This window comes from Microlunatus endophyticus, from assembly GCF_014646195.1.
Classification (GTDB): domain Bacteria; phylum Actinomycetota; class Actinomycetes; order Propionibacteriales; family Propionibacteriaceae; genus Microlunatus; species Microlunatus endophyticus.
Genome location: NZ_BMMZ01000007.1, coordinates 56,953 through 114,623, shown reverse-complemented (window position 1 = coordinate 114,623; position 57,671 = coordinate 56,953). Strand labels below are relative to the sequence as shown.

Sequence of the window (57,671 nt, the reverse complement as noted above, 5' to 3'; positions counted from 1 at the left end):
GCCGCCGACATCGCGATCGACAACGTGCCGCCGGTCGCGGAGGCATCCGATTGCGAGCCAGAGTTGGTGGGTCCGCAGGCGGTCAGCCCGACCCCGGCGACTGCGGCGGTCGCCAGACCGCCGGCGAGGAGCGCCCGTCGATCAATGCGCCGATCAAATGGAAGTGCCATGTGTCTTGCTCCTGGAAGATTCTGGTTGGCCTGGATGGTTCAGGGGCCTGGATGGTTCAGGGCCCGGATGGTTCAGGAGGCCCGGGACACGGCCCGGGCCGGACGCGCGTCGACGGCGAGCTCGCAGCGGCTCCAGTGACCGTCTCCGACGTCCTTGATCGGCGGGTCCTGGGTCCAGCAGGACTCGATCGCGTACGAACACCGGGGCGCCAGGGCACAGCCCGGAGGCAGCCGGCGCAGGCTCGGCGGGGCGCCCGGGATGGCCCGCGGCCGGCGGTCCTGGCCGGCGCGCACGTTCGCCTCGATCAGTCCTTCGGTGTACGGATGGGCGGGGCGGGTGAGTACCTGTTCCGCGGACCCGTACTCGACGAACCGGCCACCGTACATCACCGCCACCTCGTCGGCCAGCTCCGCAGCGACCCCGAGATCGTGGGTCACCACGACCAGGCCGGCGTCGACATCGAGCTGCACCTGCCGGAAGAGCCGGATCATCCGAGCCTGGACGGTCACATCCAGGGCGGTGGTCGGCTCGTCCGCCAAGATCACCTGGGGTTTGCCCGCGATCGCCATCGCGATCACGACCCGCTGCCGCATTCCGCCGCTGAGCTCATTCGGGTAGGCCCGCAGCCGTGCGGCCGGTGACGGGATCTGCACCAGTTCGAGCAGTTCGAGCGCGCGGGCCCGCGCGTCACCGCGGGAGATCCCGGGATGATGTTTGCGGACCGTCTCGACCAGCTGCTTCTCCACCGTGTAGACGGGATCGAGCGCGGTCAGCGGATCCTGGAAAACCATCGAGATGTCCCGGCCGCGGGTCTTGCGGCGTTCGCGCGGCGACATCCCCAAGACATCGCGGCCATTGAGCTCGATCGTCCCCTCGATCAGGGTGGTCGGCGGATTGATGCCGATGATCGACCGCAGCATGGCGCTCTTCCCGCTGCCGGACTCGCCGATGACCAGCAGCACCCCGCCGCGGTTGACGGTGAAGGAGACACCGTCCACGGCGCGGGTGGGGCCGGTCCGGGTCCTGAATTCGGTTATCAGGTCGGTCACGTGAAGCGCCGGGGCGGGGCCTGCGGCTCCGTCGGCAGCGACACTGCCCAGCGCTGGGGCGGTCTGGGTTCGTATGGTCACCGTCTCGAGTCCTTTCACCAAGAATCGCGAAGTGATGCCTGAATCAGGCGGAAGAAATCTGGATCGGCAACTCTGCCGGGGCTGAGACTATTCGAGTATTTGTTACAGCACGGCGTCTGATTCGCTACGCATTGTTAGGGTCTTGTTTCGCCGGAATCGCGTGTTGACATGTCGAAATTCAGTGCTTATTGGCGTGCCAACAGCAGCGACTGTCGCAAAAATCTGCCGTCGCATATGAAGCGTCGATATTCGAGTTTTTCGGGGTGCCCTTTGTTACAGACCGCCGTTCGTGAGCGGCTGCACGCGGCCAGCTCCGGTCGACCCCCTTCCGGTACTGACCCAGTCGCTGCCGGCGCGGGCCCCCGGGCTCGCCGACGCAACAGATCCACGAGGGTCCCGCAACTGACCCCGACGAAGAAGGCGGGCAATTCCGGGTAGTTTCTGGAATTCCCTAACGGCTCTGAACGAAATTCGACCTAGGTCGACCGGGTCAGCCATCGACGGCGGTGTATTGATCGAACGGCACGGCCTTCGTGTAAGCCTGCCCGACCCGCAACAGGAGGTCGTCGGCGAACATCCGGCCGACGAATTGGATGCTGACCGGCAAGCCGTTGCGCTTCTCGGTCGGCACCGCCAACGCGGGATGCCCGGTGAAGTTGAACGGCCGGGTGTTGTTCACCGCATTCAGCAACGACGAGCCGGACATCGCGTACTCCAAAGCCTCGGCACGATCGGTGATCGGCTGGAACTTGGGTGCCTGGGTGATCGTCGTCGGCATCACCAGGACGTCGACGTCCGCGAGAGCTGTGTCGTAGGCCTTCACGTAGCCGCCGCGGGAGTTCTGCGCCTTGGCATACAGGCGTCCGTTGTAATTCTTCTTGGCGAAGTAGCCGGCCAGGAAGGTCGAGAAGGATCGCGGGTCGAGCTGCTCGACCTGGTGCTGGTGGAGCTTCATGATCGCCGCGATCGTGTCGGCCGGGTAGTAGGTCTTGGCGAAGAGTCCGAAGAAGCCCGTCTCCCGAACGCCGAGTCCGCCCTCGGCCGAAAGTGCCTGCTGAGCAACGCCGATCGTCAGATGCTGCGGGACCGACACCTTGGACACGACCGCGCCCAGCGAGGCGAGCACTTCGATCGCCGCGTTGACCGAATCGGTGACCTCGGCGGTGGCGCCGGCGAAGCCCTCCTCCAGCACACCGATCCGTAAGCTGGTAATGGGCTGATCCAGACCGGAGAGCGAGTCGTACGCGTCCGGCACAGCCTTGGTCTGCCGCGGATCGAGGCCGTCGTAGCCGGCAGTGGCGTCCAGCGCCCGGGCCGCGTCCTCGATCGTCATCGTCATCGGCCCCGTGTAGTCGATGCTCTGGTCGGAGCCGAAGCCGATGCCGAAGTGCGAGACCAGGCCGAAGGTGGGTTTGAGTCCGATGCAGCCGGACCACGACGCCGGGATCCGGATCGACCCGCCCTGATCGCCGCCGAAGGAGACGTCGGTCTCGCCGCGGACCAGCGCCACGGCCGACCCGGAGGACGAGCCGCCGGTCAGGTGGTCGGGATTGTGCGGATTGAGCGGTCGCCCGAAGTCACCGGTACCGCCACCGAAGCCGAACCCTCCGGCGAGGCCGTTCATGACGTTCTTGCCGACGACCGTCCCGCCGGCGGCCAGCGAACGCGAGGTCACCGTGGCGTCGTAGTCGGGCACGAAACCCTCGAGTGCAAAGGCGCCGAACGTGGCGGGAATGCCGGCGACGGCGATGTGATCCTTGAAGCTGACCCGCTTTCCGGCCAGCAGCTCACCGTCGGTCTCCGAACCTGCCTCGCCGGGGATCTCGCAGCGCCACATCCAGGCGTTGTACGGGTCTTCCTCGGCGTTGGGCCGGTAGCCGGGCTCGCGTGCCCCCGGGAACCGTGGCGGCGGTGTGGTGTCCAGCCGCGCCTGGACGAACTCGTCGAATTCGCCGAGCTGGCTCTCCAGGTGCTTCTGGTAGACCTCCGCGTCAGCCTCGGTCAGAGTGACGCCGAAGTGCTCGGCAGCGGCCTGCACCGCAGTGACATCGGGTACGCGATACATCGAGGGGACCTCCATCGGTTCGGTTCCGCTGAAGTGCGGTGAACCGAAGATCCCGTCGATTGGTTACGGCCGCTGCCTACGCTCGTTCTGACTATGTTAAGCCGCTTTCGCGGCCACCCGAACCGGCCTGTGACTTGGGGATTCGTCATCCTGTGTCACCAGCAACGCCGATTCTCCGCGCGGTCTGCGCTCACTACTGCGCAGTAGCTCGCGATGGGCCAATTGGTTGATGCACCCGATGATCATCCCCCGTCCGCCGGGCGGCCCGGAGCCGGCGGAGGCGCTCAGCCGAAGAGCGCTTCGCCCAGGTAGTGGCCCTGGGCCGGTGCCGGCGGGATCGCGAAGATCCCCGATCCGATGTGTCCGATGTACTCGTTCAGCAGGTCGGAGCTGCCGAGCTTCTCCTGCAGCTGGATGAAGCTCTGCGGCGTGTCCATGTAGGCGATGAAGAGCAGCCCGGCGTCCAGCTGGCCGAACTGGCTGATGCCATCGGTGTAGTTGTACGAGCGACGCAGGATCTTGACACCATTGTTGTTCTCGTGCGCCGCAAGGGCGATATGCGATGTTACCGGGATCTTGATGTCACCGGCTGCGTCCTTGGCAGTGAAGTTGGGGGTGTCGAACTCCGCGTTCCCGCTGAGTGGGGCGCCGACGTTCTTGGTGCGACCGATCACCTGCTGCTGGTCCGAAACCCTGTCCGCGTCCCAGATCTCGATGTTCATCTGAATCTTGCGGGCCACCTGATAGCTGCCGCCGCGCATCCACGCCACATCGCCGTCGCCGACCCAGACATGGTCGGTGAAGTCGGATTGTTCCTTGATGTTGCGGGTCCCGTCCTTGAAACCCAGCAGGTTGCGAGGCGTGCTCTGCCCCTTGCCGGCAGAGGCGCGTCCGAAGCCCATCACCGTCCAGCGGGTGCCGACCGTGCCGCGGCCCATCCGGGCGAGATTGCGGATCGCGTGATAGGCGACCTGTGGGTCGTCGGCACAGGCCTGCAGACTCAGATCGCCGCCGGTGTAGCCCTTCTGCAGTTGATCACTGGGCAGGGCGGGCAGCGGCTCGAGCAGCTTGGGCTTCTTGTCGGCGAGCCCGAAGCGATGATCGAAGACACCGGGCCCGAGCCCCAGCGTGACGGTGAGCGAACTCGGTCCCAGGTTGTACGCCTCCCCGGTGTCCGGTGCGACGGCATTCGGCTGCGTCGGCGCAACGGCACCAATCGGCTTGCCCTGCATCAACTGGGCGATCGCAGCCGACCAGCGTGCCAGTAACACCTGCAGGTCGGTCGCCGTTGCCGACACCAGATCGAAGGTCATGTAGACGCAGTAGCGCTGCGGCTCAGTCTGGATACCGGCCTGGTGGGTCCCGGTGTAGAAGGGATAGCTGTTGTTGAAGTCGACTCCCTCGGTCGCGTCGTCCTCGCCATGGGACATCGCAAACGCCGTGCCACCGCCGGCCGCCAGCGCACCGGCGACGACACCGGCGCCCGCTCCGGTGAAGAATCCCCGCCGGGACAGCCCACGCCGGGCCGGCTGATCCGGCCCGGTCGGCTGGTCACGCATCTCATCGGCTGTAGCGTCGGGCGTCTGGTCCCGCCCGGCGTCCTGCTGATCCGACACTTACGCGGTCGCCACCTTCTGTGCGAGCTGGGACAGGGAGTCCTGGAGGGCCTGGACGTTCTGGCTCAGCTTGTTGGCATCGCTGTCCCGCAATGCGGCGGTGTAGGTCTTGTAGCCGCCGATCGCCTGAGGATCACGGTACCCGTCGAGCATCGTGGTGGTCGACTGGAAGCGGGCCGCGATCTGGCTGGTCAGTGTCGGGTCGATCTTCTGCAGCCCGGGCCGCAGGTTGGCGAAGGCCTGCTGCGCGCCCTCGACATTGGCGGCGAAGTCCACCAGGTCGATGTGGCTGAAGTCCTCCTCCTCGCCCTTGATCTTGTTGGACTGAACCTCCTCCAGCAGACTCGCCGCACCATTGGCGAGATCCTCCGGCTTGTAGGTCAGGCTCTTGGAGAGCGTCGACAACTGCTTGACATTCTTGGTCAGCTCAGCCGCCTGCTTTTTGGTCGAGCTGGTGATCTTGCCGCCCTGCCACAGGTCCCGCTCGATGGCGTGGAAGCCGTGCCAGCCGACCTTCGGGTCGAGGTTGGACGCACGCATGTCGATCAGATAGTCGAGGTTGCCGGCATTGTCGGTGGCCTTGTAGCCGGGCAGTACGAAGCCCTCGACATCGGATTCGATGTGCTCGTAGAACGGTCGAGCGACGCCGTACTGCTTCTTGGCCGCGTCGACGTCACCGGAGTCGACGTCCTTCTGCAGCTTCTCGACGGCGGTCACCATGCCGGCGACCTCGGTCGACACGTAATCGCCGTACTCCTTGGTGCCTTGGGTCAGCAGGTCCGCTGCGGTCCCGGTCGGCGCCGCGGCAGCCTTACCGGTGACGGTGAACTTCTGGGTCTCCGGGCTGCCGCCCGGGCAATAGATCTGGTATTCGCCGCCGCCGAGGGTCAGCGTGAGGCTGACCGGTTTCAGACCGGGAGCCAGATTCTCCTTCTCCCCAACGATCTTCTGCTGGCTCAGCAGCTCGACCTCGGTGATCGCCGTGGAACTCTGATTGGTGATTGTGAAGGTGATCGGTCCGGCCGGGACGGAAGTGTGATCAACCGTGCAGGTGTCTCCAGAGCTGCCCGACTGCAGCGTGATCGCGACCTTGCCCACCCCGGCGCTCGGCGACTTCGCGTCGCCCTGCACCGAGTCGCCCGAGTTGCTGGTGGAACAGCCGACCACACCGGCAGTCAGAGCCACGGCGGACAACACCACGGCGGCCACTCGGCTGGCCCGGGGCAGCCCGGAGGCGGTCGGGAATGAGGACATGGCAAATACTCCTGAAGATCAGATTTCGGACACGGAATGGAGGTCAGGTAGGTTGGCCGGCCTGCTGCCGAGCGGCAGCAGCGGGTCCGGCCACATGATCACGGACGGCGAGCTCGGCGACCCGCAGCCTGCGCAGATTCCGCAGGCCGCGACCCAAGGTCGCCAGTCCGCCGAGCGCGAGGACGATCGGCAGCCACAGTCGCCACAGGACCGCCTCGGTGGCGGAGCCGGCGGCGTTGTTGATCTTGGAGGCGGTAGCGGTCTGGTAGCTCCGGCTGATCTGCCAGCTGCCGACCGCCTGGTCGTCGCTGACCTGGATCACGCGTGGAGAGGTCAACCCGCCGCCGGTCAGGGTCAGGATCGTACGACCGGTCTGTGACCCGGACACGATCCCGCCGTCCCGGGTCGACACGCTGACCTGTCGGTGGTCGGACCAGGCGGCGTCGTACGGACCGGGTGCCTGGGACAGATCCATGCCGACCGGGACCCGGCCGCCGCTGAGCTTGATCAAGGCATCGGCGTCGATCGAGGATGGCCGGCCGGCCGACGGCTGGTCGGCCGACGACTGCCAGGTGGTGTCAGCACCGTTGGCAGTGTCGGCAGAGTGCCGGGTGAGCGTCGTGGTCGTCGTGGTGCCGCCCTGGGTGACGGTCAGCCGGGCCGTGCCGCCGGTGATCGCGACCTGGGCCGTGCCGCCGCCGGCAAGCGGGGCCGAGGTCGGAACCTGCGCGGTGGCCGGGCGGACGGCAAGAGCGAGCACGGCCGCCACGACCACCAGCGCACCTCCCAGCACCCAGTGCAGGCGCAGGGCGGTCCAGCCGGACGGCCTGTGGTGCTTGGGCCACAGCGTCCAGGTCAGCATCGGCACCAGGTACAGGCCCCAACCGAGGAGTTCGATGACCCGCGGATCGGCCGGCATCCCGAGCACGCCGGTGATCAGGGCCGAACGGATCGAATTCCCGGGGGCCAGCCAGGACAGGTCGACGGTCTGCTGCTGGCCGACGTTGATCCAACCGGCTTCATGCCCGGTACGCAACGCGCTGAGCACCAGGCCGGCAGCGACGAAGATCAGGAAGACGCTGGTCGCGGTGAAGAACTTGGCGAGGTTGAGCCGGATGCCGCCGGTGAAGATTCCGATGCCGATGGCGACCGCGGCGAGTACGCCGAGGATCGCGCCGACCAGGGCTGCGGCGGCGCTGCTGGCGGCCTGCACGGTGGCCAGGATGAAGACGGAGGTCTCGAAGCCTTCTTTCAACACCGCAAGGAAGACCATCACGGCCATCGCCCCCGCGGTCCCGTTGGAGAGCGCCTGCTGGGCCGAGGCCTCCAGATCGCGCTTCATATACCGCGCGTGGGTGCTCATCCACAGGATCATGCCGGTGACGAAGATGACGGCGACGCCACCGATGATCGTCTCCATCCCCTCCTGCTTCGCCTGCGGCAGCGCCCGCTCGACGACGGTCAGGACGATGCCGACGGCCACGCTCGTCGCGACCGCAAGGGTCACGCCGACCCACATCGCGGTGAGCTTGACGTTGTTGCGGCGCAGGAACGTCGCGATGATGCTGACGACAAGGGCGGCTTCGAGGCCCTCGCGCAGTCCGATCACGAATGTTGGCAGCATGACTTCCAGTTCCCGTTTGGTGAGGCGAACCTAACCTTAGGCGTACGTCCGAGCTTTTAGCAATCCCGTCGTTGCCTAAATCATCCGTGGCCTTGGTCACGCCTCAGGTCGCAGCCTCAACCGTCGCCCGGGCGGGGAGTGTGTCGCAGGCAGCGTCTAGGGTCGCGAGCATGAGTGAGGTGCTGATCGGTGGCCACGGCGAGCAGGAGGACCCGATCGCGGAGGCGCGGGCGCGCGAGGCCGGGCTGGCGCAGTTCTTCCTCGGCGATCCGCAGGATTGGAAGGGCCCCAAAGTCGCCTATCCGGGCGGCGCCGAGGCGCTCAAGGACGCAGCCGGCGAGGCGGGCATCCGGCTCTACGTCCATGCGCCGTACGTGATCAACGTCGCGACCAGCAACAACCGGATCCGGATCCCGAGCCGCAAGATCCTGCAGCAACAGCTCGACGCCGCGTACGAGGTCGGTGCCGCCGGGCTGATCGTGCACGGTGGTCATGTGCTCGCCAAGGACGACCCGGAGCTCGGCTTCGACAACTGGAACAAGTGCATCGAACGGGCCGAGATCAAGGTCCCGCTGCTGATCGAGAACACCGCCGGCGGCGACCATGCCATGGCCCGGCATCTGTCGAGCATCGAGAAACTCTGGCAGGCCGTCAAAGCGGCCGGCGGCTCGGACGACGTCGGCTTCTGCCTGGACACCTGCCACTTCCACGCCGGTGGCGAGGAGCTGGTCGGCCTGGTGGACAAGGTGAAGGCGATCACCGGGCGGATCGACCTGGTGCACTGCAACGACTCCCGGGACGCGTTCGGTTCCGGTGCCGACCGACATGCCAACCTCGGCTCGGGTGAGGCGGATCCGGACGGGCTGGTCGCGGTGGTCACGGCAGCCGGTGCGCCGGTGGTGGTCGAAACGCCGGGTGGCCGCGACGGTCAGGCTGCTGACATCAGCTGGCTGCGCGAGCGCGCCTGACCGGCCCCCGTCGGGCGTCCCTGTCCGACTCGCCCACCGTCACGCTTCGAAGGTGAGCGCAGGCCAATGGGCGCAGCCGAGCTGCCGTCTCAAGATCAGACCCGACTTGCGGAACGGTCCGTGCCGGTCACGATGCGATCCGCGGGGTGAGCCGGGTGCCGGTGTAGAGGTAGTCCCCGCCGGCCGGATTCTGCTCCGGTGTGAAGCGGCCGTAACTGTAGGTCGACCAGGCCACCCGCTCGTCGGACCGGGCGATGAAATGATCATCACTGATCGGCACCAGCTCCAGCTGCTGCGGCTCGTCATCGGGATCCGGTGCATCGTCGGTCGGCAGGATGTTGATCTTGAGATGGTGACCGTCCTGGGTGATCTCGTACGCCTCGGAGAAACGGCCGAAGCGGCCGACCGCCGGGCTCGGGCCGCTGATCGCGTAAGGCTGCTCCGGTGGCAGGTCGAGCTGGACCGCGGCATCGACCCCGTAAGGCTCCAGCAGCGCCCGCCGCAATTCGCCCCAGAACAGGTTGGCGCTGGGGGCATTGGTCAGCAGGCAGAGCGCGATGCCCTGGTCCGGATAGGCCTGCAGGTAGGCCAGCTGGCCCATGGTCGCGCCGTTGTGGCCGAAGACCTGGTGCCCGTCCCAGTGGTCGACCATCCAGCCGAGCCCTTGCCAGCCGTCGACCCGATGGCCGACCGGCGGCCGGATCTCCTCGGCCCGCATCGCCTTCGCCGAAGCCCTACTGATGATCTTGGTGCCGGCGAGCTCACCGCCGCGCAGGTGCATCCGGGTGTAGGTCAGCACGTCGGTGACGGTGGAGTTGATCAAGCCGCACGGGCCGACCGAGCGGGGCAGCTGCCACTGCTTGACCGGTGTACGCGGCTCGCCCGGCTCGCCGGAGTGACCGACCGCGGCCGAGCCGAGGATCGCCTCCTCCGGCAGTGTCGAGCTGTGGTCGAGGCCGAGCGGGTGCAGCAGTTGATCTTGGAGCGCGGCATCCCAGGTCTTGCCGGTGACCTGCTCGATCAGCTTGCCGACCAGCACGAATCCCGCGTTGCAGTAGGAGAACATGGTGCCCGGGCGGAACAGCTGGCCGACCTCGGAGAGTGCCTCCACATACTTGGTCACCGCATCGTCGCCGCGGCCGAAATCGGTGAAGACGTCGCCGTCGATCTCGGAACTGTGATTCAGCAGGTGCTGCAGCGTGATGATCTTGGTCGCCGCAGGATCCTGCAGCTGCAGGCCGGGCAGGACGTCGATCACCGGCCGGTCCAGCTCCAGCTGCCCGTGCTCGACCAGTTGCAGGGCCATGGTCGTGGTGAAGGTCTTGGAGATCGATCCGATCTGGAAGATCGAATCCGGCTGCACCGGAACGCCCGTGGCCAGGTTGAGCGAGCCGGAGGCGTACGACGTGATCTCGTCGTCGGCCTCCGAACTGCCGAGTTTGAGGATGCCGAGAGCGGCCCCGGGGACCTGGTGGCGTTCGCGGAGTTCGTCGAGGAGCTGCTGCGGGTCGGGCGTCATGGCCGTCATTGTTGCGGGCGGTCCCCGAGCTCGAACCACCGGTAGCCGCCGCGACCCTCCCTGGCCTTCTCGCACCAATTCCTCAACCAGGCCCCCCTACCCCATTCCCGCACGAGCGGCAGCGCGTGCAAGGACGAGCACGGCGCGCCTCAGGCGCTCGCGGCGACCCGCTCACGCAACAGTTCCAGCAGGCGGCGGACGGCCGGGTTCTGGCGCAAGGACTGCCGGCTGCGGACCAGGATCGACCGGGTCGGGGTCGGATCGACCAGCGGGACCACCGCCACTGCGGCCGGCGGCGTACCGAGGCCGAGGCGGGGCAGCACGGTGATCCCGGCACCGGCGGCCACGAACGCGATCGCGGTCGGATAGTCCTGGGTCTCGACCTGGAAGCAGGGTGCGAATCCGGCGGCCGCGCAGGCGTCCAGTAGCCGCTGCCGGCAGGCACCGCGGGCGACGTCGTTGTCGACCCACGGTTCCTCACGCAGGTCGGCCAGCGGAAACGACCTCTCGCCGGCCAGAGCATGATCAGCGGGCAGCACCGCGACGTACGGCTCGGTCAGCAGTGGTTCGATGTCGTAGCCCTCCAGCGGCGACGACGCGGCACCCTCGACGAAGATCTCCACATCCGGTCGGTCGCCGGTCTCCGGCAACAACTCGGTCAGCCGCAGATCCACGCGCAGGCTGGGAAACTCCCGGGTCACCGCGGCGATCACCGGCGGGATCCAGGTCGAGCCCGCGGACGCGAAGTGCGAGACCAGCAGTGATCCGACCCGGCCCTCGCGCAAGTCGCCGGCGAACGCCTCCAGCCGGGCCAGCCGTTCGAGCACCGCATCGGATTCGGCGGCCAACAGCCGACCGACGCTGGTCGGCTCGATGCCGCGACCACGACGCTCGATCAACTTCAGCCCGGTCTCGCGCTGCAGTGCGCTGACGTGCTGGCTGACCGCCGACGGCGTGTAGCCGAGATTGGTCGCGGCCCGGACGACCGAACCCTCGGCCACCACGGCCCGGAACACGCGCAACCGGTTGACATCGATCATGGAGCCATTATTAAGCACCACTGAAATTGGATGTCCGATTGTTCGCTTGTCGCCAAACCATTCTGGCCTCACCATCGACCTGTGAGCACAACAGTCCAAGCGCCCGCCACGACGACCAAGACCTCCGCCACCGCCGCGATGACCGTGACGATCCTGCTGTGGGCGTCGGCCTTCGTGGTCATCCGCTGGGCCGCGCCGTACCTCGCACCGGGCTCACTGGCGCTGCTGAGACTGCTGCCCGCGGCCGTCGCGCTGACCGTCTTCGTACTGATCCGCTCCCGGCGCGACGGTCTGCGGCTGCCGACCGGGCGGCCGCTGGTGCTCACGATCGGGTACGGGATCGCCTGGTTCGCCGGTTACACGGTCGCCCTGAACTGGGCCGAGCACCATCTCGATGCCGGCACCGCGGCGATGCTGGTCAACATCGCCCCGATCCTGATCGCGCTCGGCGCCGGGCTCTTCTTCGGCGAGGACCTGCACCGCCGGCTCTTCGTGGGGATGGGCATCGCGCTGGTCGGCGTGGTCCTGATCGGCGTCACCACCGGCACCGGCCACTCCGACGCGCTCGGCCTGCTGCTGGGCCTGCTGGCCGCGCTGCTCTACACGGTCAGCCTGCTGACCCAGAAGGTCGTGCTCCGGACTGTGAGCCCGCTGGTCGCGACCTGGGTCGGCTGTGTCGCCGGGATGCTGGCGACGCTGGAATTCGCGGGTCAGGCCTACAGCGACATCCTGCACGCCCCGGCCAGCGCGACCGTTGCCGCGATCCTGCTCGGTGTCGGGCCGACCGCGATCGGCTTCTCCACCTGGGCGTACGCCCAGAGCCATCTGCCGACCGGGCAGTTGGCAGCCGCTTCCTTGATCATCCCGGTGGTCGCGATGATCATGTCGGCGGTCGCACTGGGTGAGCTGCCGCCGGCGCTGGCGATCACCGGCGGCCTGATCTGCCTGCTCGGGGTGGTGGTCAGCCGCCGGCGGGCGTAGCGTCGAGGATGTGAGTCAAGTCACCATGCCGCCGGCGGATTCGGGGGCACCCACGGTTTTCGAGGCTGCCGGCGGAGCCGACGCGATCATGCGGCTGGCCGAGGCATGGCACGCGCGCTGCCTGGCCGACCCGATCGCCGAGCACCCGTTCAGCCACGGCACCCATCCGCAGCACACCGAACGGCTGGCCGCCTACTGGGGCGAGATGCTCGGCGGGCCGCCCGCCTTCACCTCCGGCCTGGGCACCGAGGCCGCGATCGTCCGGATGCATTCCTGCAACGGTCCGCATCCCGAGCTCGACACCGCCGCCGAGTGCTGTTTCGTGAAGGCACTGGACGACGCCCGGATCCCCGACGAGGAACCGCTGCGAACCAACCTGGTCGACTGGTTCCGCTGGTCCAGCAATCTGGTCACCTACGGCTTCGAGCATGATCAGGTGACCGACGACCTGCGCCTGCCGAAGTGGTCCTGGAGCGGTCCCCTCGATTAGGGTCCGGGCCATGGCAACAGCCCTGATCACTGGCGGCACCTCGGGGATCGGTCACGAATTCGCCCGCCAGCTGGCCGCGAAGTCGTATGACCTGGTGCTGGTCGCGCGCGACAAGGAACGGCTCGACAAGGTCGCCGAAGAGCTCCGGACGGCATTCGGGGTCGGCGTCGACGTGCTCCCCGCCGACCTTTCGGACCGGGAGCAGTTGGCCAACGTCGCCACCCGGCTCGGCGACCCCGACCGGCCGATCGACCTGCTGGTCAACAACGCCGGATTCGGGGTGCACTCCAAGATCTTGGATGCCGACCTCGGCCCGCAGGACGTCGCGATCGACGTGATGATCCGGGGTGTGATGGTGCTCTCCAACGCCGCCGCCCGGGCGATGCGCGAACGCCACCCGAAGCAGACCGACAAGGTCGGCATCATCAACGTCGGCAGCACCGCCGGCTACGTCACGATGGGCGCCTACTCGGCGATCAAGGCCTGGGTGACGGTCTACACCGAGGGGCTGGCCAACGAGCTGAGCGGCAGCGGGGTGCTGGCGACGGTGCTCTGCCCCGGCTGGGTGCACACCGAATTCCACCAGCGGGCCGGGATCAACGCCTCGAAGATCCCCAGGCCGATGTGGCTGGAGGCCGACCGGCTGGTCCGCGAGGCGCTGGTCGACTACGAGCGCGGCCAGGTGATCTCGATCCCGACCAAGCGCTACAAGGTGCTCATCTGGATGGCCCGGGTGGCCCCGCGCCCGATGGTCCGACAGGTGTCGAAGCTGTTCTCCTCGGGCCGGCACTCGGAGTGATCGTGGATTCCAGCGGGCCAGATCGCCCGAAACGGCTCCTGGGGTCCTTGGCACGGATCTGGCCCGCAGAAATACTCGTTCACGAGGGCCGCAACGCTATGGTGAGCAGATGAGCGGTAGCCGTTACACCTCACGGGGGCATGCGGGGCTGCGCTTCATCGCCCAGCGCGGGCTGCTGAAACCGGTCGTCTGGTCGCTGACCTCGGCGCGGGTCTACGGCCGGGAGAATCTGGATGACGTGCGGCCGCCCTACATCGTCGTCGCCAACCACTCCAGCCACCTCGACGCACCACTCATCATGAGCGGGCTGCCCCGCAAGCACACCCGCTACCTGGCCTCCAACGCGGCGGCCGACTACTTCTTCGACGTCCGCTGGCGGCGGGCGCTCACCCAGCTCTTCTTCAACGCCTTCCCGGTCGATCGCACCGGCCTCCGGGGTCAGAAGAGTGTCGCCCGGGAGTTGCTCGAATCCGGCATCCCGCTGCTGATCTTCCCCGAGGGCGGCCGGTCGATGAGCGGGTCGATGGGCCAGTTCAAGCCCGGCGCGGCCGCGCTGTCGATCAGCAGGGGCGTCCCCTGCCTGCCGGTCGCCCTGGTCGGCGCCTACGACGCGATGCCGAAGGGCGCGAACTGGGTCAGAAAGGGTCGCCCGCCGGTGACGGTCAACATCGGCCGACCGATGTCGGCGGCCGAGGACGAGGATGCCGTTGCCTTCTCCGGCCGGCTGGCCAAAGAGGTGCAGGCGCTGGCCGACGAAGCTCTCGAACGCCGCGAGCGCGACGACCGCTCGCGTGGCAGGATCAACTGAGCAGCTTCGTTCGGATGACTGCCGCAGGCATTGATACCGTCGCGCCGTTGCACGGATCATTCCCGGGGAAGAAGGATGCATGACCACTCCGCCCAGCACTGACAGGCCCGACACCGATCGGCCGACCGCCACGCACAACCCGGCGTCGGGCGTCAAGCACATGAAATGGTGGGGCTGGGGTGTCGAGGGTGTGGCCTTCCACTTCGACGACAAGCCGAAATTCGCGCCGTTCGTGAAACAGGCCGTCGGCCTCGACCTCAGCGGCGAGGCGCCGCCCGCATCGGTCGACTTCAGCACCTTGACCGTCCCGGCGCCGAAGATCTCCGACGACCTGCTGACCGAGCTCAGGGGTGTGGTCGGCAGCGAGAATGTGATCAGCGACGACGAGCCGCGGGTGGTCCATACCTACGGTAAGTCGATCCGCGATCTGCTCCGGATCCGTTCCGGCGATCTCCCCCGGGTCCCCGACGTCGTCGCCTACCCGGGTGACGAGGACGAGGTGCAGCGCATCGTCGACCTGGCGGTTGCAGCCGATGCGGTGCTGATCCCCTTCGGCGGCGGCAGCAACATCTCCGGCAGCCTGCAGCCGCCGGCCGGCGAGACCCGGACCGTGATCTCCCTGGACATGGGCCGGCTCAACAAGGTGCTCGACGTCGACGAGGATTCCGGGCTGGCCCGGATCCAGGCCGGCGCCCAGGGCCCGGACCTGGAGGAGCAGCTCAACAAGCGCGGCTGGACCGTCGGGCACTTTCCGGACAGCTTCAACCACTCGACCATCGGCGGCTGGGTGGCGACCCGGTCGTCGGGCATGCAGTCCGACAAATTCGGCGACATCTCCGACATCACCCGCGGCGTCCGGGTCGCGACGCCGTCCGGGCCGCTGGTGCTGCGTCCGCTGCCGAGCACCTCGACCGGACCGAGCGTCCGGGAGATGATCCTGGGCAGCGAGGGTCGGCTGGGCGTGATCACCGCGGTGTCCGCGCAGGTCCACCGGCTGCCCGAGGAACGGGTCATCCTGGCCTACTTCTACCCGACCTTCGACGCCGGGCTGGAGGCGATGCACGACATCTCGCTGCTCGACTCGCGACCGTCGATCACTCGGGTCTCCGACGCCGGCGAGACCGGCTTCACCCTGGCCACGGCCAAGAAGACCTCCGTCGGCCAGACGGTGCTCTTCAAGGTGCTGCAGCGTCGCGGCTGGGACCTGGACAAGATGTGTCTGTCCTTCGTCGGATTCGAGGGCACCAAGGCTCACGTCGCCCGGCAGCAGGCCGCGGTCAAGGAGATCGTCAAGAAGCACGGCGGCATGGGGGTCGGCAAGGGCCCGGGCGTGCTCTACGACCAGAAGAAATTCGACACCCCCTACATCCGGGACTTCCTGCTGGACTGGGGCGGCGCCGCCGACGTATCCGAGACCGCAGCCCCGTGGAGCCGGCTGAAGGACGTCTACTACAACACGATCGACGCGGCCAAGCAGGCCTACAAGGAGCTCGGGATCGATCCGGGCTGGGTGATGTGCCACCTGTCGCACTCCTACCACTCCGGTGCCTGTCTCTACTTCACCTTCGCCTTCGTCTACGGCGATCGTGATCCGCTGCCGCTCTACGAGGTGGTGAAGAAGGCGATCCAGCAGTCCTTCATCGACAACGGGGCAACGCTCTCCCACCACCACGCGGTGGGCACCGAGCACTCGCCGTGGCTGTCACAGGACATCTCACCGGCCGGAGAGAAGATCATGAAGGGCCTCTTTGCCGCTGTCGATCCGGGCAGCAACTTCAACCCGGGCAAGATCACCAGCTGAGGCCGGGCGAGCACGATGCGGCGGGTGTCGCACTGGGTCTTCGATCTTGACGACACCCTCTATCCGCCCACCGTCGGGCTGACCTCGCAGCAGCGGCTGCATATGCTCGGTTACGTGCAGAAGGTGTACGACCTGCCGCCGGACGAGGCGGAGATCGTACGCCGCAGACTCGTCGCCGAGCACGGCACGACACTGCGCGGACTGATGATCACCAAGGAGATCGATCCGGTCGATTTCCTTTCCTGGGAAGACGATCTGGACCTCTCCGCACTGCGACCGAACCCTCCGCTGCGAGATGCGTTGGCGAGGCTGGACGGCCCGCGGTACGTCTTCACCAACGGCTCGGCCGGTTACGGCCGACGGGTGCTCGGCCGGCTCGGGCTGGATGATCTCTTCTCCGGTGTCTGGGGCATCGACAGCGGCGATTACCTGCCCAAGCCGTGGCTGGAGGCGTACGAGCGATGTTTCGACGCTTTCGGCATCGAGCCGGCGAGCGGCATCTTCGTCGACGACTCTGCGGTCAACCTGAGAGTGCCCAAGGATCTCGGCATGGCAACCGTGCTGGTGAACCCGGACGATCCCTACGATCATGATCACGTCGACGTCCGGGTGCCGGATCTGCTGACCTGGTTGCGATCCTGACCGTAGGGAGTGTCTTCGTGGAACAGCTGAACGACCAGAGCCGGCTGCTGCAGCTCAACTACCAGCCGCTGACCGAGCAGCCGGGCGACGAGACGCTGGCGATGTACAAGGCGGACCATCCCGATCAGGCTGCCTCGTCGGATGATTTGTCGGTGCTCGGCGGGCCGCATCCGTGGCTGCGGCGCTACCGGGTCGTCGTCGCTCTACGGACCGAGCGCCGGTCGCCAGGGCGAACAGCTCAAATTCACCGAGATCCTCATCGGCCCGCGCGCCGTCTCCTTCCGACTCGAACCTCGGCTTTCGCCGGACGAGAAGGCCACCGACGATCTGGAGCGGCACTTCTACGTCAGGATCGAGGGCGCCGGCCTGGCCGCCGAGATGGACAAAGACGCGATGACGCGGTGGGCGGTGCAGACCGTCGCGACAGGCAAGCTGTCGCCCGAGCAGCGACAATCACTTCCACCGGAGGTGCGGGCGGCCGCCGAGCAGGAGGCGAAGAAGGGCTGGTGGGCCCGACGGAAGGCGCGCAGCGAGCGGCAATCACCGGTTGTATGTCTATCGCACGCTGTCCCACGACCTCGACGACCTGATCAAGCCCGAGGTGATGCAGCAGATGTTCCGGCTGGCGGCGCTGCTCGGCCCGGCCGTTTCCGAGGCGACCGCAGGCCTTGAGCGAAACCGATGATCAGCGCATCCACGGCGAATTCCAGCCGGTACGTCGCGGGTCGCCCCAGGCTGGCGTGCGCTGCCTCGGCCAGCACCGGGAACTCGTCCGGCGACACTCCGGCCAGCTGACCCGCGGGATCTCCGGCGGCCAGCGACTGGTCGGTGCCGGTGTCCAGGGCTGCATGGATGAGCACCAGCCTGGCCAGGGCATAGACGATGTCGAGCGAACGTTCGGGCGCGAAACCGGCGTCGCAGAGCACACCGACGAGTGACTCCATGACCTGCAGGCTGCCGCCGGTCATGGCCGGCCGGGTCAGCACCAGAGGCAGCAGATTCGGGTGCTCGGTCAGCCGCTCGAAGAACGACAGGGCGTAGCAGCGCAGCTGCGACTGCCAGTCACCGGTCGGCTGCCCTGACACTGCCGCCTGCGCGACGAGTTCGCCGACGATCGCGTCCAGCAAGGCGTCCTTGCTCGGGAAGTGGTGGTAGATCGCCATCGCCTCGACGTCGAGCTCCGCGCCGAGCCGACGCATCGACAGTGCTGCCAGCCCGTCCCGGTCCGCCAGGTCGATCGCCGTCCGCAGGATGGTCGGCGCGTCCAGACCGGCATGCTGGCCCCTCCCTCGCGATGGCCTGCGTGACGGGCTCATGGTCCTCCCGGGGAATAACCTGATTGCTTCTGTTCTACGACGTATATTAGCGTGATCGTCAAATGTACGGCGTAAAACAAGGAGCCGGGATGAACCTCATCAGGAGACCGGAGCGCGGGACGCTCGCGGCGGCGTACGCGGGGCTGGCCCTGACCATCGCCGCGATCGGACTGCTCTACCTCGACCACGCGACGACGAATGTCCTAGCCAGCCACATCCGGGACGGCTACCCCGACTATCCGTCGGCGCGGATCACGACGGCAGCGACGACCTACCTGGTCTACCTGTCGATCCTCGGCGGGCTGGGCATCCTCACCTGGCTGGCCACGATCTGGGCAGTCGTACGCCGCCGGCGACTCGCCCGGTGGCTGACGCCCGCGCTGGTCCTGACCGGCATCGGCATCGGCCTGTTCAACCTGCTGATCCGCGACACCTCCGGCGACACCGGCCTGCCGGCGCTGATCGGCTGGGTCGGGCTGGTGCCCAGCCTTGCCGGCCTGGCCGTGGTGATCCTGCTCTGGCGCCGTCCTAACACCACGAAAGGAATTCGATCATGACGACAACAACCCTGGAATCGCCCGCGCTCGCCGCCGCCCTGGACGCACTGCACCACAGCGGTGTGCCGGGCGCCATCGCCGAGATCCGTACGCCGGAAGGGATCTGGAGCGGTGCGGCCGGCGTCCGCGATCTCGAGACCGGCACGCCGGCGACCCCCGACCTGCAGCATCGGGTCGGCAGCGTGACGAAGAGTTTCACCGCCGTCGCAGTGCTCCGCCAGGTGGAGCAGGGCGAGCTCGAGCTCGATGCGCCTGTCGGCCGCTACCTGCCGGATCTCGTCCCCGGCGAACGCGGCGACCGGATCACCGTACGGATGTTGATCAACCACACCAGCGGCCTGCCGGAATACCTGCCCTACGCCTACCCGTCGCTGCGTGCCTTTCCCCGGCTCGCCCAGACCACGCCGGACAGCCTGGTCGAGACCCGCTTCCGCCGCTGGGATCCGTTGGAGTTGATCAAGCTCGGAGTCGAGGCGCCGCCGACCGGTCGGCCGGGCGACACACCCGGCGTCTACTCCAACACCAACTACCTACTGCTCGGTCAACTGCTGCAGCGGATCACCGGACTGCCGGCAGAAACGGTGATCACCCGCGACGTCATCGAGCCGGCCGGCCTGCAGCACACCTTCTTTCCGACGCGGCCGGAACTGATCACCCGGCACACCGGTCTCTACGAGTCCTGGTTCGGGATGTTCGATCCGCCGGAGGACTTCAGCGTCTTCGACATGAGCTGGGTCGGTGTGGCCGCCTCACTGGTGTCGACGGTATCGGACCTCAACGAATTCTTCGCCCAGCTGATCACCGGGCAGGTCATCAGCCCAGCGCCCCTCGCCCAGATGCAGCGTACGAATGCGGTCGTTTCCTTCGAGCAGACCTTGATCGACTATGGTCTCGGCCTGCTCCGCAAGGAGATTCCGGGTGTCGGCACGCTGTGGGGCCACGACGGCACGGTCTGGGGAGGCGGCACGATCGCCCTGTCCAGTGCGGACGGGACGCGGCAGCTGGCATTGGCGATCAACCGGCAGCGGTGGAACAGTCTGGATGCCGACGGACGACCCGCGCCGCACCCGATCGACCGGGCGCTCAACGGCTTCCTGCAGGTCGGGTTGAATGCCCTTCGATCGTGACGCTACTTCGGGCCGCGCTCGAGGGCGTTCCTGATCATCTCGCGCTCATGCCGTCGGGCGTCGCGAAGCTTGGCCTCGGCCTCGCGCCGCTTGGCGTTGGCGTCACGCACCTTCGGGTCCTTGCGGACATGATCGAGTCGCAGTGCCTCGGTGGCCTGATCATCGTCACGCCAGCCGGGAGCGGGGCGTACGACCTCCCGGCCGGGATCCTCGGCGTGGGTTGCGATCCCGTCCAGGATGATCTCCAGGCCGAAGCTGAAGTCCCCGTCCGGATCATGTCTGTCCGAATCGATGGCCGCAGAGGCGGCCAAGTAGCTGCCGGAGCGTACGAACGGGGCAAGATCAGGAAACCGGTCGTCGGTGACCAACTCCTGGACCAGCTCACCCAGCCCGTCGGAGGGGTCCGGCATGCCGCCGGACGCGAAGTCCCGTTCGACCCGGCTGTATTCCCTGACGTGGTTGGTGATCAGCACCAGCAGTTGGAGCTTGTCCGCGTCGGCGATCACCAGGTTTCGCATGCAGCGCATGGCCAGATCGGCCAGCGCGAGATTGTTGGGGGTGAGCAGCAGGGCCGCCGATACCGGAAGATCACTCAGCCACGGATGATCACGATAGACACCCCGCAGTTGGGCGGCGAAGCGCCGCAACTGGGTCCGCCAGTCCTGGTCGACCGGCGCTGCCTTGCGATTGTCCTTGCGAGTGTCGGTCAGACTCTGATCGGTGCCGGCGACGACCTCGCCGGCGGCCGCATCGGCCATCAGGTCGAGCAGATCGTCCTTGCTGGTCACGTAGCGGTAGAGCGCCATGGTGGTAAAGCCGAGCGCGGACGCGACCTTGCTCATGGTGACCGCACCGAGCCCCTCGGCGTCGGCCAGCTGGATCGCCGCTTCGACGATCCGCTCATGGCTCAGCTCGCGCTTCGGACCACGCTGCGGATCGGCGACCATGCCCCAGCTGATCGCCACCGCACGCGGCAGGCCACCTTCGAACGCCTCGGTCATCCTCGCTCCCGCACCACTCGATCCCGCACCAGTCGATCCCGTACGGGGCAACGCTACCAAACCGTGTACACCGCACTCTGTATATGCCATACTCTGTTTACATTGCACGCTGTATATACCGCACACAGAGATGGGACGGACATGGACACCACAGATGTCGTGATCAGCGGCGCCGGGATCGCCGGGACGGCAGCCGCCTACTGGCTGAGCCGCGCGGGACTCTCGGTGACGGTCGTCGAGCGGGCTCCCGAGCCGCGCCGCGGCGGTCAGGCGGTCGACCTGCGGGGCGCGGGCCGTACGGCCGTCGGACGGATGGGGCTGCTGGAGGCGGCGCGGGAGATCGCGGTGCAGCAGGAGGGATTCGAGATGCTCGGCCCGACCGGGAAGTCCCTCGGGCGGATCGGCGTGGACGCCTTCGGTGGCAACGGCGTCGTGTCCGAGATCGAGATCCTGCGCGGCGACCTGGCCGAATTGCTGTACCGGGCAACGATTCCGGACGTTGAGTACGTCTTCGACGACACCATCACCGGCATCGAGCAGGACGCCGACGGCGTCGCGATCACCCTCGAGAAATCGGAGCCGCGCCGTTGCCGGCTGCTGATCGGGGCGGACGGCTCGCACTCGATCGTCCGCCGGTTGGCCTTCGCCGACGAGCCGAACGCGCTGCATCCACTGAACTGCTACAACTCCTGGTTCACGCTCACCGACAGCCCGATCGACACCGGCGGCTGGTTCCAGATGTTCAACGCGCCCGGCGGCCTGGTCGCCGGCGTACGACCGGGACGGCTGCCGGGTGAGATCAAGGCCGGGTTGAGCTTCCGTTCCGGGCCGATCACCTACGACCGTCGCGATGTCGCCGCGCAGCAGGAGTTGCTGGCCCAGCGATTCGCCGGCGTCGGCTGGCAGGTGCCGCAGATCCTCGCCGGGATGCGTCGGGCCGACGACTTCTTCTTCGACTCGGTCGACCAGGTGAGGCTGTCCAGTTGGCACCGCGGCCGCGTCGTGCTGCTCGGCGACGCCGGCTACTCCCCCACATCGCTGACCGGTCTGGGCACCAGCCTCGCGCTGGTGGGGGCGTACGTCCTGGCCGGTGAGTACGCCGGCGCCGATGATCATCGAGCGGCACTGGACAACTATCGGCGGATCATGCTGGGTTACGTCACCCAGGCCCAACGCGTGCCGGGCGGCGGTGCCGCCGGCTATGCGCCGAACACTCTGCTGATGATCAGATTGCGGGCGATCTCGATGACCGCGATGACCCATTGGCCGTGGAACAAGCTGATCGCCGGCCAGTTCTCCAAGGCTGACGCGATCGACCTGCCGTCGTACGACTTCGACACCCTGAGGACAGCATGATCATCTATTTCGGTCGTCAGCTCACAGCGTCGCCGCCTCGGCTGTCAGCGCGTCCAGCACCAGCCGTACGGACCGTCGAGCAGCCCGGTCCGGCCGCGACAGCGCCTCCAGATGGCGACCGGCCCGGATCCCGGCCAGCGGCACCAGGGCAAACCGGCCCGCGGCCCGAGGCCGGGAGCTGTGCCGGGGCAATAGCGCCACTCCGCGACCGACCTCGACCAGCTTCTCCGCCAGCGGCAGGTGCGTGGTCCTGAAGATGATCTTGGCGTCCCGGCCGGCCTGGAGCGAGACCGCCGACAGCACCCGGTCCAACGGAAACTCCTTCGGTACGCCGATCCAGGGCTCGTCGATCACGTCGGCAGTGGTCACCCGGTCTAACTTCGCCAGCCGATGATCAAGAGCAACGGCGACGTCGACCGGCTCGCGGAGCAGGTGCGTGACGTGCAGCCGGGACCGGTCGGCCACCGCACCGCCGTCGGACCGGTGGGCGATCACGATGTCGAAGTCGGACACCAACGCGTCGAAGTCCCCCTCACCGACGTCGCGTTCGTCGGTGATCAACTCGATCTGCGGGTAGGCGTCCATCCTGTCGAGCAGCCCGGGGATCAGGATCTCGCCGGCGGAGTAAAAGAAGGCCAGCCGTACGGTCCCGGTGGCCGTCCGCCGGTAGCGGTCCCAGTCCGCCTCGGCCTCGGCGATCGCCGTACTGACCTTGACCGCCGTACGAGCCAGGGCCTCGCCCGCGTCGGTCAGCCGGACGCCGCGGCCGGAGCGCTCCAGCAACTGCACCCCGGCCGTACGCTGCAGCAACCGCAGTTGCTGGGAGACGGCTGACGTCGTCCGGCCGGTGGCGCGGGCGACCTCGGTCACGCTGCCCCGGTCCGCCAACTCGCGGAGCAACTCGAGATGGGCGATCTCCACTTAAGTCAGGCTACACAGTTGTGGTAGGAATTCATCCTTGTCCTTGACGGTTAGGTACGCGTTCAATAGGGACGTGTCCGTCCGAGATCGCCTGCTCGCCCTGCTGGTCGCCGTCCTGTGGGGGCTGAACTTCCCCGCCACCGAGATCGCCCTGCAGCACTTCCCGCCGATGCTGCTCGGCGCGCTGCGCTGGACCCTGCTGGCGATTCCGGCCGTGCTGTTCGTGCCCCGGCCGCAGGTCAAGCTGCGCTGGCTGCTCGGCACCGGGATCGGGATCGGGCTGCTGCAATTCGCCTTCCTCTACCTCGGGATGGCGGCCGGGATGCCGAGCGGGCTGGCGTCGCTGGTGCTGCAGGCCTCAGCTCCGTTCACCGTGCTGCTGGCGGGGTTCGCCTTCCGGGAGAAGATCAGCCGGCGGCAGGCGATCGCGATCGGCGTCGCTGTCCTCGGCCTGGCTGCGATCGCGATCCACCAGTCCCAGGTCGCCGCCCTGTTGCCGGTCGTGCTCACCCTGGCAGGCGGACTCGGCTGGGCCATCGGCAACGTCTGCAGCCGTGAGGCCAAGGCGCCCAAGCCGCTGCACCTGACGATGTGGATGGCTGTCGTGCCGCCGATCCCGATGTTCGCGCTGTCGCTGATCACGGAGGGCCCGCACCGGATCGCCGGTTCGTTCACCACGTTGACGACCTGGTCGGCCTGGGAGTCGGTCTTCGGCCTGCTCTACATCGTGGTCGCCGCGGCGCTGGTCGGCTACGGGATCTGGAACACGCTGCTGTCCCGTAACCCGTCCTCGAGCGTGGCGCCGTTCTCGATGCTGGTGCCGATCATCGGCGTGCTGTCCTCCTGGGTCGCCTTCGGCGAGCGGGTCCCGCTGGTCGAATTCATCGCCGGCGCCGCGGTGATCCTCGGCGTCCTGTACGCGAGCCGTCGGCCGCGGCTGGTCGCGCCCGATCCGGAGCCCGCGCTGGTCGTCGAGGCCGGCTCCCGGCCGCACTAACTGCTGCACGCCGTACCCGGTGCGCGAGGCAGGAGTTGGTGCGGGAAAGGTCGTGCGGCAGTGTCGATCCGGGCGGTGGCGAACGTCTGGGTGGTGACAGGCCGGACCAGCCGGCCGTAGGTTGTCCGAGGAGGACACCATGGCGCACTACCTGCTCAGCATCTACCAGCCCAGCGGCGCGACGCCGCCACCGCCCGAGGTACTCGGTCCGATCATGGACAACGTCGACGCGCTCAATAAAGAGATGCAAGCGGCCGGGGTCTGGGTGTACGCCGCCGGGCTCGACTATCCGAGCACAGCAACGGTGATCACCACCGAGAACGGCGAACCGGTGCTGACCGACGGCCCCTATGTCGAGCTCAAGGAATATCTGGGTGGTTTCACGATCGTCGACGTTCCCGATCTTGATGTCGCACTCGACTGGGCCAAGCGGCTGCAGTCGGCGATCGGCCTTCCCCTCGAGGTCCGGCCGTTCTTCGATGTCCACAACTAAGCCGGTCACCGATGCCCGCATCGGCGAGATCTTCCGGGAGGAGTACGGCCGCGCGGTGGCCGTACTCACCCGGACCTTCGGTGATCTTGATCTTGCCGAAGACACGGTCCAGGACGCCTTCACCATCGCCGTACGCCGCTGGCCGATCGACGGCGTACCGCCGAGCCCGGCGGGCTGGATCATCACCACAGCACGCAATCGCGGGATCGACAGGATCCGGCGGGAATCCCGCAGGGACAGCAAACACGCCGAGGCGGCTGCGCTGGCCGAGCAGACCAGGACCGACGACTCCGAGGTCGACGACGAAGATCACGAGGCCGGTCCGGTGACCGACGACCGGCTGCGGTTGATCTTCACCTGCTGCCATCCGGCGCTGGCTCCGACCGCCCAGGTGGCACTGACGCTGCGGCTGCTCGGCGGCTTGAGTACACCCGAGATCGCGCGGGCGTTCCTGGTGCCGGAGGCGACGATGGCGCAGCGGATCGTCCGGGCCAAGTCCAAGATCAAAGGGGCCCGGATCCCGAACCGGATCCCGACCGACGCCGACCTGCCGGACCGGTTGCGTACGGTCCTGGCGGTGCTGTATCTGATCTTCAACGAGGGCTACACCGCCAGCTCGGGCGACAGCCTGGTCCGCGACGACCTGTCGGCCGAGGCGATCCGGCTGACCCGGCTGCTGCTGGGGCTGATGCCCGACGAACCGGAAGTACGCGGCCTGCTGGCCCTGATGCTGCTCACCCAGGCGCGGCGGCCGGCGCGGATCGGCGCGGACGGCGAGTTGGTGCCGCTGGCCGAGCAGGAGCGCAGCCGGTGGGACACCGAGCTGATCGCGACCGGCCACGACCTGGTGCTGCAGTGCATCCGCCGCAACCAACCGGGCCCGTATCAACTGCAGGCGGCGATCAATGCCGTGCACACCGACGCCAAGCGGCTGGAGGACACCGATTGGCGGCAGATCGTGTTGCTCTACGACCAGTTGCTCGCGATCTCGCCGACGCCGATGGTCGAGCTCAACCGGGCGATCGCGCTGGCGGAGGTGGAGGGCCCCGAAGTCGCCCTGGGTTACGTCGAGGCTCTTCGACAGGCTCAGGGGTCGACCAGCGGGCCGGGACGGCGGATGGAGCAGGGACTGCTGGAGCGCAGCCACCTCTTCCATACCGTACGGGCCGACCTGCTGCGACGGCTCGGGCAGCCGGCCGAGGCGCTCGAGGCGTACGACCAGGCGATCGCGCTGGCGACCAACGCCGCCGAACAGCGATTCCTGCAGCGGCGCCGCGCCGAGCTTTCCGGGTTGTTGCCGAACGCCGGGTAAATTGCGGGCCGTGGGTTATCAGGTACGCACCATCACCTCGGCCGAGCACGTCGCCTTCAACGCGGCGCGGCCGAGTGTGAGTTTCCTGCAGACCCCCGCCTGGGCCAAGGTCAAGAGCGAGTGGCGCAGCGAATCGCTGGGCTGGTACGACGACCGGGACCAACTGGTCGGCGCCGGCTTGGTGCTGCACCGCAAACTGCCCCGGATCAACCGGACGTTGGCCTACCTCCCCGAGGGCCCGGTGATCGACTGGGGCTCCGACGATCTGGCCGGCTGGCTGCAGCCGCTGGCGGCGTACCTGAAGAAGCGCGGCGCCTTCGCCGTACGGATCGGTACGCCGGTGGTGACCCGGCGCTGGGGCACCGCGACGATCAAGGCGGCGCTGGCCGATCCGGCCGTCACGAAGCTCAGCGACGTGTCCCCCGACGAGATCAACGCAGCGGCGACCAGGGCGTACGGACAGCTCCGGCATCTCGGCTGGCTGCCACCGAAGGACGACGACGGCGGATTCGCAGCGGGTCAACCGCGCTGGGTCTTCCAGCTGCCGCTGGCCGACAAGTCCGAAGATCAACTCCTCAAGGGCATGAACCAGCTGTGGCGGCGCAACATCAAGAAGGCCGCCAAATCCGGCGTCGTGGTGACCCAGGGCAAGAAGGAGGACCTGCCCGACTTCCACCGGATCTACACCGAGACCGCCGAACGTGATCACTTCACGCCCCGGCCGCTGTCCTACTTCCAGACCATGTTCGACGCCCTGCTGGCCGAGGATCCCGACCGGATCCGGTTGTACCTGGCCCACCACGAACGTGATCTTGTCGCCGCGACCACCTGGGTCCGGGTCGGCGAGCACGCCTGGTACAGCTACGGCGCCTCGACCACGGCCAAACGTGACGTACGCGGCTCGAATGCCGTGCAGTGGCAGATGATCACCGACGCCAAGGATGCCGGGGCGACCGTCTACGACCTGCGCGGGATCACCGACACGGTCGATTCCGACGATCCGCACGCGGGGCTGATCCAGTTCAAGGTGGGTACCGGCGGCGAGGCCGTGGAGTATCTCGGCGAGTGGGACCTGCCGCTCAACAAGCTGCTCTACAAGGCTTTCACGCTCTACCTGTCACGGCGTTAGGCTCGGAGCGTGGGAGTGACGCTGCGACTTGACCTTGACCGCTGGCGCGAGCACATGCGGGTGGTGGCCGATGCGACGCCCGGCCTGGTGCCGGTGATCAAGGGCAACGGGTACGGCTACGGCCACCGTCGGCTGGCCCGCGAGTCGGCGCTGCTCGGCACCGACACGATCGCCGTCGGTATTCCGTCCGAGGTGGCGCTGGTGCGCGAGGAGTTCGACGGCTTGATCCTGGTGCTGCAGCCGTGGCGACCGGGCGACAAGCTCGCCGACGAACTGTTGGACGACGATCGGGTGATCACCGTCGTCTCCCGCGCCGAGGACCTGCAGGCGCTGATCCGGATGGGTAAGCGGCCCCGGGTGCTGGTGGAGATCCTGACCGCGATGCGCCGACACGGCATCCCGGCCAACGAGTTGGCGCGCGCGGTCGCCGATCTGGGCGAACTGCGGTTCGAGGGCTGGACGATCCACCTGCCGATCGGCGGCGACGACCGCTACGCCGGAGCGGTGCGACTGGCCCGGACCGCGCTCGACGCGCGCTTCGGACCGCTGTGGCTGTCGCACCTGCCGACCGAGGAAGCCATCGGCCTCAGCCGTCAGCTCGGCGGCACCGAGACGCCGGTGCCGATCCGGATCCGCATCGGCACCCGGTTGTGGCTGGGTGACGAGGGCAGCCGCACGACGGTCGCGACGGTGCTGGACGTGCATCCGGTCCGGCGCGGCGAGCGGATCGGCTACCGGCAGCGTCAGTCCCCGCTGGACGGCTGGATTGTGGTGATGGCCGGCGGCACCTCGCACGGCATCGGCATGGAGGCGCCGACGCCGGCCGCCTCGGTGCGGCAGCGGGCGGTCTCGATGGCGACCGGTTCACTGGCGGCGGCCGGGCTGGCGCTGAGTCCGTACACGATCGGCGGCAAGAAGCGCTGGTTCTGCGAGCCGCCGCACATGCAGGCGTCGATGATCTATCTGCCGCGGTCGCAGACCCCACCACAGATCGGCGAGGAGGTGCCGGTCGAACTGCGGCTCACCACGGCGCTGGTCGACACCGTCGACGAGGTCTGAGTCAGCCCAGCGTTAGTCAGCACTTCTTCCAGATCGAGCCCGAGTGCGGCTCGGCCTTGTTGATCACCGGCTTGCCGCCCTCGTGGGTGAACGTGTAGTCGATGTCCCAGCGGGCACAGGTCAGACTCGGGCTCGGTCCCTTGCCCTTGGCGAAGATCGAATCGAAGGTCACGTGGGCCCCCGAACCCGTCGCCTTGCGCACCTTGATGTTGAAGTCGTACGAGGTGGCCCAGCCCTTGGCGTAGTTGCTGTAGCCGGTCGCTTGCAGTTGCGAGCTGAGTTGGCCGAAGGCGCTGCGGTAGTCGCCGGAATTGATGCCGGTGAAATACGACACGAACATGTCATCCACCGGCTTGGTTCCCGAGACGCTGATCGTCGTCGAGGACGGACCACGCTGGTCCTTGCAGTGCGTCGCCGGCAGTGAGCCGCTCGGATGCGCGACCGCTTCCTTGATCGCCTTGCCGGAAACGATCATCATCCGGCCGCGGGAGTCCAGCAGCACCATGCCGTTGGCATGACCGTTCGCGGCCAGCGTCGGTGCTCCGGAGATCCCGTTGTCGACGACAGCAGTGGTGCTGGCAAGGCCCTTGACCTCGTACGAGCCGAGCTTGACCGCAGCGCCGGTGCCTTGGACTCTGGCCTTGACCAACGCCGGTTTCGTAGTGGAGGTGTCGATTCCGTAGCTGCCGACCGGATCGCCGACCGCGGGACTGACGGCGTCGACCGGGAAGACATGGCCGCTGACCGGGTGATCGAGCTTCAAGATCACCAGCCCGTCGACCAGATCGGTGCCGGCCACCGAGGCGGCGAACGTGTCACTTCCGTTGCTGACCGCGATCACGTCGGCACCGGCCAGCGAACTCAGGGCGGCGACCGCGGTCCGGTTGTTGATCAAGAACGCGGAGCCGACCATGCTGCCGCCGCCCGACAGGCAGCCGCTGCCGACGATCTCGAGGATGCCGCTGGAGACCTGGGCGCCGAATCTGCCGTAGTCGGGCGTCCTGCTCGGCGTCGGACTGGCCGGGGTCGGGCTCGTGGAAGCGGTCGCGGACCGGCTCGGTGACGGCTGCGGCGCCGACGACTGCGCAGACGGTGGCGGAGCCGGGACCGGTTGTGGTGCAGGGGATGCCTGGTTGGCGACCCGCGGGATGATGACCACGGCCAGTGCCGCGATCACGACGACCGCCAGCGCACCGGCCAGGATCATCAACGTCAGCCGGCGATCCCTTCGCGGCGGCTGCTGGCCGGTGGAGACCGGCTGTCGGTACGGCGTCGGCTGCCCGGCGGGCGCCTGTTCCGGATAGGGCTGGTTGTAGGACTGACCGTAGGCGTACGGAGCCTGGAATTCCGGCTGGCCGGAAGCCGGCTGCGGGTTCTGCCCCTGGTGCTCAGCCGGTTGCGGGTCCGGGGTCGGTGCCCAGCCGCATTGAGCGCAGAACTGCGACCCGGGCGGGTTGGCAGCGCGGCACTGCGGGCAGATCAGGTATTCCGGCACGGACCCATCCTGCCGACCGGAGGCTCAGCTTTCAGCCGAAACCAGCAGTTTGGCCCGGAGCGCCGCGGTGTCCTCGTCGGTCCAGCCGATCTTGGCGAGCAACTCCGGCACCGAACCGTACTCACGCTCGATGTAGTCCAGGAACGCGATCATCGTCTCCGGCCGGGTTTCGTGCTCCGACAGCGGCCGGGACAACACGTTGTCCCGGTAGGTCTCGGTGCCCGACAGCTTATTGATGATCTGCTCGATCCGGATCGAACTGGCGGCGAAATCGTCGATCACCGCCTGCGGTTCAGCACCGACCAGCAGCAGCGCGAGCGCGACGATGGTCCCGGTCCGGTCCTTGCCCGCCGCACAGTGCACCAGCGCCGCCCCGTCGGCGGTGGCGATCACCCGCAGCGCCGCGAGCACCGAGTCCGGGCGGTCGGCGAGATAGGACAGGTAGAAGGAGGCGGAGTCGTCCTCGACCTCGATGGTCGGCCGGACCACCTCGGTCCACGGCAGCGCCTGCGCCGCGACCTCCTCCGGGCTGAGCGAGTTGATCTGGGTGGTCAGCTTGGACTCGGTCTGTTCCTCGGTGAGACTCGGCTTGAAGAGCGAATGGTGATGGATCGAGACGCCAGGCTCCTTGGTCAGCGGACCGGGTCCTTCCTGGGCCACTTCGAGATCGGTGCGCAGGTCGATCACGTCGGTCAGGCCCAGATCGAGTAGCGCCTGGACGGTCTGCTCAGGCAGTCGCTGCAGATTGTCCGAGCGCAGCAGCCTTCCGCGGGCGATGCTGCCCCCGTCTGTGGTCGGGATGTCCCCGACATCCCGCAGATTGACCAGCCCGTCGAGATCGATCCAGTTCACCGTCACGGCCCGATTCTAGAGAGCGGTCGTTGCCGCCCGGTTACGCGGATGTGTACGGCGCCGGCCTGGGACCCGGCGCGACCACTTGGCCGGGAGCATTTGTACTGATACATTCTTTGTATTGGTACGAACGGAAGGAGGCCATCAGTGTTCATCAGCTACGTTGCCGTCGGGGTGTGCCTGCTGGCCGGATCCGCGCCGCTGCTCCTGACCACCAACGACAAGCAGCGCCAGAAGGCGCTGGACCGGTATGCCCGCAAGGTCAACCTGGCGATCACCGATGACGTACGCCCGCTGGTCGTCCGGCGGATCACGATCGTCGAGCGGTTCACGCTGATCGGCGGTGCGGTCGGGGGGCTGCTCGGACTGGTACTGAGCGTCGTCCTCAGAGCCGCCGGGGCAACCGATTGGGCGGCCTCGTTCGCGATCCTGCTCGGCCTCGCGATCGGGATCAGTTTCGCCCCGGTCGGGTCCGTGGTGCTGACCACACTGGGCATCGCGGCAGGACCACGGGTGGCCCGGATGACCACACCGGCCGTGACCGACTACGTGCCGCGACTGGAGTTGCGTGCGGTGCCGATCGCGCTCGGTTGCGCCGGGCTGGCGATCGCCGGCGGCATGGTCGCACTGGGGACCGGCGTGCTGCAGGGGCATCGGCTGGATGCTGTGGGCGTCCTGGTCTCCCCTGGCGCGATCCTCGCCTACGTCGCGGCGCTCGGCTACGCAGCCGCCTTGATCTTGGTCCGGGTCGTGCTCAACAGTGGACAGCCCGCGGGCAGCACCCAGGAACTGGCCTGGGACGACGCGATGCGGGCATCCTCGCTGCGCAGCCTGATCCACACCCCGCTGGCCATCGCGGCGGCCTCGGTCGTCGTGACCTTCCTGGACGTCGGCTCCCGGACGATCAACCAGCCCGTGCTGATCGGAACCATCGGGGTCGCCGCGCTGGTGATCTTCGTCGTCGCGATGATCACGGTCGCGGTTACGGACGCCGCGAGCAGGCCGGGCCAGCACTACTGGCGCCGCTTGTGGCAGGACGCGGATCCGGTGCGCTGACCATGATCAGGAGCGTGAGGAGACCGCGATGACGCGCTTCACCTGGACCATGTACATCGTGCTCGCTGTTGGGTTGGCGGCCGGAACTGTGGTCACCATCACCCGCTGGTTCCGGCGGCGGATCCTCGCCGATTACGCCCGACGATTCGATCTTGAGGTGCCAGAGGAGCTCGAATCCCGGCTGCGTCGGCGGGCCGGTGCTCCCTTCACGGCGACCTGCCTCGGCGGGCTGGTCGGGCTGACGGCGGGCGCCGTGATCTCCGCACTAGTGATCCCTCCGCCCGACTACTCCCGGCAGGTCCCGCCCGTCGACCCGTCGACGGCGGTCATGATCGTCACAGCTTTGTCGGGCGGCGTAATCTTCCAGGTGGTGACAGCCGTCGCGTTGGCGCTGCACCGGCCGACCGGCCGTCGGGTGGCCCGGAGTACGACACCGCGGCTGAGCGATTATGTATCCGGCGTGGAGCGCTCTGCAGGGTGGATCGTGGTCTGCGCGGCCGTGATTTTACTGGTGAGCATTGCAGTTGCCGAACGATCCGGGGCGCTGCACAACCCGGTCATCGAGGAAGAGAGCGTCTTCGGTTCGATGGGTGCATTCTTCGCCTATGTCTCGATCGGTGGGCTGATCGTCGGCTCGCTGCTGTCGAGAGTCGTCCTGCACGGCCCGCAGCCCGCAGGATCGTCGACGGAGTTGGCCTGGGACGACGCGCTGCGTGCACAAACGCTGCGCGGACTTGTCGGCCTGCCACTGACCTGGGGTATCTACTCCCTGCTGCAGAGCTTCGCTGAGATCATGATCGGCAGCACCTGGCATCCGCGCGCACTGGCATACCTCTTCGTCGTGATGGCTCTCGCTGCCTGCGCCGCAACGGTCGGATACCTCTACAGCACTCGCAGGTCGGTCTCCGATCGCTACTTCCGGCGCAGACTGTGGAGTACGGAAAAGCTGGCCGCCCGATGATACTGACCATCGACCCGGACGACCGGACTGCGCCGTACGAGCAGCTCCGCCAGCAGTTGATCACCGCGATCAGCAGCGGCGAGCTGGCGCCCGGCACCAAGCTCCCAACCGTACGGCGGCTGGCCGCTGATCTGGGCATCGCGCCCAATACGGTCGCCCGCACCTATCTGGAGCTTGATCGGGAAGGATTGATCGAGACCCGTGGCCGGCAGGGCAGCTTCGTCGCCCGCCGCGAGCAGGCCCAGCAGCCGGACGAGGCGCGGCGGGCAGCAGACGCCTACGCCCAGCTCATCCGTCGGCTCAACCTGGACGACACCACCGCCCTGGGTCTGATCAGGAGTGCGCTGGGAGGATCCTGACCCTTTGACGAGCTCAGGGCCCGGAACGCAGGTCTGCTGGCGCACATAGTGCCGTTCTCAAGAATCTTGAGATTCTTTGAGATCTCAAGCGCCACGACACTTGTCTCATGAACGGCCGCGGGAACTGTCCCGACCTCAGGAAGCCCAGTTGCCGGTGAAGTACAACCAGGACCAGCCGATCATCAGCGCGCCGCCGATCACGAAGAGCATGATCACCGCGACCCGGTGGACGATCGCCGGCCCGCGGCGGTGCGGGCGCCAGCTCCCCCACCGGGCGATCATGATCATCAGCGGGAACCAGAGAAGCACCGCCCGGTTGACCGACATGTACCAGTAGGACAACGAGAAGGCGAGCACCTGCACCGCGACCCAGCTGGCCTCGGCCCACAGCTTGCGGGTCAGGCACCAGATCGTCACCAGGACGCCGATCGCCATCGAGATCATCTCGGCGCGGAACACCCACGCCCAGTAGGGATGATCGGCGTACGCGCCCGGTTGCACCGCCGCCCAGGTGTTGAGGAATGACTGCCAGGGCCAGGTGAAACCGCGATACCAGCCGTCGACCTGGGCTTTGTACCAGGCGTCCCACCGGCCGCTCAGCGCGTGCTCGTAGATCACGAACGCGGCCAGCACCGCGACCGGGATCAGCAGCCAGAGCAGCCGGCGGCCGCGACCGGCCCACCGGGTCCGGGTCGAGGTGATGATCATCACCGCCAGCGCACCGACCAGGAACAGCCCGGAAACCCGTACGGTGCAGGCCAAGCCGGCCAGGATGGCTGCTGCCGCCCAGCGATCGGAACGGGCGCGTTCCCATGCCCAGAAGGCGAGCGCACAGAACAATGCCTCGGTGTAGCCGACGGTGGTGAAGACCGTGGTCGGGATGAAGAGCCAGACGACCGCAGCCCAGCGGCCGCCGAGCCGCATCAGTGCGATCGCGGCCGCCGCCGAGGCCAGCCCGGCGATGATCATCCCGGTGACGGGGGTCGGCAGGCCGACGATCAGCCCGACCCGCAGCAGCCACGGCAGCCCGGGGAAGAAGGCCAGCAGCTCACCCTTCGGGTCGAAGCCGTAGCCGTATCGGGCCAGGTCGCCGAAGTGCACGGCATCCCAGTTGTTGGTCATGTCCAGCAGCCGGCGGTGGGTGATCACCGCGAGCAGCAGCGCGACGAGCGCGATCAGCCCCCGGCTCGCGATCCACGCCTGCAGGGTGATCCGCCCGCTGCGCAGATCAAGCGGCTGCAGCTCCAGCCCGGAGGGCCGCCGCCACCACCGGCGCAACCGGTCGCGTACGCCATCGGCCGGCGAGGACACGGGCTCGCTGTCCTCGCCCTGAGTGTTACCGAGCTGAGTGTTACCGAGCTGAGTGTTGTCGAGCCGAGTGTTGTCGAGCTGGGGGAGGTCGGTCGCGGGAGTCATCGGAGTGCTCAGCCGGTGCTGGCCAGCCATTGGTGCAGCCGTCGCACCCAGGGCGCGTCCGGAGCACCGCGCAGGACACCGCCGGCGGGATCGTCGGCGACAGTTCCGTAGAAGACGGTCCCCTGCGCGCCCGCGCTGCGCAGCGGGTCGTACCGGTCGGGCACCAGGATGTCGCGGATGATCACCAGGCCGACCCACACCTCGCAGGCGATCCGGAAGATCACGGCCAGCCAGTAGAGCTTGTCCGGACCGCCGTTGCCCGGGGTGAGCGTGCCGTCGAGGTGGGCCCAGATGGCCAGGAAGTAGCCGAGCTCGCCGACGGTGAAGATCACCCACTCGCGCCAGCGGGGCCTGGCCAGCACCAGCAGCGGCAGCAGCCACAACACGTACTGCGGCGAATAGACCTTGTTGGTGATCAAGAAGGCCGCGATCACCAGGTAGCCGAGCTGGCCGAAGCGTGGCGGGCGGCGGGCGGCGAAGATCAACCAACCGATGCCCGCGCAGAGCAGCACCAGGATGACGGTGTTGATCACATTGAGATGCGGCACCGGATGTCCGGCCAGCGAGAAGACGTACCAGATCGAGCCGAGATCACCGGTGCGGTCGGAGTTGAAGGTCCAGAAGACCAGCCACTGATCGGGGGCGAAGATCATCACCGGCAGGTTGGGCACCAGCCAGGCGACCGCGAAGCCGATCATCAGCCGGCCGAATTCGCGCATCTTCTGCCGCCGCAGGCACAACAGGATCAACGGGCCCAGGAAGAGCACCGGATAGAGCTTGGCGGCCGTGCCGAGGCCGAACATCACCGCGGCCAGCCCCGGCCGCCTGCGTCCCCAGAACATGAAGCCCAACGCGGTCAGCGCGACGGCCAGGAAGTCCCAGTTGATGAAGCCGGCCAGCAGCACCATCGGGGAGATCGCGATCATCATCGCGTCCCAGCTGCGGCCCTGGGCCAGGTCGGCGGGGATCGTCCGGGTGTGCGCCCAGACGGTGATCAGGAAGAGCACGCCGAGCACGACCAGGTTGACCGTGGCGAAGAGATTCGAGGCGTCCAACGCCTGCTGGGTGTCCAGGCCCGGTCCCACCGGAGCGCCGAACAGCACAGTGATCCGGCGCTGGAATTCCAGCAGGTAGCCGATCAGGACCGGATACTCCAGCGTCTGGTAGTTGCCGTGATCGAAATACGGGATGTTGCCGTCCGCCAGCCCACGAGCCGTGTAGAGCAAGGGAATGTCGGAGTAGCACAGGTATTTGTACGTGTCCGGGTAGACCCCGGCGATGGTCGACCGGCACGGCAGCTTCTGCAGGGCCCCGACGATCCACAACAGGGTCGCGGCCAGCAGCGAGATGCGTCTGGCCGTCCACCAGGACAGGCTGCGGCCGGCGTGGCGGCCGGGCAGGCCGCCGAAGCGTCGGCTGAGCACGGCGAGGACGGGGTCCTTCGATGCCGGCACTCCCGCACCGGCGGACATCAGCCGCCCTCGCTCGGACCGGCCTTGGGCTTCTTGGGCTTGGTGGTGTCCTTCGACGTGCTCTTACTCGTCGCCGACGACGTGTCGGTCGGTGGCGGAGCAGTTTTGGTCGGCGGGGCCTTCGTGGTCGCCGGCGCGCTGGTCGCTGGGGCCGATGTCGTCGCGGGGGCCGAGGCGGGCGGAGCGGACTTGGTCGGCGGCGCGCTCGTCGGCGGAGCGGACCCGGTCGGGGTCGACGACGGCTTCGGCGTGTGCGTCGCCTTCGGCGTCGAGGTCTTCTTCGGCGTATGGGTCTGCGGCGGCGGTGACGGGTACTTGTCCTGATTGATCTTCGCCGGATCCGGGAAGTCCAGGATCTTCTGACCGTCGGTGGCGGTCTGCATGTAGTCCATCCAGGTCAGCAGCGGATAGCCGCTGCCGAAGAAGGTGGCGTCGTACGGCCGCTTGTAGGGATCGAGATCCTTGTTGCCGCCGTCACCGGCGACGTACATCACCGAGGTCGCCACCTGCCGGGTGTAGCCGGTGAACCAGGCCGAGGTGATCTCGTCGCCGACACCCTGGGTGCCGGTCTTGCCGGCGACCGGGCGCCCGAGCTGCTGGGCCGCGGCGCCGGTGCCGTCCTTGACGACTCCCTGCAGCGCGTAGCTGACGTTGCTGTCGACGTCCTTGGAGATCGCCTGGTGCGTGGCGGGCTTGGCCTTGTAGACGACGTGGCCCTTGCTGTCCAGGATCTCGGAGATCATGTGGTGCTGGGTGTAGGTGCCGTTGTCGGCGAAGGTCGCGTACGCATTGGCCATGTTGAGCGGGCTGACCTGGGCGCTGCCGATCGCGACCCGGTCGTTGGGTTTCCAGTCCTGAGCCGACTTCTCCTTGATCGCGCCGATCTTCTGGGCGGTGTCGATCACCTTCTGCGGGCCGTCGCCCGGCAGCTTGGTGTCAAGATCGACGAAGGCGGTGTTGATCGACTGGGCGGTCGCCTTCAGCAGCGTGACCGGGCCGTACTGCTCGGAGAATTCGTTGCGGATCGGCACCCCGTCACCGGGCGGGGTGAAGGTGTCGCCATTCATGATCGAATACAGGCTGAAGCCGTTCTCCAGGCCGGTCGCCAGCGCGAAGGGTTTGAAGGTCGAGGCCGTCGCCCGCGGCGTGGTCGCCCAGTTGCGGGAGTTCTCGATGTAGTCCGGGCCGCCGTACATCGCCAGCACACCGCCGGTCTTGACGTCGATCGAGGTGATCGCCACGTGCAGATTCTTCGACGACTTGTGGCCGGAGTCCGTGGCCGACATCTTGGTGTACTTCTTGGCCGACTTGACCGCGGCGTCCTGGTCCGTCTTGTCGAAGGTGGTGATGATCTTGTAACCGCCGCCGCGGACCTGGGACTGATCGACCGGCAGGGTGGCCAGTTCGTCCTCGACCGACTTCAGCAGAAACCCTTGTGGACCGCGGTATTTCTCGCTGACCGGGATCTTCGGCAGCTTCGGCAGCTTCTCGGAGTAGGTCGCCGCTTCGTCGGCGCTGAGGTAGCCGGATTTGACCATGGACTGGAGGACGTAGCGGTAACGATCGAGCAGCGGCTGGCTGTCGCCGCCGTTCTCGTCCGGGTCCAGGTAGCCGGGATTGTTCAGCACGGCGGCGAGCACCGCCGACTGCTGGGTGGTCAGATCCTCGGCGTCCTCGTCGAAGTAGGCATGGCTCGCAGCCTGGATCCCGTACGCACCCCGGCCGAAGTAGATCGTGTTGAGATAGCCGGTGAGGATCTGCTGCTTGGACATCTGGTGGGTGAGCTTGCGGGCCAGCAGCAGCTCTTTGATCTTGCGCGAGATGGTCTGCTGCTCGGTCAGATACATCACCTTGATGTACTGCTGGGTGATCGTCGAGCCGCTCTGCAGGCTGCCACCGCGGGCGATGTTGACCGCCGCCCGGACCATGCCCGGGACCGAATAGCCGGGGTCGGTCCAGAAGGTGTTGTTCTCCGCGGCGACCACGGCGTTCTTGATCGAATCCGGCATCTGGGCGTACGTGATCGACTGCCGGTTCTGCACCTCGATGTCGCCCAGCTTGGTCTTGGCGTTGTCGTAGTAGATGTAGCTGGTGTTGGTGGTGAACTCGGTGTTCGGGTCCGGGACCTCGGTCCGCTGGTAACCGATCAGGACCGCGACCGCACCGGCGACACCGAGCCCGACGACGACGGCAAGCAGCGTCAGAAAGATCCGCTTGATCACCCGTCCCGGAGTGAGCTTCTTCTTCCTCTTCGTCTTGCGTTTCGTCGGCCTGCTCGCCTGGGGCCGATCAGCCATAGATGTCCTCGACGGTCTGCTGCCGGCGCGGGGGCTTGCGCTTGACCCCGTCCCCCAGCAGATAGGACGCGATCATGTGGTTCCACCCGCAATCGGGGCAGACCTCGACGACCACGACCTTGAACTCGCCGTAGAGGGACTGCATCTCCTCCAGCTCCGCGAGCCGCTTGATCCGGCCGGAGTATTGGCCGAGCTGGTCGCCGAACGTGTAGTGCAGGTTGACCATGGCCGCGCTGTCGCAGACCGGGCAATGGGCATCGGTCGGTTCGCCGTGATACTTGGCCGACCGGATGAGCATCGGGTCGGCATCGCAGGCGTCGAGGGACGACAGATTACGGATCGGCTGCCGCATCGCTCGCAGGGTGGAGCGACGCTGCAGCGCGTAATCGATGACCTCTCGCTGCGACCACATGGGGAATAGGGTACGACCCGGACAAGGCCGGTAAGAACCTCTGTAATGGGCTTGTTAGGGACTCCACAGCCAGATGCCGTCCACGGCGGGTCAGGAGACATCGGAGGCGGGCGCCTTGAACGTGTCGCACTGGTAGACGTCGGCGTACTTGTGGCCCTGGGCGAACCAGGCGGCCTGGTGCTCGCCGGAACCGTGGGTGCTGGTCAGCCGGCGGGTGGTCTCGAACTGCACCTGCTGCTTGTAGCGGGCGGTGCTCATGCCCCCGACCCGGGTGACCGCCAGGCCGGAGAAGCACTGGGCCTGCAACTCGATCCGGCGGGTCCACTTGTCGGCGGACGCGGTCGAGCCGGCCGCGGACTCCAGGACCGATGCCGAGGTCAGGATCCCGGTCCTGGCCTGGATCGAGTGCCCGTATTCGTGGGAGACGATCTGCCAGTACTGCCCCCAGTCGTAGCCCGGGGCAGCCTTCGGATTGGCAAGGGTCGGGTCCACGTAGAGCTCCTGATTGGCGCTGCAGTAGAAGGCGGCGAAGTGGCCCCGCTTCTGGGTGCCGCAGGGTGTGCCGATCTCGGCGGAGTCGAATATCTGCACCCGGACCTTGGTCGCCTGGAAGCCGGCGCGGGCGACCGGTCCGGCCCACATCGCCTGGTCGCAGTCGGCGATCTTCTGCAGCCAGGACTGCATGGCCGCATTGCTGAGGCTCGGGTAGGGATAGCGATCCATCGGCGGCCCGTCGCTGCAGGCGTGCTTGGCGACCTTCTCCAGGTAGAGGTTGTCGTCGGCGACCAGCTTCTTGGCCTCAGCCGGTGAGGTGGAGACGGTGGGCAGCGGGATCTCCTCATAGCCCTGCTGCTTGCGCAGGTCCGGTCGAGTCGGCTGCTTCGGCTTGCTGGTCTTGGCGCTGGTCTTCTTGGCGCTCGGCTTCTTGGTCGCCGTGGTGGCCCTGGTGGTCGGCTTGGGGGCCGGTTTCGAGCTGTGGGTCGGGTGCGACCGGGTCGACGGGTCGGGCACCGGTTCCTGGGATGCCGAGGCCTGGCCGCTCGGATAGCTGATCTGCGGCGAGGAGCCGCCCTGCGAGGCGGCCGACGCGCCGATTCCGACGACCGCGATGACGATCACCAGGACGACGATCACGGCCAGGACCAGCGGGCCGGAGATCAGCAGGATCATCGGCCAGGACGATCTGCGCCGGCCCTGATAACCACCGGGGCCATAGCCGTACGGCATGGTCTGGCGCTGCTGCCAGCGTCGTTGCTGCCACAGCTGGCGTTGCCACAGCTGGCGTTGCCACAGCTGTTGTCGTTGCTGTTGCTGCCACTGCTGCTGGCTGGGCTGCTGCGGGTTGGGCTGCTGCGGGTTGGGCATGGCGGGCGGCTGGGCGCGCGGCGGCGCGGGTCGCCACACGGGCGGACGGGGCGCCTGCTGTTGTTGCGGTGGTCTCCAGGCAGGTGGCTGCTGGACCTGCGGGTGCCAGCCCGAACCTGCTTTCGGGGGCTTCACGCGTGGCACGCGGAGACGTGGCGGGCCACCGGACGGGCGCGAGGGGTGATGGTGCGGGCGAGGCGCTTGCATTCAGTTGGCCACAGGGGTTCTGCCGATCATGTCGCTAGAACGGTAGCCGTCGGCGGGTTCAGCCCTCTGAGCGCAGGTCTCAGGCAACTGGTCCGCTTCCGAGTCCGTGGAGCTCCCGCACCAGGTGCTGCGTCCCGCACCGGGTGCGGCCGGTGCGCGATGCAGCAGCCGGTGCGGGAGAGAACGGGACCCGACGGATCAGGCCGTCGCGCCTGGCGGGATGGCGTTGTCGATCAGCACGGCGGCGATGGCAGCGGCGGTCGAGAAGGCTTCGCGGTTGAGGACCCGGCTGCGGGCCGACGCCCCGTCGATCAGGAGCGCCAGCTGTTCGCCGAGCTGTTCGGGATCCTCGGCGCCGGCTTCGCGGGCGGTCTCGGTCAGCCGGGCGGCGAAAGCGATCTTGTAGTCGCGCGCGCACTGCGATGCCGGGTGTTCGGGGTCGTGGAGTTCGACGGCCGCGGCGATGTAGGGGCACAGCGGCGTTGACTCGGGCAGCTCGAAGGCGGCCAGGAGCCGCTCGCGGGGCGTCAGGTCCGTACGGTCGAAGACCCCGGGCATGACGTCTGGGTCGAACTGGCGCAGGTATTCGGCGACGAGCTCGTCCTTGGTGGCGAAGTGCTGGTACGCGGTGCGCTTGGAGACCTGGGCCACGGCGCACAGCTGGTCCATGCCGGTGCGGTTGATGCCCTGATCGCGGAACAGCTGCTCCGACGCGCTGAGGATGCGCTCGCGTGCGCCCCTGCCGCGACGCCGGCCCTGCGGCCCCTTCTCCACCACCGTCATGCGACCTAGCATAGCTCGTTCGGTACTGATCGGTGTACATAACTTGCGCCACGCAACATCGCCCATTACGTTAAGTACTCAGATCGGTGTACTTAACATCGGCACGAACCTGACTTGGAGTAATTGTGGGAAAGCTCGATGGCAAGGTCGCGGTGATCACCGGCGGATCCACCGGCATGGCACTGGCCGGCGCCCGACTGTTCGTCGATGAGGGTGCGTACGTCTTCATCCAGGCCCGGCGGCAGGAGGCGCTGGACGAGGCCGTCGAGCTGATCGGCCGCAACGTCACCGCCGTCCAGGGCGACGCGTCGGACCTGGACGATCTGGACCGTCTGTACGACACCGTCAAGCGGGAGAAGGGCTCGATCGACGTGCTGTGGGCCAGCGCCGGGATGGGCGAAGCGGCGGCCCTCGGCGACATCACGGAGGATCAGTTCGAGCGCGCCTTCGGGCTGAACGTGCGCGGCACCCTGTTCACGGTGCAGAAGGCCCTGCCGCTGATCAACGACAACGGTTCGATCTTCATGACCGGGTCCACGGCTTCACTCAGCGCGTTCCCCGGCTGGAGCCTGTACGCCGGGAGCAAGGCGGTCCAGCAGGCCTGGGCCCGGGTGTGGCTCAACGAACTGCGCGATCGCAACATCCGGGTCAACGTCCTGACTCCCGGACAGGTCGCCACCGCCAAACAGGAAGAACTCTTCGACGAGGCGACCAAGGCCGCGTTCGAGTCCCTCATCCCGCGCGGATCGATGGGCCGTCCGGAAGAAATCGCCACCGTCGCGCTGTTCCTGGCATCCGAGGACTCGAGCTACGTCAACGGTCTGGAACTCGTCGCCGACGGCGGCACCACCGCCCTCTGACCCACCCTTGTGAAGCACGAAAGCGAGCACACCTCATGAGCAGCATTACCCTCATCGGTACGGGAAACATGGCCCGCACCATCGGCACGCTGGCGGTGGCCGGCGGCAACACGGTCGAGGTCGTGGGCCGCGATCAGTCCAAGGTCGCAGCCCTGGCCGAAGCTCTGGGCAGCGGCACAACAACCGGACAGTGGGGCGCCGTCCCGGCCGGCGACATCGTCATCACGGCGCTGCTGGCCGACGGTGTCGTGCCGGTCGTCGCCGAATACGGAGACGCTCTGGCGGGCAAGATCATCGTGGACATCAGCAACCCGTTCAACGCCACGGCCGACGGTCTGGCTTACGAGGGCGAGACGTCGATCGCGCAGGAGGCCGCAAAGGTGGCCCCGGCCGGCGCCCACGTGGTGAAGGCGTTCAACACGATCTTCCGTGGCGTCCTGGAGAAGGGCCGGCCCGCCGTCTTCATCGCCGGCGACGATGCGCAGGCGAAGGCGAGCGTGGGGGCGTTCGTCAAGAGCCTCGGGCTGCGCCCGCTGGATGCCGGCGGTCTGGCGATGGCGCACTGGCTCGAAGGCTTGGGCCTGGTCACGATGGGCCTCGCGAACAACGGAGTCGGCCACTGGGACTTCGCTGTCGGTGTCGACGAATTCACGGACTGAGCCTCGGGCGGCTGGCGGCCCGATCCGGGACCCCGTTTAGTGATCGACGGGTTCCCGGTTCGGGTCGTCAGTGACCGGATCAAGCACCGCGAAGCCGAGGTTGCTGGCTGCCTTCGCCATCTGACGGTCATGGGTCACCATCGTCAGAGTTCCCACCCCGAGCCGGAGCGCCGAGGCGACGTGGATTGCATCGGCACTGCCGAGTCGCTCGTCCAAAGCGACGGCCTCGGCGAGCAGTTCGTCGTTGACCGACATCAGGAAGAACTCGTCCACATACTCGGACACGATGTCTTGGTCGACGCCGGCATTCTTGGTCACGCGGCGAACTTCAAGCTCCATCAGTCGAGATGCGACGAACCGGTTGTGCGCGGCGGACGCACTTTCGAACCAGGCTTTGGCTGCGCGCGACTGCTCGACGATCGCCCGCAGCAACACCGAGGAGTCGACGTACCAGGTCGGCGCCTCAGTGGCCGAGGCGGTCACGGTCGGCCTCGAGTGTCGCGCCCAGATCGGATGAGGCAGTGGCCGTGCGGCGGACGCGCTTCCTGGTCGTCGCTCGCGGTGGTGTCAGGATCCCGGTCTGAACGAGCGCTGCGACAGGGTCGCTTTGGTTGCCTTCGACGCGGACCAGGCGATACGCCGCGGTGCCACGGCGCAGGATGAGGACCTCGTCGTCATCGGCGAGACGCGTGGCACGGGAAGGATTCTGATTGAAGTCCGTCAGCGTGATCGTCTGCATGACCAAATTCTAGCATTTATCCTAGAATCAGCCGGCTGGTTCAGATCTGCCAAGGCTCCTGCACGGTCCGTACAATCTCGCCCGACTCGGCGGATTCGCGGATCGCGAGCGCCAGCAGCTGGTCCTGGGACGCCTGGGCCAGCGGGTAGGGCGGCTCGGCGCCGTCGCGGACCCAGTGGCCGGTGCGTTCCAGCAGGTCGGCGACCGCGATGTCCTCGTCGGGCAGGGTGTGGCCGAAGTAGGGGTTGGTATAGAGGACACGCTGGCCGTCGCCGATCTGGTAGAGATCGGGCACCTCGAAGTTGAGATACTGCCCGGTCTGCCAGCGGCGCAGATCGGATTCCAGCGGGGTCCGCGGGGCGGGCAGCCGGACCAGGTGGTCGTCGGCAAGCTCGCCATGGGTGCCGCGGACGATCAGCCGGTTGCCGCGAACGGGATTGCGGACCTGGTTGTCGGTGTAGTCGTAGACGGCGACTCTGCCGTCGAAGTCCAGGCTCGCCAGCGTCATCGTCCGGTCGACCGGGTCGATGTGGTCGGCCCAGCCGGCGCGGCTCTGTGGATCGACCATCCGCTGGGTGAACGAGCGGGCCGAGATCGCCGCCTCCTCGAACCCGATGCCGAGCATCTGCCGCAGGATCGCGACCGCGTGGTAGGTCTGCGTCGAGGAGATGTACGCCCAGGTGACGTCCCCGACCGCGCCGGTGTCGAGCAGCGCGCGCCGGGCGAGATTCCCCGGATGGAACGGATACTGCTCCGCGACCTGGACCAGTCCACTGTCCCCCACCGCCGCCCAGAGATCGCGAAGGCTCTCGACGTCGCGCGCCGGCGGCGTCTCCGCGACCACCGGAATGCCGCGGCCGACCAGATCCTTGATCACCTCAGGCGTCACCGCGACCGGCGTCGAGGTGATCATGAAGTCGATCGGGTGCCGGTCCAGGAACCGACCAAGATCCGTGTACGCCGGCACCTGCCAGCTCTCCACGATCTCGTCCACCCGCGCCTCGCTGCGCGTGACGACGCCCTCGAGCGTGAACCGCTCGGGCAGTCGTTCGGCGATCCGGACGAACGCCTGCGTACGCCACCCGCTCCCGATCACCCCATACCGGATCGGCCCCAACGATCCCTGAGCTTGTCGAAGGGCATCCGAGCCCTGAGCTTGTCGAAGGGCTTGATCATCCGGACCGGCGGCTGGCATGGCGACTCCTCGTCGAGCTTTCACTTTGTCCAGCATCATCCCAGTGCCGTATCCTTCAGACTCCGAGGGGCATTAACTCAGTTGGTAGAGTGCGACCTTTGCAAGGTCGAAGTCAGGAGTTCGAGTCTCCTATGCTCCACTCGGCGTCGCGATACGGGCGATGCCAACTACTCGCCCTTGCCGCTTACCGCGGCGCTCTCGGCGTTTTCAATCACCTCGGTGAAGAGCTCCGCTGCTGACTCGTCCATCCAGTACCGAACAGGGCTCCCGTCGATCCATCGTGACGGCAGGTGGTGGCCGAGGTTCCCTGCGAATCGCCCCGGCCACGCGAGCGTGCCGGCGATGCCGCGCGCATCCATCTTCAGCGCCGCTCCAAGCTCGGGTGCCGTTAGCGGGTGGGGCGATGACTCGGCGAGAAGCGAGAAGAGCTTCTTTGCCGGATCGCTCAACTGGCCCCAGAACTCGGCAGCAACCTCCGCGTCGGCCTGTGGATCCCAGCGTTTGAGCGAGTCGTCGGATGGACGATGTCCGCGAAAGGCTTCACGGACATCGGCGAGTCGCCGGCCGTCGGGCAAGCTCCAGAAGGTCCAGCCGTTCGTCATCCCTCCGCGCACATGCTTGGCGGCGCTCGACGGGGTGGAAAAAGTCCTTTCGTCGATCACAAGGTCGCCGTCTGCTGTGACAGCAGCGCTCGTTCCTGCCCACTTGCCTCGCGCTTGAAGGACGGTTCCCGGTGCGATCAGTCCCGCGGCGACGAGGTGCTTGAGTTCGACCCAGGCCTCTTCCTCGGGTTTTGCGTCGTCGACCTGGCCGATGTGTCCGTCTGGCACAGGCCACGTACGCAGGAGTGCATCGATGAGGTGGTCAGTGCGGCTGTCGATGAGATCCTCGTTCCATCCGTGGGGCGAGGTTTCGCGGATGTCTCGATTCATCAGTAGGACGTCGTATTTGGCGAGTTTGGCCCGCTTCCCCTTGTCACCAAGCCACGGGCCGTTGGACACCGAGGAGTTGAGTGACTCGGTGAGGAGTGTGAGATTGCCGAGTCTGTGGACGTGATCGTTCCGTTCGATCTCTGCCTTGAGGCCGTCGACGGGCCAGTGCGTCTGCCATTTCTGGGGGAGCAGATGTTCGATCGGGTAGTTCCGTCTCGGCACCGGCCCAGCGTCGAATGTGGCACGGCGATCGTTCTCGACCGCTTCGAGAAACATCCGCAGGCGGCTGCGTGAGAAGCGCCTGTACGCGGCCTCCGTCTGCAAGGAGCGACGGATCTCTAGGTCGCCCGGCCAGTAGGTTGATGACACGCGCTGGCGGGAGAGGTACTCGGTGACTGCGCCAGCAAGTTGGTCAGGTGGCGTCGCGGAATGCACGCGGATCAGGTTGGCGACAGTCGCTCCAAGCGCAGAGAGCGGCAGCCGGAGGATCAGACGCCGCATGACCCAACTCTCAGCGGCGGCCACGACCCCGTCGATGGCTGCCTGTGGCAGGTCGCGGCCGGGCTCGTGGAGCCAGATAAGGAGCGGCTTGAGCAGCTCGATGCCGGCGGCCTTCATCCGGTAGACGCACATCTCGACTGCAGGCAGCGCGCGTTCAGGGTCCTCCGCGGCCAGCGTCCATTGCTCGTATTGGTCTGCTTGCACCTTGATGGTCGCGAGCAGCTCGCTCATCTTCTGCTGCGAACGCTGCTCGACGTAGTACTTGAAGAGCGTGAACGTCTGCTTGGTCGAGATCTCTTCGCCCATCCGCGACCCGAGCCACTGGTTCAGGAAGAGCGATGACCGCGACATGAACAGGCGACCGACCGAGATCTCGGTCTCCCAGAACCGCTTCTCGAATGGCCAGTCCTGCTCGTACACGCGCTGCGTGTCCGCACCCTCAGCGTCGAGGCGCTGGAAGACGAAGTTCTTGATGAGGTCCGCCGCTGTTAGAGGTGTGCCGCGCGCGTTGAGAGTTTCAAATATCTCCTGCGAGTTCTCCGTGGCTTTCAGGTCGATGACGACGAGCTGCAAGCCCTCCTTGAGCACGTTCGCGAGAGCGTCGGCGCGTTGGGCAACGGCGGCAACATCGCCCTCGTCCACCTCGGTGGTCAGCCATGAACGCACTTGTTCGAGGAAGAACTGATGGGCTCGCGCGATCTTCGAGGACCCGTGCTTGAGGGTCGAGTGATCCACGGGAAGGTCGGCGTTCATCACCTCGTCGAATGCCGCGCGATCGCGGTTCGTGTGCCGGATCTTGAGGCGCTCAGCCTCATCAGGGACGAAGTTCGGATCGTTGTGAGTCAGCGACTGAAGCTGCGCGGCCAGCGTTGCGATCCCCGACTCGGTGAAGGCGGCGGCGACGGCGTCGAGGACGATCTGAAGCGTCGTTAGGCGCTGTTGACCGTCAATCACGTTCCAGGCGGGCACCGCACCTGTCACGCCGTCGTACGCCTGGAGCACCACGGCGCCGAGGAAGTGCGCCCCGTTCGCCCACGGGTTTGTGAGACGGAGGTTGGCCATCCGCGCGATGTCCTGCCACAAAGGCAACCACTGCTCCTCCTCGTCCCACACATACGGACGCTGAAACAGCGGGACTACGAGATGCTGAGGCAGATTGAAGATCGCGAGGGGCGTGCGGACGTTGGTTTCCATCAGACCTTCACCTGGGAGCGAGCAACTGTCGCCACGTTATCCCAGTCACAGGCAAACGGCTTAGCCTCGATCCGCCGATGAACCGTGTGCGTTCGAGATGGGAGACAACGCGGCGACCGCGGCAAATGCTCCGCATGTTGGTTTCTAACCCGAACTGGCAGCGCAATGCTTCGGGCGACTATAAGGTGAGCGATGTGCGGACGCGCTCAGGACTCGACGGACAAACGGATGGCGCCGAATCCCACCTGGATGCTCGGATGATGCCCTCGCATCGAGTCGCGACAAAGAACATTCACCTACCCCCGAGATTTGGTAACCGCCGGCGCTGCTGCTCCAACGTCGGATCGACAGATGGTGTTGACTGAGTGCGCATCATCGATAATCTGAATCAGCTACTTGGCGATGACCTGCGAGATTCGATCAAGCCGGGTTCCAGGCTGCGTATCGCGGCAAGCACCTTCTCGATCTTCGCATTCGAGGCGCTCCAAGATGAGCTCGAGTCGATCAAGGAGCTGGAGTTCATATTCACCGCGCCATCGTTCACGACGTCTAGCGCAACCGACAAGCCAGCCTCAGAGCGGCGGCAGTTCTACATTCCGAGAGACATGAGCCGAGATGCAGCGCTCTACGGCACCGAGTTCGAGATCCGACTCCGCAACAAGCTGACTCAGCGAGCCATCGCCCGTGAGTGCGCGGAGTGGGTGCGCCAGAAGGTCACCTTCCGCTCGAACCGCACCGGCGCACCCATGCAGTCGTTCGCCGTGGTCGACGACACGGCCGCATATGCGCCACTTCAGGGCTTCACCACTGCTGACCTCGGGTATGAGCGGGGGCCTGCGGTGTCGAACATGGTGCACAAGATCGACGATGCGCCGTTCACGCAGCAATACATGCAACTCTTCGACCAGATATGGCATAACCCCGATCAACTCGATGACGTGACCGAGGTGGTGCGTGACCACATCGCCAGCGTGTACGCGGAGAATTCGCCGCAGCGAGTCTATTTCCTGATCCTCTACAACCTCTTCAACGAGTTCCTCGACGACATCAGCGAGGACGTCCTGCCCAACGACCTGACCGGCTATCAGGACACAGAGGTCTGGAAGGCGCTCTACAACTTCCAGAAAGACGCCGCGACCGGCGTGATCAACAAGCTGGAGACGTACAACGGCTGCATCTTGGCCGACAGTGTGGGCCTGGGAAAGACGTTCACGGCGCTGGCGGTGATCAAGTACTACGAGCTGCGCAACAAGACGATGCTCGTGCTGGCGCCGAAGAAGCTCGCCGACAACTGGACCAACTACAACAGCAACTACACGACGAACATCTTCGCCAAGGACCGCTTCAACTACGACGTGCTCGCGCACACCGATCTCTCACGTGACCGCGGCGAGTCGCTGGGCAAGCGACTGGACCTGATCAATTGGGGCAACTACGACCTGGTTGTGATCGACGAGTCTCACAACTTCCGCAACGCCGACTACGTCCAGGAGCGCGAGACCCGCTACCAGCGACTCATGCGCAAGGTCATCCGCGAGGGCGTGAAGACCAAGGTCCTCATGCTCTCGGCGACGCCGGTGAACAACCGGTTCAACGACCTGCGCAACCAGCTCGCCCTCGCCTATGAGGGCGACTCGACGCAGCTCGCGGCGAAGCTGAACATCCAGACCTCCATCGAAGAGGTGTTCCGGCAGGCGCAGCGTGTGTTCAACGAGTGGAGCGACCTGCCACCTGAGGACCGCACGACTGACGCAATCTTGGCCCGACTGGACTTCGACTTCTTCGAGCTGCTCGATGCGGTGACCATCGCCCGCTCGCGCAAGCACATCCAAGCGTTCTACGACACCGCCGACATCGGCGCGTTCCCAGAACGGCTCAAGCCGGCCTCGTTGCGACCGCCACTGACCGACCTGACGGGCGCACCTACGTTCAACGAAATCTTCGACCAGCTCCAGCTTCTGACGCTGGCGGTTTACACCCCTCTGGCGTACGTCTTCCCGAGTCGCCGCGACAAGTACGAACAGCTGTACGGAGCTGGCTCGGGACAGAACTACATGGGCGGCGAGACAGCCAACCTCGGCGCAGCCAGCCGCGAGCAAGGCATCCGCAAGCTCATGACCGTGAACCTACTCAAGCGCCTCGAGTCCAGCGTCGAGGCATTCCGCCTCACCCTCACTCGCCTAGAACTCACGGTCGCCGAGGCGATCGAAGCCGTCGACAACCACGCCGCGAAGATCGCCGACATCGTCTCTGCCTTCGCCGACATGGACGCTGAAGACGACGACTTTGAGTTTCCCACCAGCGGCACGGTCGGACGGAAGACGCAGATTGACCTGGCCGACATGGACGTCGAGTCGTGGAACCGGGACCTCGTCAATGACGGCAAGGTCATCCAGCAGCTGCTCGCCTCGATCAGCGGCATCAGCCCCGAACACGACTCGAAGCTGCGCGCGCTGCGGGACCTGATAGCGGGCAAACTGCAGCATCCTCTGAACCCAGGCAACCGCAAGGTGCTGATCTTCTCTGCGTTCGCTGATACCGCCGAATACCTCTATACAAATCTCGCACCAGGGCTCAAGCAGCACGGCTACCACAGCGCGCTCGTCACCGGCCAGGGCAACCCGTCCACCACGGTCGGTAAAGGATACGGCTTCCAGCAGACGCTCACGCTGTTCTCGCCCCGCTCGAAGCAGCGCCATCTCGTCATGCCGAAAGAGTCGTCGGAGATCGACGTGCTGATCGGCACCGACTGCATCAGCGAGGGCCAGAACCTCCAGGACTGCGACTATCTCGTCAACTACGACATCCACTGGAACCCGGTCCGAATCATCCAGCGGTTCGGTCGCATCGACCGGATCGGCTCGACCAACGATCGCATTCAGCTTGTCAACTTCTGGCCCGACATCTCCCTAGACGAGTACATCAACCTGAAGGAAAGGGTCGAGAACCGCATGGTTGCCGCGAACCTCGGCGGCACCGGCGACGACAACATCCTCGATCCAGACGCCGGTGACGCTGCATTCCGCAAGGAACAGCTGCGCAAGCTCCAAGACGAAGTAATTGAGCTCGAGGACGTCCGCGCCGGCGTCTCGATCACCGACCTCGGCCTGAACGACTTCCGCATGGACCTGCTCGGCTACATCAAGGAATACGGCGATCTGGCCGGCACTCCCAAGGGCCTGCACGCTGTCGTGCCCGCCGACCTCGACAAGGGGCTCAGGCCCGGCGCTCTATTTGTGCTGCGCAACATCAACGCCGACGAGCACCTCAACCGGGGCAACCGCCTGCACCCGTACTACCTCGTCTACCTTGACGATGGGGGTCAGGTGCTCGCCGACCACACGGAGGTCAAGCATCTGCTCGACCTGATCCGCGCGGGATGCCGCAACCGTGACGAGCCGGCTTGGGAGGTGTGCCGCGTCTTCAACGCCGCCACGCGTGACGGCGCGGACATGGGCAAGTACAGCCGCCTGCTCACCGACGCGATCCGCTCCATGATCGACGTCAACGAGGAACGCGACGTCGACAGCCTCTTCAGCCCCGGCCACACCACTGCGCTTGTGCAGACCATCGCCGGGCTCGACGACTTCGAGCTGATCGCCTTCCTCGCCATCGTCGAGGAGGAGGTGCCCGGTGGTTGAGCCCGTCCAAACCACGCCCGTCCTCTACCGCTGGCCCCGGAACGCCGCGTTCGGCCGCGCCGTGCCCAAGACCAAGTTCTACGAGCACAGCAACGTGCGCACTGCGCTGCGCGAGAGGTTCGTGGACGACATCCAGCGCATCACCTGGGCCTACAAGCTCGCCGACGACACCATCCGACTGCGCGGCACGACCACCGTGCCCGAGATCCAGGTCTTCACTATCGAGACCAAGGGCGCGGACGTCTCCGACGAGGTTCTCGCCGCCATCGACAAGACCGTGCACTTCCCGATCCTCTTCGAGGTCGCCAGCACCGAACGCGTTCGCATGTCCGCGGCGCAGAAGACGCTGGACGGCAAGACGCCGCGCATCGCGACCTACTTCACTACCGAGTGGCAACCCGTCGACGCGCCCCGCCGGCCACTGCCGACGGCACTGGACTTGCCGAGCCTGTACGAGGCACTCCTGGAGTCACTCTTGCCGGTCGCCACTCGCGTCGGCGAGACCGTGTCAGAGGCGACTGACAGACTAGACCGCGCCCGAAAGCTCCAACGCGAGATCGCCGCCTTAGAGAAGAAGCTGCGCACCGAACCACAACTCAACCGCAAGATCGAACTCCGCAGGCAGATCAAGGAACGTACTGCAGTGCTTGCCGAGCTGACAGACCCTGTACCGAGCAACAAGGAATGACCGTGGACAAGCTCAAGATGCACTCGTCGGACCTGACCCAGCGCAACATCGACGCGATCGCTGAGCTGCTCCCGACGGTCGTCACCGAGACCCTCAACGCTGACGGCAAGCCCGTCCGCGCGGTTGACTTCGAGGCGCTTCGCCAGGAACTTTCCGACCATGTCGTCGAGGGCCCGCAGGAGCGCTACCAGCTCGACTGGCCCGGCAAGCGTGCCGCCGCCTTCGCCGCCAACGCTCCGATCGCCAAGACCTTGCGCCCAGTACGCGACGAGTCGGTCGACTTCGACACCACCAAGAACCTCTTCATCGAGGGCGACAACCTCGACGCGCTGAAGCTCCTTCAGGAACCCTACCTCGGCAAGATCAAGCTCATATATATCGACCCGCCGTACAACACGGGCAACGACTACGTCTACGAGGACGATTTCGCTGAGTCGAGCGCCGACTATCTCGCCCGCTCGGGCCAGAAGTCGGAGACGGGAGACCGCCTCGTTGCGAACACCGAGGCCAACGGCCGCTTCCACTCCGACTGGCTCAGCATGATGTACTCCCGACTGAAGCTGGCGCGTGGGCTGCTGACCGAAGACGGCGTTATCATCGCCGCAATCGGCGACCACGAGCACGCGAACCTCCGCGTGCTCCTCGATCAGGTCTTCGGAGCTGACAACTTCATCTCGGACGTCGTCTGGCAGGGCGGTCGCAAGAACGACTCCCGCTATGTCTCCAACGGCGCGGATTACATGCTGATCTACGCCAAGAACGAGACGCGGCTCAGCGAACTCGGTGTGCGATGGCGCGAGCCCAAGGTAGGGCTCGAAACTGCCCTCACTCAGGCCGCTTCGATATGGACTGCCCGCAAGAGCGACGAAGATGCCGCCAACCAGTGGAAGGCTTGGCTGAAGAACAAGAAGGCTGCTGGTGAGATCACCGATGCGGTTGCGCGCTACGACCAGCTTCAACCGGGCACCGGCCGTCCGATGAGCACGTACCGTGACATCACATGGCCAGGCCGAGGCGGTGCTATTTATGAAGTCCTTCACCCGGTGACGGGTAAGCCGGTTTCATTCCCAAAGACCGGATGGCGCTTCAAGAAGGACGAGATGGATCGACGGATCGCCGCGGGCCGAATCTGGTTCGGTGAGGATGAGAGTACGATCCCGCGCGGCATCATCTTTCTCGACGAGACGAGTGACCAGGTCGCGATCTCGGTGTTCGAGCAGGACCGCAAGGCCGCGAGCACCGACATGCGCAATCTCATGGGCGAGATCGTATTCGAGAACCCTAAGGACCGCCGCGTCCTTGCGCGTTGGCTCCGTCTCGTCACTGGTGGGGCGAAGGACGCCGTCGTCCTCGACTTCTTCGCGGGCTCCGGCTCAACTGGACACGCCGTCATGGACCTCAATGCGGCAGATGGCGGACATCGGCGCTACATCCTCGTCCAGGTTGACGAGCCGGTTGACCATCCGCACTACGACACCATCGCAAGCATCGCCCGTGAACGCCTGCGCCGCGCCGGTGCACAAGCGCAGGAAACGGCCGGGCTGATAGGTGCCGATCTCGACTTTGGCTTTCGATCGCTGTATGTCGCGACAACCAACATGGCTGACACACTCGCGGCCGCGGACGATCTCACGCAGTTTGCGCTATCCGAGGCTGTCGGCAGCGTGAAGCCCGACCGCACCGACGAAGACCTGCTCTTCCAGGTGCTGCTCGACTGGGGGCTTGACCTCGCCGAGCCGATCACGGTCGAGGAGGTCGGTGCCCGACGAGTGCTGTCGGTCGCCGATGGCGCTCTGATTGCGTGTTTTGCCGACGAAGTGAGCGAGGCCGTCGTCGAGGAAATCGCCAGCCGGCATCCGCTGCGCGCCGTGTTCCTCGACGCGGGGTTCGCCACCGACGCCGCTCGCGTCAACGCCGAGCAGGTCTTCCGCGAGGTGTCGCCGGCGACAGAGGTAAGGGCGATCTGACCGGATGAAGCTCCAGTTCAAGGTCCAGGAGTACCAGACCGAGGCCGTCGAGGCCGTGGTCGACGTCTTCACCGGACAGCCGTACGCAGATGGGGTCAAGTACCGCGTCGACCCCGGCAATGATACGGCGCTGACACTGCTGGAGGACGCGGGCTTGCGCAATGCGGAGGTCGCGCTCACACCGCCGCAGCTCCTGACCAACGTCCACCGCGTGCAGCAGGCACGAGGGCTGACGGCATCAAAGGATCTGAAGGACCCGGTCAAGAAGTCCGCGGCACCGATCAATCTCGACATCGAGATGGAGACTGGCACCGGCAAGACTTACGTCTACACGAAGACGATCATGGAGTTGCACAAGCGGTACGGGTGGTCGAAGTACATCGTGGTCGTGCCGTCGATTGCGATCCGCGAGGGTGTACAGAAGTCGTTCGACATCACCGCCGAGCACTTTCAGCAGATGTACGGCACCAAGCCGCGCACATTCGTCTACAACTCCTCGCGGCTTCACGAGCTGGAACGGTTCTCGTCCGACCCGGGCGTCCAGGTGATGATCATCAACATCCAGGCGTTCAACGCCACCGGAAAGGACGCCCGCCGGATTTACGACGTGCTAGACGATTTCCAGTCCCGCAGGCCGATCGACGTGATCGCGGCAAACAGACCAATCCTGATCATCGACGAGCCCCAGAAGATCGAGGGCGATGCCAAGAAACCGTCGAAGTCCTTGGAGGCCCTCGCAAGGTTCAATGCCCTGTTTGCGCTGAGGTACTCGGCCACTCACAAGATCCAACGAACCAAAGTGCATCGCCTCGATGCGGTCGACGCATACAACCAGAAGCTGGTGAAGAAGATCGCGGTGCGTGGCATCGCCGTTAGACACTTGGCCGGCAGCACCGCGTACCTGTACGTAGACGGTTTGGAAGTCGGCAAGGGAGCAGACTTCCCGAAAGCACGGGTCGAGCTGGAGGTGCAGACCGCCCAGGGCATCAAACGACAGGTGAAGCGACTGAGCCAGGGCATGAACCTGCACGCCATCTCCGGCGGCATCGAGGCCTACAAGGGCCTGTTCATCCGCGACGTCGATGCGAACCGCGACATCATTGAGCTGAGCAATGGCAACATCATCGGTGCCGGTGAAGTGACCGAGGACATAGCCGAGGATCAAAAGCGACGCATTCAGATTCGCGAGGTCATCCGCGCCCATCTCGACAAGGAGCGCGAGCTGTTCGCGCAGGGCATCAAGACGTTGTCACTCTTCTTCATCGACGAGGTCGCTAAGTACCGCGACTACGAGCGCGAGGACACCCTCGGGGAGTACGCGCGCATGTTCGAGGAAGAATATGAGGCAGTCCTGGGCGACTATCTCGACCAGCTCGACTTCGACGAGGCCGCTGAACGGTACCGCAAGCACGTCCAAATGATCCCGGTGAGGTCAACTCACGAAGGCTACTTCTCGATCGACAAGAGGACCGGACGCGCAGTCGACGGCAAGATCGCCGCCCGCGGCGACTTCGCGGGCCAGTCCGACGATGTCGATGCCTATGACCTGATCTTGAAGGACAAAGAGCGGCTGCTGTCGTTCGACGAGCCAGTGCGGTTCATCTGGTCACACTCCGCGCTGCGCGAAGGCTGGGACAACCCGAACGTGTTTGTGATGGGCATGCTCAAGAAGAGCGACAACACGACGACGCGCCGGCAGGAAATCGGCCGCGGGTTGCGCTTGTGCGTTGACCAGCATGGCGAGCGGATGGACAACCCCGTCACCGTGCACGACATCAATGAGCTGACCGTCGTCACCGACGAGTCGTACACCGAGTTTGTTACCGCGCTGCAGAAGGAGATCGTGGAGTCGCTGTCCGCGCGGCCGCGCAAGGCGAGCGTCGACTACTTCGTCGGCAAACAGGTCACGTTCGCCGACGGCTCCACGAGTGTGCTCGAGAAGGCGGTCGCCCAGGCGCTTTATAACCATCTGATCCGCCACGATTACATCGATGATGGTGGTTTGGTCACGCAGGCGTACAAGGATGACCGCGCGAATGGCACTCTCGCCGCGCCGACGGCCGAGGTGCTCAAGCCGGTCATCGACGTTGTCTGGTCGCTCGTCGACGCGCTCTACCTCGAACTGCCGACGCCGACCGACGGGCGGAAGCCAAAGAAGATCCCCTTCAACGAGGCGAACTTCAAGAAGCGCGAGTTCCAAGAACTGTGGAACCGCATTAACCACAAGGCCGTCTACCAGGTCGAGTTCGACTCCGCCGAGCTAGTCAAGAATTGCATTGAGGTGCTCAACAAGTCCCTCAACGTCACCGTCATGCAGTACCTGGTCGAAAGCGGCAAGCAGGTCGTCGGCCTCGAAATCGAACAGCTCGAAGCCGGTACGGGGTTCAAGGTCTCCGAGACGAAGGTAGAGCACTCGGCGGCTTCGGCAGGATCGACCGTGAAGTACGACCTGCTCGGTGAGATCGCGGAGAAGACCCAGCTAACCCGCCGCACCTGCGCGGCGATTCTGACCGGCATCAACCCCGGCACCTTCGCAAAGTTCAAACAGAACCCCGAGCAATTCATCACGGAGACGTCCCGCCTGATCAACGAACAGAAAGCGATTGTGATCGTCGAGCACCTCGCCTATGACCCGCTCGACAACCGGTACGATTCGTCGATCTTCACAGAGAACCAGACTGCCCAAGACCTGTCGAAGGCGGGTGGCAAACTCAAGAAGAGCATCTACGAGTACGTCGTCACCGACTCTGGGATCGAGCGGTCGTTCGTCGAGAAACTAGACGTCAGTGATGAGGTGGTCGTCTATTCGAAGCTTCCGCGCGGGTTCTTCATTCCCACACCTGTTGGCGACTACAACCCCGACTGGGCGATCGCATTCCGCGACGACGATACGAAGATTAAGCATGTCTACTTCGTCGCTGAGACGAAGGGCTCGATGTCGACACTCCAACTCAAAGGCGTGGAGGAGGCCAAGATCGAATGCGCCCGCAAGTTCTTTGCGTCGCTGAACGACAAGGCCGAGAACGACGGCGTGAAGTACGACGTCGTGGACACGTACGAGAACCTCCTCGCGCTTGTGGGGTCGTGATGGCTGACATCCGGATCAACGGTGTGGCACAGCAGCCCGTGTCCGAACCGCACGTGAACGGACTCACACCCGAACGCCTTCGCACCATCGTTGAGTCTGCGCATCTCAATTTCTTGATCGGCGCGGGTACGTCCGTCCCGTACTTCGCGCCGCTTGGCAACATCGAGCAGGCGCTCACGGACCTCGCCGACGCGAGCAGGCCCGACGGTGCGAAACTGCTTGTCCGCGCCTCGATCCAGGCCTACTTCTTCGAGAACGTCCTCGTCCCCAACACCAGGGTCGTCGAGCGCGAGGCTTCAGCTGAGTCCGTTCTTCGCTCCTATGCGACCTTCGTGCGCACCCTGAACCGCATCCTGCTGCGACGGCACAGCACGCTCCTGTCGAAGCAGGCGAACATCTTCACGACGAACGTGGACATGTTGTTCGAGGTGGCCATGGAGGAGCTCGGCGTCGACCTCTCTGATGGGTTCAGCGGCAAGATCAGGCCAAAGTTTGACCTCGGTGACTTCAACACTCTCCGCTTTCGGATGGGCAGTCGGTACGAGCACCGGTTCGAGGTGCCGGTCTTCAACCTCATCAAGATTCACGGATCGGCCGCGTGGCGTCAGCAGGAGCGAGAGGACCGGAAGGCTGATATCTACTTTGACCACGGGCTGACGCTCGTCAGGGAGGTCAAAGAGCTACTCGACGCTGCGAAGCAACACCTGCTGTCCGTGCTCGTCGATCCTCAGCCGCACGGCCAGGGGCCGACAATCCAATCAACCACGGATCTTTTGGCCAAGGCAGAGCAACGATTGGAGGACCTCAAACTGCTCGGCACAGAGGAGACCGCGGCAGAGGCGGTCGGGGCGTTTTCTGATGGCTACAACAGGCTCGGCATCGTCAATCCGGACAAGCGCAAGTTCGCGACGACCGTGCTCAACGAGACGTACTACGAGCTGATCCGCCGGTTCTCCAACGAGATGGAGAAAGAGAACAGCGTCCTCTTTGTCCACGGGTTCTCGTTCCGTGATGAGCATCTGCGCGACCTCGTGCTGCGCGCAGCGCGAACGAATCCGACCCTGGAAGTGATCGTGTTCTGCTACTCGCGCGGGGGTCTCAGGGACTACGAGGCGCTCCTGCCCGACAGCGAAGTCAAGAACGGCAACATCCAGTTCGTGATCCCAGACGAGCCGGGCGAGGGGCTCGACGAACGCAAGATCAACTTCGACATTCTGGAGTCCGACTACTTCGCGCCGATCGTTCGCGACAAGATCCCTGCACCGGATCAGCGAATCGAACTGGACATCCGGACGCCCCCCGCGGAGTCCCCCGGTGATTGAGGAAGACGTTCTTGATCAGGACGCAGTGTTCCGC

The 57,671-nt window shown here is 66.1% G+C and carries 49 protein-coding genes and 1 tRNA gene (2 of these 50 only partly in view); 27 read left to right on the top strand and 23 right to left on the bottom strand.

The window, feature by feature from the left end:
• The 6 genes from IEY07_RS14895 to efeU all read right to left on the bottom strand — a co-directional run.
• On the bottom strand, positions 1 to 170 hold the 5' end (the start) of the coding sequence (locus IEY07_RS14895; RefSeq protein WP_188896181.1) for an ABC transporter substrate-binding protein. It extends 1,480 nt beyond the left edge of the window; the window shows 170 of its 1,650 coding nt (coding positions 1-170); it begins with the start codon at positions 168 to 170; its stop codon lies beyond the left edge, outside the window.
• A gap of 72 nt (positions 171 to 242) precedes the next feature.
• On the bottom strand, positions 243 to 1,301 hold the full coding sequence (locus IEY07_RS14890) for an ABC transporter ATP-binding protein (protein WP_188896180.1): 1,059 nt from the start codon (positions 1,299 to 1,301) through the stop codon (positions 243 to 245).
• A gap of 490 nt (positions 1,302 to 1,791) precedes the next feature.
• Entirely contained in the window at positions 1,792 to 3,381 is a 1,590-nt protein-coding gene (locus tag IEY07_RS14885; RefSeq protein ID WP_188896179.1) for an amidase family protein, read from the bottom strand.
• 269 nt (positions 3,382 to 3,650) lie between these two features.
• Entirely contained in the window at positions 3,651 to 4,925 is a 1,275-nt protein-coding gene (gene efeB / locus IEY07_RS14880) for an iron uptake transporter deferrochelatase/peroxidase subunit (RefSeq protein WP_188896178.1), read from the bottom strand.
• 57 nt (positions 4,926 to 4,982) lie between these two features.
• A complete protein-coding gene (gene efeO / locus IEY07_RS14875) occupies positions 4,983 to 6,236 on the bottom strand; it encodes an iron uptake system protein EfeO (protein ID WP_188896177.1) in 1,254 nt (417 codons plus the stop codon).
• A 43-nt stretch (positions 6,237 to 6,279) separates the two neighbouring features.
• Positions 6,280 to 7,860 carry an iron uptake transporter permease EfeU gene (gene efeU, locus IEY07_RS14870; protein WP_188896176.1) on the bottom strand — a complete coding sequence of 527 codons (1,581 nt, stop codon included), beginning with the start codon at positions 7,858 to 7,860 and terminating at the stop codon, positions 6,280 to 6,282.
• 170 nt (positions 7,861 to 8,030) lie between these two features.
• On the opposite strand from efeU, the gene IEY07_RS14865 reads away from it, so the two are divergent.
• Positions 8,031 to 8,828, top strand: coding sequence for a deoxyribonuclease IV (locus tag IEY07_RS14865; protein ID WP_188896175.1), 798 nt, complete (start codon positions 8,031 to 8,033; stop codon positions 8,826 to 8,828).
• A gap of 127 nt (positions 8,829 to 8,955) precedes the next feature.
• Here the strand turns inward: IEY07_RS14865 and IEY07_RS14860 are convergent, their stop codons facing one another.
• Together IEY07_RS14860 and IEY07_RS14855 are read right to left on the bottom strand one after the other, a co-directional pair.
• Complete coding sequence (locus IEY07_RS14860) at positions 8,956 to 10,347, bottom strand: serine hydrolase domain-containing protein (protein ID WP_188896174.1); 1,392 nt, start codon at positions 10,345 to 10,347, stop codon at positions 8,956 to 8,958.
• Positions 10,348 to 10,496: 149 nt separating this feature from the next.
• Entirely contained in the window at positions 10,497 to 11,387 is an 891-nt protein-coding gene (locus tag IEY07_RS14855) for a LysR family transcriptional regulator (RefSeq protein ID WP_188896173.1), read from the bottom strand.
• A gap of 81 nt (positions 11,388 to 11,468) precedes the next feature.
• Between IEY07_RS14855 and IEY07_RS14850 the strand changes: the two genes are divergently transcribed.
• The 6 genes from IEY07_RS14850 (at position 11,469) to IEY07_RS14825 (ending at position 16,908) form a co-directional block, all read left to right on the top strand.
• Positions 11,469 to 12,368 (top strand): DMT family transporter, encoded by a 900-nt coding sequence (locus IEY07_RS14850; protein ID WP_229670138.1) that lies wholly within the window; start codon positions 11,469 to 11,471, stop codon positions 12,366 to 12,368.
• A gap of 10 nt (positions 12,369 to 12,378) precedes the next feature.
• Positions 12,379 to 12,858: a group II truncated hemoglobin gene (locus IEY07_RS14845; protein ID WP_229670137.1), complete on the top strand. Its 480-nt coding sequence runs from the start codon at positions 12,379 to 12,381 to the stop codon at positions 12,856 to 12,858.
• A 10-nt stretch (positions 12,859 to 12,868) separates the two neighbouring features.
• Positions 12,869 to 13,657 carry an SDR family NAD(P)-dependent oxidoreductase gene (locus IEY07_RS14840; RefSeq protein WP_188896172.1) on the top strand — a complete coding sequence of 263 codons (789 nt, stop codon included), beginning with the start codon at positions 12,869 to 12,871 and terminating at the stop codon, positions 13,655 to 13,657.
• Between the two features lie 109 nt (positions 13,658 to 13,766).
• Positions 13,767 to 14,465 carry a lysophospholipid acyltransferase family protein gene (locus IEY07_RS14835; protein WP_188896171.1) on the top strand — a complete coding sequence of 233 codons (699 nt, stop codon included), beginning with the start codon at positions 13,767 to 13,769 and terminating at the stop codon, positions 14,463 to 14,465.
• 79 nt (positions 14,466 to 14,544) lie between these two features.
• Positions 14,545 to 16,266: an FAD-binding oxidoreductase gene (locus IEY07_RS14830; RefSeq protein WP_188896170.1), complete on the top strand. Its 1,722-nt coding sequence runs from the start codon at positions 14,545 to 14,547 to the stop codon at positions 16,264 to 16,266.
• Positions 16,267 to 16,290: 24 nt separating this feature from the next.
• Positions 16,291 to 16,908 (top strand): pyrimidine 5'-nucleotidase, encoded by a 618-nt coding sequence (locus IEY07_RS14825; RefSeq protein ID WP_188896169.1) that lies wholly within the window; start codon positions 16,291 to 16,293, stop codon positions 16,906 to 16,908.
• 590 nt (positions 16,909 to 17,498) lie between these two features.
• Here the strand turns inward: IEY07_RS14825 and IEY07_RS14820 are convergent.
• A complete protein-coding gene (locus IEY07_RS14820) occupies positions 17,499 to 18,224 on the bottom strand; it encodes a TetR/AcrR family transcriptional regulator (RefSeq protein WP_188896168.1) in 726 nt (241 codons plus the stop codon).
• Positions 18,225 to 18,313: 89 nt separating this feature from the next.
• Between IEY07_RS14820 and IEY07_RS14815 the strand changes: the two genes are divergently transcribed.
• Both IEY07_RS14815 and IEY07_RS14810 read left to right on the top strand, forming a co-directional pair.
• Complete coding sequence (locus IEY07_RS14815; protein ID WP_188896167.1) at positions 18,314 to 18,781, top strand: hypothetical protein; 468 nt, start codon at positions 18,314 to 18,316, stop codon at positions 18,779 to 18,781.
• A complete protein-coding gene (locus IEY07_RS14810; protein ID WP_188896166.1) occupies positions 18,778 to 19,908 on the top strand; it encodes a serine hydrolase domain-containing protein in 1,131 nt (376 codons plus the stop codon). Before IEY07_RS14815 ends, IEY07_RS14810 begins: the two co-directional genes overlap by 4 nt.
• Before the next feature lie 2 nt (positions 19,909 to 19,910).
• On the opposite strand, the gene IEY07_RS14805 is transcribed toward IEY07_RS14810, so the two are convergent.
• Positions 19,911 to 20,909, bottom strand: a complete 999-nt coding sequence (locus IEY07_RS14805; RefSeq protein ID WP_188896165.1) for a TetR/AcrR family transcriptional regulator — start codon at positions 20,907 to 20,909, stop codon at positions 19,911 to 19,913.
• 141 nt (positions 20,910 to 21,050) lie between these two features.
• On the opposite strand from IEY07_RS14805, the gene IEY07_RS14800 reads away from it, so the two are divergent.
• On the top strand, positions 21,051 to 22,265 hold the full coding sequence (locus tag IEY07_RS14800) for an FAD-dependent oxidoreductase (RefSeq protein WP_188896164.1): 1,215 nt from the start codon (positions 21,051 to 21,053) through the stop codon (positions 22,263 to 22,265).
• Between the two features lie 21 nt (positions 22,266 to 22,286).
• Here IEY07_RS14800 and IEY07_RS14795 read toward each other — a convergent pair whose 3' ends face one another.
• A complete protein-coding gene (locus IEY07_RS14795; protein WP_188896163.1) occupies positions 22,287 to 23,186 on the bottom strand; it encodes a LysR family transcriptional regulator in 900 nt (299 codons plus the stop codon).
• Between the two features lie 73 nt (positions 23,187 to 23,259).
• Here IEY07_RS14795 and IEY07_RS14790 point away from each other — a divergent pair, with 73 nt between their 5' ends.
• From IEY07_RS14790 to IEY07_RS14770, 5 genes are all read left to right on the top strand, one after another.
• Positions 23,260 to 24,183, top strand: coding sequence for an EamA family transporter (locus IEY07_RS14790; protein ID WP_188896162.1), 924 nt, complete (start codon positions 23,260 to 23,262; stop codon positions 24,181 to 24,183).
• A 139-nt stretch (positions 24,184 to 24,322) separates the two neighbouring features.
• The gene (locus IEY07_RS14785) at positions 24,323 to 24,676 is read left to right on the top strand and encodes a YciI family protein (protein WP_188896161.1); all 354 of its coding nucleotides are present in this window, start codon (positions 24,323 to 24,325) and stop codon (positions 24,674 to 24,676) included.
• Positions 24,663 to 25,988: an RNA polymerase sigma factor gene (locus tag IEY07_RS14780; protein WP_188896160.1), complete on the top strand. Its 1,326-nt coding sequence runs from the start codon at positions 24,663 to 24,665 to the stop codon at positions 25,986 to 25,988. The genes IEY07_RS14785 and IEY07_RS14780 overlap by 14 nt, the downstream gene beginning before the upstream one ends.
• A gap of 10 nt (positions 25,989 to 25,998) precedes the next feature.
• A complete protein-coding gene (locus IEY07_RS14775; protein WP_188896159.1) occupies positions 25,999 to 27,117 on the top strand; it encodes a lipid II:glycine glycyltransferase FemX in 1,119 nt (372 codons plus the stop codon).
• 9 nt (positions 27,118 to 27,126) lie between these two features.
• A complete protein-coding gene (locus IEY07_RS14770) occupies positions 27,127 to 28,176 on the top strand; it encodes an alanine racemase (RefSeq protein ID WP_188896158.1) in 1,050 nt (349 codons plus the stop codon).
• A 16-nt stretch (positions 28,177 to 28,192) separates the two neighbouring features.
• Here IEY07_RS14770 and IEY07_RS14765 read toward each other — a convergent pair whose 3' ends face one another.
• On the bottom strand, positions 28,193 to 29,671 hold the full coding sequence (locus IEY07_RS14765) for a zinc ribbon domain-containing protein (RefSeq protein ID WP_188896157.1): 1,479 nt from the start codon (positions 29,669 to 29,671) through the stop codon (positions 28,193 to 28,195).
• A gap of 24 nt (positions 29,672 to 29,695) precedes the next feature.
• A complete protein-coding gene (locus IEY07_RS14760) occupies positions 29,696 to 30,529 on the bottom strand; it encodes a tyrosine-protein phosphatase (protein WP_229670136.1) in 834 nt (277 codons plus the stop codon).
• 141 nt (positions 30,530 to 30,670) lie between these two features.
• Between IEY07_RS14760 and IEY07_RS14755 the strand changes: the two genes are divergently transcribed.
• The 3 genes from IEY07_RS14755 to IEY07_RS14745 are packed head-to-tail and all read left to right on the top strand — an operon-like array spanning position 30,671 to position 32,899.
• Positions 30,671 to 31,579, top strand: coding sequence for a hypothetical protein (locus IEY07_RS14755; RefSeq protein WP_188896156.1), 909 nt, complete (start codon positions 30,671 to 30,673; stop codon positions 31,577 to 31,579).
• 28 nt (positions 31,580 to 31,607) lie between these two features.
• Complete coding sequence (locus tag IEY07_RS14750) at positions 31,608 to 32,540, top strand: hypothetical protein (RefSeq protein WP_188896155.1); 933 nt, start codon at positions 31,608 to 31,610, stop codon at positions 32,538 to 32,540.
• Positions 32,537 to 32,899 carry a GntR family transcriptional regulator gene (locus IEY07_RS14745; protein WP_188896154.1) on the top strand — a complete coding sequence of 121 codons (363 nt, stop codon included), beginning with the start codon at positions 32,537 to 32,539 and terminating at the stop codon, positions 32,897 to 32,899. Before IEY07_RS14750 ends, IEY07_RS14745 begins: the two co-directional genes overlap by 4 nt.
• Before the next feature lie 135 nt (positions 32,900 to 33,034).
• Here IEY07_RS14745 and IEY07_RS14740 read toward each other — a convergent pair whose 3' ends face one another.
• The 6 genes from IEY07_RS14740 to IEY07_RS14715 form a co-directional block, all read right to left on the bottom strand.
• Positions 33,035 to 34,345 (bottom strand): putative hexosyltransferase, encoded by a 1,311-nt coding sequence (locus IEY07_RS14740; protein WP_229670135.1) that lies wholly within the window; start codon positions 34,343 to 34,345, stop codon positions 33,035 to 33,037.
• The gene (locus IEY07_RS14735) at positions 34,324 to 35,787 is read right to left on the bottom strand and encodes a glycosyltransferase family 87 protein (RefSeq protein WP_188896153.1); all 1,464 of its coding nucleotides are present in this window, start codon (positions 35,785 to 35,787) and stop codon (positions 34,324 to 34,326) included. The genes IEY07_RS14740 and IEY07_RS14735 overlap by 22 nt, the downstream gene beginning before the upstream one ends.
• Positions 35,787 to 38,084, bottom strand: coding sequence for a transglycosylase domain-containing protein (locus tag IEY07_RS14730; RefSeq protein WP_188896152.1), 2,298 nt, complete (start codon positions 38,082 to 38,084; stop codon positions 35,787 to 35,789). Before IEY07_RS14730 ends, IEY07_RS14735 begins: the two co-directional genes overlap by 1 nt.
• Positions 38,077 to 38,496, bottom strand: a complete 420-nt coding sequence (locus IEY07_RS14725) for a DUF5318 family protein (RefSeq protein ID WP_188896151.1) — start codon at positions 38,494 to 38,496, stop codon at positions 38,077 to 38,079. Before IEY07_RS14725 ends, IEY07_RS14730 begins: the two co-directional genes overlap by 8 nt.
• Positions 38,497 to 38,586: 90 nt before the next feature.
• Positions 38,587 to 39,861: a neutral zinc metallopeptidase gene (locus IEY07_RS14720; RefSeq protein ID WP_188896150.1), complete on the bottom strand. Its 1,275-nt coding sequence runs from the start codon at positions 39,859 to 39,861 to the stop codon at positions 38,587 to 38,589.
• A gap of 405 nt (positions 39,862 to 40,266) precedes the next feature.
• Positions 40,267 to 40,851, bottom strand: coding sequence for a TetR/AcrR family transcriptional regulator (locus IEY07_RS14715; RefSeq protein WP_188896149.1), 585 nt, complete (start codon positions 40,849 to 40,851; stop codon positions 40,267 to 40,269).
• A 125-nt stretch (positions 40,852 to 40,976) separates the two neighbouring features.
• On the opposite strand from IEY07_RS14715, the gene IEY07_RS14710 reads away from it, so the two are divergent.
• Both IEY07_RS14710 and IEY07_RS14705 read left to right on the top strand, forming a co-directional pair.
• Positions 40,977 to 41,711 (top strand): SDR family NAD(P)-dependent oxidoreductase, encoded by a 735-nt coding sequence (locus IEY07_RS14710; RefSeq protein WP_188896148.1) that lies wholly within the window; start codon positions 40,977 to 40,979, stop codon positions 41,709 to 41,711.
• Positions 41,712 to 41,746: 35 nt separating this feature from the next.
• Entirely contained in the window at positions 41,747 to 42,370 is a 624-nt protein-coding gene (locus IEY07_RS14705; RefSeq protein ID WP_188896147.1) for an NADPH-dependent F420 reductase, read from the top strand.
• Positions 42,371 to 42,406: 36 nt separating this feature from the next.
• Here IEY07_RS14705 and IEY07_RS14700 read toward each other — a convergent pair whose 3' ends face one another.
• The 3 genes from IEY07_RS14700 to IEY07_RS14690 are packed head-to-tail and all read right to left on the bottom strand — an operon-like array spanning position 42,407 to position 44,304.
• On the bottom strand, positions 42,407 to 42,853 hold the full coding sequence (locus IEY07_RS14700) for a type II toxin-antitoxin system VapC family toxin (RefSeq protein WP_268239225.1): 447 nt from the start codon (positions 42,851 to 42,853) through the stop codon (positions 42,407 to 42,409).
• On the bottom strand, positions 42,834 to 43,109 hold the full coding sequence (locus IEY07_RS14695; protein WP_188896145.1) for a type II toxin-antitoxin system Phd/YefM family antitoxin: 276 nt from the start codon (positions 43,107 to 43,109) through the stop codon (positions 42,834 to 42,836). The genes IEY07_RS14700 and IEY07_RS14695 overlap by 20 nt, the downstream gene beginning before the upstream one ends.
• A gap of 40 nt (positions 43,110 to 43,149) precedes the next feature.
• A complete protein-coding gene (locus IEY07_RS14690) occupies positions 43,150 to 44,304 on the bottom strand; it encodes a Gfo/Idh/MocA family protein (RefSeq protein ID WP_188896144.1) in 1,155 nt (384 codons plus the stop codon).
• 66 nt (positions 44,305 to 44,370) lie between these two features.
• Here IEY07_RS14690 and IEY07_RS14685 point away from each other — a divergent pair.
• Positions 44,371 to 44,443 (top strand) — tRNA-Ala (locus IEY07_RS14685).
• Positions 44,444 to 44,471: 28 nt separating this feature from the next.
• On the opposite strand, the gene IEY07_RS14680 is transcribed toward IEY07_RS14685, so the two are convergent.
• On the bottom strand, positions 44,472 to 46,931 hold the full coding sequence (locus IEY07_RS14680; RefSeq protein WP_188896143.1) for a GmrSD restriction endonuclease domain-containing protein: 2,460 nt from the start codon (positions 46,929 to 46,931) through the stop codon (positions 44,472 to 44,474).
• Positions 46,932 to 47,296: 365 nt separating this feature from the next.
• Between IEY07_RS14680 and IEY07_RS14675 the strand changes: the two genes are divergently transcribed.
• The 6 genes in view from IEY07_RS14675 to IEY07_RS14650 are tightly spaced (at most 4 nt apart) and all read left to right on the top strand, a layout consistent with a single transcriptional unit that may run on beyond the window.
• Positions 47,297 to 50,572 (top strand): helicase-related protein, encoded by a 3,276-nt coding sequence (locus IEY07_RS14675; protein ID WP_188896142.1) that lies wholly within the window; start codon positions 47,297 to 47,299, stop codon positions 50,570 to 50,572.
• Complete coding sequence (locus tag IEY07_RS14670) at positions 50,565 to 51,260, top strand: DUF4391 domain-containing protein (protein WP_188896141.1); 696 nt, start codon at positions 50,565 to 50,567, stop codon at positions 51,258 to 51,260. The genes IEY07_RS14675 and IEY07_RS14670 overlap by 8 nt, the downstream gene beginning before the upstream one ends.
• Positions 51,261 to 51,262: 2 nt before the next feature.
• Positions 51,263 to 53,227, top strand: a complete 1,965-nt coding sequence (locus tag IEY07_RS14665; protein WP_188896140.1) for a site-specific DNA-methyltransferase — start codon at positions 51,263 to 51,265, stop codon at positions 53,225 to 53,227.
• Between the two features lie 4 nt (positions 53,228 to 53,231).
• Positions 53,232 to 56,315, top strand: coding sequence for a type III restriction-modification system endonuclease (locus IEY07_RS14660; protein ID WP_188896139.1), 3,084 nt, complete (start codon positions 53,232 to 53,234; stop codon positions 56,313 to 56,315).
• A complete protein-coding gene (locus IEY07_RS14655; protein WP_188896138.1) occupies positions 56,315 to 57,637 on the top strand; it encodes a hypothetical protein in 1,323 nt (440 codons plus the stop codon). The genes IEY07_RS14660 and IEY07_RS14655 overlap by 1 nt, the downstream gene beginning before the upstream one ends.
• Positions 57,630 to 57,671 carry the 5' end (the start) of an ATP-binding protein gene (locus tag IEY07_RS14650; protein WP_188896137.1) on the top strand. 1,944 nt of this gene lie beyond the right edge of the window, so 42 of the gene's 1,986 nt are visible here — the first part of the coding sequence; the start codon lies at positions 57,630 to 57,632; its stop codon lies beyond the right edge, outside the window. The genes IEY07_RS14655 and IEY07_RS14650 overlap by 8 nt, the downstream gene beginning before the upstream one ends.

Coding starts and splice junctions, on each gene's coding strand:
- IEY07_RS14885 (WP_188896179.1), bottom strand. CDS start 3,381: ATGGAGGTCCCCTCGATGTATCGCGTACCCGATGTCACTGCGGTGCAG.
- IEY07_RS14750 (WP_188896155.1), top strand. CDS start 31,608: ATGACGCGCTTCACCTGGACCATGTACATCGTGCTCGCTGTTGGGTTG.
- IEY07_RS14835 (WP_188896171.1), top strand. CDS start 13,767: ATGAGCGGTAGCCGTTACACCTCACGGGGGCATGCGGGGCTGCGCTTC.
- IEY07_RS14815 (WP_188896167.1), top strand. CDS start 18,314: ATGAACCTCATCAGGAGACCGGAGCGCGGGACGCTCGCGGCGGCGTAC.
- IEY07_RS14660 (WP_188896139.1), top strand. CDS start 53,232: ATGAAGCTCCAGTTCAAGGTCCAGGAGTACCAGACCGAGGCCGTCGAG.
- efeB (WP_188896178.1), bottom strand. CDS start 4,925: ATGCGTGACCAGCCGACCGGGCCGGATCAGCCGGCCCGGCGTGGGCTG.
- IEY07_RS14690 (WP_188896144.1), bottom strand. CDS start 44,304: ATGCCAGCCGCCGGTCCGGATGATCAAGCCCTTCGACAAGCTCAGGGC.
- efeU (WP_188896176.1), bottom strand. CDS start 7,860: ATGCTGCCAACATTCGTGATCGGACTGCGCGAGGGCCTCGAAGCCGCC.
- IEY07_RS14780 (WP_188896160.1), top strand. CDS start 24,663: ATGTCCACAACTAAGCCGGTCACCGATGCCCGCATCGGCGAGATCTTC.
- IEY07_RS14730 (WP_188896152.1), bottom strand. CDS start 38,084: ATGGCTGATCGGCCCCAGGCGAGCAGGCCGACGAAACGCAAGACGAAG.
- IEY07_RS14735 (WP_188896153.1), bottom strand. CDS start 35,787: ATGTCCGCCGGTGCGGGAGTGCCGGCATCGAAGGACCCCGTCCTCGCC.
- IEY07_RS14705 (WP_188896147.1), top strand. CDS start 41,747: ATGAGCAGCATTACCCTCATCGGTACGGGAAACATGGCCCGCACCATC.
- IEY07_RS14800 (WP_188896164.1), top strand. CDS start 21,051: ATGGACACCACAGATGTCGTGATCAGCGGCGCCGGGATCGCCGGGACG.
- IEY07_RS14680 (WP_188896143.1), bottom strand. CDS start 46,931: ATGGAAACCAACGTCCGCACGCCCCTCGCGATCTTCAATCTGCCTCAG.
- IEY07_RS14785 (WP_188896161.1), top strand. CDS start 24,323: ATGGCGCACTACCTGCTCAGCATCTACCAGCCCAGCGGCGCGACGCCG.
- IEY07_RS14855 (WP_188896173.1), bottom strand. CDS start 11,387: ATGATCGATGTCAACCGGTTGCGCGTGTTCCGGGCCGTGGTGGCCGAG.
- IEY07_RS14720 (WP_188896150.1), bottom strand. CDS start 39,861: ATGCCCAACCCGCAGCAGCCCAACCCGCAGCAGCCCAGCCAGCAGCAG.
- IEY07_RS14830 (WP_188896170.1), top strand. CDS start 14,545: ATGACCACTCCGCCCAGCACTGACAGGCCCGACACCGATCGGCCGACC.
- IEY07_RS14715 (WP_188896149.1), bottom strand. CDS start 40,851: ATGACGGTGGTGGAGAAGGGGCCGCAGGGCCGGCGTCGCGGCAGGGGC.
- IEY07_RS14725 (WP_188896151.1), bottom strand. CDS start 38,496: ATGTGGTCGCAGCGAGAGGTCATCGATTACGCGCTGCAGCGTCGCTCC.
- IEY07_RS14695 (WP_188896145.1), bottom strand. CDS start 43,109: ATGCAGACGATCACGCTGACGGACTTCAATCAGAATCCTTCCCGTGCC.
- IEY07_RS14805 (WP_188896165.1), bottom strand. CDS start 20,909: ATGACCGAGGCGTTCGAAGGTGGCCTGCCGCGTGCGGTGGCGATCAGC.
- IEY07_RS14655 (WP_188896138.1), top strand. CDS start 56,315: ATGGCTGACATCCGGATCAACGGTGTGGCACAGCAGCCCGTGTCCGAA.
- IEY07_RS14740 (WP_229670135.1), bottom strand. CDS start 34,345: ATGGCTGGCCAGCACCGGCTGAGCACTCCGATGACTCCCGCGACCGAC.
- IEY07_RS14860 (WP_188896174.1), bottom strand. CDS start 10,347: ATGACGCCCGACCCGCAGCAGCTCCTCGACGAACTCCGCGAACGCCAC.
- efeO (WP_188896177.1), bottom strand. CDS start 6,236: ATGTCCTCATTCCCGACCGCCTCCGGGCTGCCCCGGGCCAGCCGAGTG.
- IEY07_RS14810 (WP_188896166.1), top strand. CDS start 18,778: ATGACGACAACAACCCTGGAATCGCCCGCGCTCGCCGCCGCCCTGGAC.
- IEY07_RS14820 (WP_188896168.1), bottom strand. CDS start 18,224: ATGAGCCCGTCACGCAGGCCATCGCGAGGGAGGGGCCAGCATGCCGGT.
- IEY07_RS14745 (WP_188896154.1), top strand. CDS start 32,537: ATGATACTGACCATCGACCCGGACGACCGGACTGCGCCGTACGAGCAG.
- IEY07_RS14865 (WP_188896175.1), top strand. CDS start 8,031: ATGAGTGAGGTGCTGATCGGTGGCCACGGCGAGCAGGAGGACCCGATC.
- IEY07_RS14840 (WP_188896172.1), top strand. CDS start 12,869: ATGGCAACAGCCCTGATCACTGGCGGCACCTCGGGGATCGGTCACGAA.